This window comes from Chitinophagales bacterium (assembly GCA_040877935.1).
Classification (GTDB): Bacteria; Bacteroidota; Bacteroidia; order Chitinophagales; family CAIOSU01; genus JBBDNB01.
The window spans coordinates 1-57,671 of the sequence record JBBDNB010000049.1; the positions used below are offsets into that span (position 1 = coordinate 1).

Annotated in this window: 37 protein-coding genes and 1 CRISPR repeat array (1 of these 38 running past the window's edge); of the genes, 25 read left to right on the forward strand and 12 right to left on the reverse strand. The window is 38.2% G+C overall.

Translation table 11 applies throughout. The annotated features are described in order from the left end of the window. Positions 1–186: 186 nt before the first annotated feature. The 13 genes from tsaE (at position 187) to WD048_14230 (ending at position 21,111) form a co-directional block, all read left to right on the forward strand. Positions 187–627, forward strand: a complete 441-nt coding sequence (gene tsaE, locus WD048_14170; protein MEX0813361.1) for a tRNA (adenosine(37)-N6)-threonylcarbamoyltransferase complex ATPase subunit type 1 TsaE — start codon at positions 187–189, stop codon at positions 625–627. Then, the gene (locus WD048_14175) at positions 620–1,846 is read left to right on the forward strand and encodes an alanine dehydrogenase (GenBank protein MEX0813362.1); all 1,227 of its coding nucleotides are present in this window, start codon (positions 620–622) and stop codon (positions 1,844–1,846) included. The genes tsaE and WD048_14175 overlap by 8 nt, the downstream gene beginning before the upstream one ends. Before the next feature lie 130 nt (positions 1,847–1,976). After that, positions 1,977–2,396: a hypothetical protein gene (locus tag WD048_14180; GenBank protein ID MEX0813363.1), complete on the forward strand. Its 420-nt coding sequence runs from the start codon at positions 1,977–1,979 to the stop codon at positions 2,394–2,396. A 30-nt stretch (positions 2,397–2,426) separates the two neighbouring features. Beyond that, positions 2,427–3,707 carry an acetyl-CoA C-acyltransferase gene (locus tag WD048_14185; GenBank protein ID MEX0813364.1) on the forward strand — a complete coding sequence of 427 codons (1,281 nt, stop codon included), beginning with the start codon at positions 2,427–2,429 and terminating at the stop codon, positions 3,705–3,707. Positions 3,708–3,754: 47 nt separating this feature from the next. After that, entirely contained in the window at positions 3,755–4,132 is a 378-nt protein-coding gene (locus WD048_14190) for a four helix bundle protein (protein MEX0813365.1), read from the forward strand. Between the two features lie 153 nt (positions 4,133–4,285). Next, positions 4,286–6,421, forward strand: coding sequence for a 3-hydroxyacyl-CoA dehydrogenase NAD-binding domain-containing protein (locus tag WD048_14195; protein ID MEX0813366.1), 2,136 nt, complete (start codon positions 4,286–4,288; stop codon positions 6,419–6,421). A 545-nt stretch (positions 6,422–6,966) separates the two neighbouring features. Continuing rightward, positions 6,967–11,565, forward strand: a complete 4,599-nt coding sequence (gene cas9, locus WD048_14200; GenBank protein MEX0813367.1) for a type II CRISPR RNA-guided endonuclease Cas9 — start codon at positions 6,967–6,969, stop codon at positions 11,563–11,565. Between the two features lie 3 nt (positions 11,566–11,568). Next, positions 11,569–11,724, forward strand: coding sequence for a hypothetical protein (locus WD048_14205; protein MEX0813368.1), 156 nt, complete (start codon positions 11,569–11,571; stop codon positions 11,722–11,724). A 62-nt stretch (positions 11,725–11,786) separates the two neighbouring features. Further along, entirely contained in the window at positions 11,787–12,479 is a 693-nt protein-coding gene (locus WD048_14210; GenBank protein ID MEX0813369.1) for a hypothetical protein, read from the forward strand. 45 nt (positions 12,480–12,524) lie between these two features. Further along, positions 12,525–13,466: a type II CRISPR-associated endonuclease Cas1 gene (gene cas1 / locus WD048_14215; protein MEX0813370.1), complete on the forward strand. Its 942-nt coding sequence runs from the start codon at positions 12,525–12,527 to the stop codon at positions 13,464–13,466. Positions 13,467–13,533: 67 nt separating this feature from the next. After that, positions 13,534–13,872 carry a CRISPR-associated endonuclease Cas2 gene (cas2, locus tag WD048_14220; protein ID MEX0813371.1) on the forward strand — a complete coding sequence of 113 codons (339 nt, stop codon included), beginning with the start codon at positions 13,534–13,536 and terminating at the stop codon, positions 13,870–13,872. 253 nt (positions 13,873–14,125) lie between these two features. After that, a CRISPR array of direct repeats spans positions 14,126–16,994; the repeat unit is 36 nt; unit sequence AATATCAAAGATCAATTTTTACAATCAAACCACAAC. A 547-nt stretch (positions 16,995–17,541) separates the two neighbouring features. Further along, entirely contained in the window at positions 17,542–19,266 is a 1,725-nt protein-coding gene (locus tag WD048_14225) for a hypothetical protein (GenBank protein ID MEX0813372.1), read from the forward strand. 414 nt (positions 19,267–19,680) lie between these two features. Next, on the forward strand, positions 19,681–21,111 hold the full coding sequence (locus WD048_14230; GenBank protein ID MEX0813373.1) for an SDR family oxidoreductase: 1,431 nt from the start codon (positions 19,681–19,683) through the stop codon (positions 21,109–21,111). 187 nt (positions 21,112–21,298) lie between these two features. On the opposite strand, the gene WD048_14235 is transcribed toward WD048_14230, so the two are convergent. The 3 genes from WD048_14235 to WD048_14245 all read right to left on the reverse strand — a co-directional run bounded on the left by WD048_14235 (position 21,299) and on the right by WD048_14245 (position 27,136). Continuing rightward, positions 21,299–23,332, reverse strand: a complete 2,034-nt coding sequence (locus WD048_14235) for an OmpA family protein (GenBank protein ID MEX0813374.1) — start codon at positions 23,330–23,332, stop codon at positions 21,299–21,301. Between the two features lie 149 nt (positions 23,333–23,481). After that, positions 23,482–25,680, reverse strand: a complete 2,199-nt coding sequence (locus WD048_14240) for a glutamine synthetase III (GenBank protein ID MEX0813375.1) — start codon at positions 25,678–25,680, stop codon at positions 23,482–23,484. Between the two features lie 157 nt (positions 25,681–25,837). Further along, a complete protein-coding gene (locus WD048_14245; protein MEX0813376.1) occupies positions 25,838–27,136 on the reverse strand; it encodes a hypothetical protein in 1,299 nt (432 codons plus the stop codon). Between the two features lie 273 nt (positions 27,137–27,409). Here WD048_14245 and WD048_14250 point away from each other — a divergent pair, with 273 nt between their 5' ends. The 3 genes from WD048_14250 (at position 27,410) to WD048_14260 (ending at position 30,993) form a co-directional block, all read left to right on the forward strand. Continuing rightward, complete coding sequence (locus WD048_14250) at positions 27,410–29,014, forward strand: PP2C family protein-serine/threonine phosphatase (GenBank protein ID MEX0813377.1); 1,605 nt, start codon at positions 27,410–27,412, stop codon at positions 29,012–29,014. A 105-nt stretch (positions 29,015–29,119) separates the two neighbouring features. Beyond that, positions 29,120–30,352: a TlpA disulfide reductase family protein gene (locus WD048_14255; protein MEX0813378.1), complete on the forward strand. Its 1,233-nt coding sequence runs from the start codon at positions 29,120–29,122 to the stop codon at positions 30,350–30,352. A gap of 203 nt (positions 30,353–30,555) precedes the next feature. Then, entirely contained in the window at positions 30,556–30,993 is a 438-nt protein-coding gene (locus WD048_14260; GenBank protein ID MEX0813379.1) for an Hsp20/alpha crystallin family protein, read from the forward strand. 54 nt (positions 30,994–31,047) lie between these two features. Here the strand turns inward: WD048_14260 and WD048_14265 are convergent, their stop codons facing one another. Then, positions 31,048–33,807, reverse strand: coding sequence for a T9SS type A sorting domain-containing protein (locus WD048_14265; protein MEX0813380.1), 2,760 nt, complete (start codon positions 33,805–33,807; stop codon positions 31,048–31,050). A 173-nt stretch (positions 33,808–33,980) separates the two neighbouring features. Here WD048_14265 and argS point away from each other — a divergent pair, with 173 nt between their 5' ends. Together argS and WD048_14275 are read left to right on the forward strand one after the other, a co-directional pair. Beyond that, a complete protein-coding gene (gene argS, locus WD048_14270) occupies positions 33,981–35,756 on the forward strand; it encodes an arginine--tRNA ligase (GenBank protein ID MEX0813381.1) in 1,776 nt (591 codons plus the stop codon). Between the two features lie 31 nt (positions 35,757–35,787). Next, entirely contained in the window at positions 35,788–36,924 is a 1,137-nt protein-coding gene (locus tag WD048_14275) for a DegT/DnrJ/EryC1/StrS family aminotransferase (GenBank protein ID MEX0813382.1), read from the forward strand. A 147-nt stretch (positions 36,925–37,071) separates the two neighbouring features. Here WD048_14275 and proC read toward each other — a convergent pair whose 3' ends face one another. The 4 genes from proC to WD048_14295 form a co-directional block, all read right to left on the reverse strand. After that, positions 37,072–37,881, reverse strand: coding sequence for a pyrroline-5-carboxylate reductase (gene proC / locus WD048_14280; protein MEX0813383.1), 810 nt, complete (start codon positions 37,879–37,881; stop codon positions 37,072–37,074). Between the two features lie 120 nt (positions 37,882–38,001). Beyond that, positions 38,002–40,008: a site-specific recombinase gene (locus WD048_14285; GenBank protein ID MEX0813384.1), complete on the reverse strand. Its 2,007-nt coding sequence runs from the start codon at positions 40,006–40,008 to the stop codon at positions 38,002–38,004. Positions 40,009–40,048: 40 nt separating this feature from the next. Then, a complete protein-coding gene (locus WD048_14290; protein MEX0813385.1) occupies positions 40,049–41,431 on the reverse strand; it encodes a pyridoxal-phosphate dependent enzyme in 1,383 nt (460 codons plus the stop codon). 157 nt (positions 41,432–41,588) lie between these two features. Next, positions 41,589–42,533, reverse strand: a complete 945-nt coding sequence (locus WD048_14295; protein MEX0813386.1) for a LysM peptidoglycan-binding domain-containing protein — start codon at positions 42,531–42,533, stop codon at positions 41,589–41,591. Between the two features lie 70 nt (positions 42,534–42,603). Here WD048_14295 and WD048_14300 point away from each other — a divergent pair, with 70 nt between their 5' ends. Together WD048_14300 and kdsB are read left to right on the forward strand one after the other, a co-directional pair. Next, positions 42,604–43,986, forward strand: coding sequence for an NfeD family protein (locus WD048_14300; GenBank protein MEX0813387.1), 1,383 nt, complete (start codon positions 42,604–42,606; stop codon positions 43,984–43,986). A 133-nt stretch (positions 43,987–44,119) separates the two neighbouring features. Further along, positions 44,120–44,839 carry a 3-deoxy-manno-octulosonate cytidylyltransferase gene (kdsB, locus tag WD048_14305; protein MEX0813388.1) on the forward strand — a complete coding sequence of 240 codons (720 nt, stop codon included), beginning with the start codon at positions 44,120–44,122 and terminating at the stop codon, positions 44,837–44,839. Positions 44,840–44,911: 72 nt separating this feature from the next. Here kdsB and WD048_14310 read toward each other — a convergent pair whose 3' ends face one another. Both WD048_14310 and WD048_14315 read right to left on the reverse strand, forming a co-directional pair. After that, positions 44,912–46,756, reverse strand: a complete 1,845-nt coding sequence (locus WD048_14310) for a DUF4397 domain-containing protein (GenBank protein MEX0813389.1) — start codon at positions 46,754–46,756, stop codon at positions 44,912–44,914. Between the two features lie 249 nt (positions 46,757–47,005). After that, positions 47,006–48,814 (reverse strand): T9SS type A sorting domain-containing protein, encoded by a 1,809-nt coding sequence (locus tag WD048_14315; protein MEX0813390.1) that lies wholly within the window; start codon positions 48,812–48,814, stop codon positions 47,006–47,008. Positions 48,815–49,480: 666 nt separating this feature from the next. On the opposite strand from WD048_14315, the gene WD048_14320 reads away from it, so the two are divergent. The 4 genes from WD048_14320 to WD048_14335 all read left to right on the forward strand — a co-directional run bounded on the left by WD048_14320 (position 49,481) and on the right by WD048_14335 (position 53,999). Then, positions 49,481–50,455, forward strand: coding sequence for a ribonucleoside-diphosphate reductase small subunit (locus WD048_14320; GenBank protein ID MEX0813391.1), 975 nt, complete (start codon positions 49,481–49,483; stop codon positions 50,453–50,455). A gap of 48 nt (positions 50,456–50,503) precedes the next feature. Continuing rightward, positions 50,504–52,852 (forward strand): ribonucleoside-diphosphate reductase subunit alpha, encoded by a 2,349-nt coding sequence (locus tag WD048_14325; GenBank protein MEX0813392.1) that lies wholly within the window; start codon positions 50,504–50,506, stop codon positions 52,850–52,852. Between the two features lie 307 nt (positions 52,853–53,159). Continuing rightward, positions 53,160–53,564: a hypothetical protein gene (locus WD048_14330; GenBank protein ID MEX0813393.1), complete on the forward strand. Its 405-nt coding sequence runs from the start codon at positions 53,160–53,162 to the stop codon at positions 53,562–53,564. A gap of 21 nt (positions 53,565–53,585) precedes the next feature. Beyond that, entirely contained in the window at positions 53,586–53,999 is a 414-nt protein-coding gene (locus tag WD048_14335) for a DUF3592 domain-containing protein (protein MEX0813394.1), read from the forward strand. A gap of 17 nt (positions 54,000–54,016) precedes the next feature. On the opposite strand, the gene WD048_14340 is transcribed toward WD048_14335, so the two are convergent. Further along, positions 54,017–55,114, reverse strand: a complete 1,098-nt coding sequence (locus WD048_14340) for a glycosyltransferase family 4 protein (GenBank protein ID MEX0813395.1) — start codon at positions 55,112–55,114, stop codon at positions 54,017–54,019. A 470-nt stretch (positions 55,115–55,584) separates the two neighbouring features. Here WD048_14340 and WD048_14345 point away from each other — a divergent pair, with 470 nt between their 5' ends. After that, a complete protein-coding gene (locus WD048_14345) occupies positions 55,585–56,355 on the forward strand; it encodes a DUF481 domain-containing protein (GenBank protein MEX0813396.1) in 771 nt (256 codons plus the stop codon). A gap of 52 nt (positions 56,356–56,407) precedes the next feature. Here WD048_14345 and WD048_14350 read toward each other — a convergent pair whose 3' ends face one another. Continuing rightward, positions 56,408–57,671, reverse strand: the final stretch of a protein-coding gene (locus WD048_14350; GenBank protein ID MEX0813397.1) for a phosphoethanolamine transferase. It continues 1,346 nt past the right edge of the window; the window shows 1,264 of its 2,610 coding nt (coding positions 1,347–2,610); its start codon lies beyond the right edge, outside the window — the gene reads right to left on this strand; it ends in the stop codon at positions 56,408–56,410.

Below are 57,671 nucleotides of genomic sequence, written 5' to 3' on the forward strand. Positions count from 1 at the left end.
TCAAAATCAAAATTAATTAAAAATACTCTTGGTTATTAACACAGAATCTTTGTGGTTTTACAATTTATATTTAAATAGCTAAGTGTTTTTCCTCCAAGCTTTATTTTGCTTTCTAAGCTTGGGGACTTATTGGTTTTACATAATTTTGCCTTCTTCTTAGAGTTTAATTTTACGCATAATTCAAACATGGCTCCTTTGGAATTAAATTATACGCTTAATAAAATTGAATACACTGCAAATAAGGTATTGGAGCTTTGTAAAAACAGATATTTTTTTGCATTTTACGGTGAAGTAGGCAGCGGAAAAACCACCATGATCAAAAGCATCTGTATGTTGTTGGGATCTAAGGATACATTTTCCAGCCCTACTTACGCACTTGTTAATGAATACAGTTTGCCTCCCGGAATGAAGAAGGAAAAAATTTTTCATATTGACCTTTATCGATTAAAAAATCCGGAAGAGGCACTGGATATAGATATAGAATCATATTTTTACAATGAAAATGCCTTTGTATTTGTAGAGTGGCCTGAAATGCTTGAATTTCTGTTTCCCCAAAAGGCTGTTTCGCTTTACTTTACAAAACGAAATGCACTGGAACGCAATGTTAAAATAATTCACAATGAGTGAGAAAAAACCTTCCTCCTTTTCCGGTTATGAAGTCCAGTTTGGACTATCTACCCAGGAATCTCCCGCAAAAATTGACAAAGGGGAAGAAAAATTATTTATTGGCATTCCCAACGAAAAATCCTTCCAGGAAAAACGCATAGCATTAACTCCCGAATCAGTAGAAATACTTGTGAGCCACGGGCATCGGGTAATGATAGAAAGTAAAGCAGGAAGCGGCTCCAATTTTACCGATAGAGATTATACAGAAGTGGGCGGAGAAATCGCTTACGATCCCAAAAAAATATTTGAAGCAGAAATTATCTTAAAGGTAGCCCCGCCCAGTGAAGATGAAGTCGATTTGCTAAAATACCACCAGATTTTAATCTCTCCCCTGCATTTGCCCACAATCAAAGAAAATTTTATTCCACATCTGATGCGTAAAAAAATTACTGCACTGGCACTGGAATACATCAAAGACGAATCGGGAACTTTCCCTTTTGTGCGCTCTATGAGTGAAATTGCCGGTAGCTCTGTGATGTTGCTTGCTGCAGAACTCTTGAGTAATACCAGAAACGGACAGGGTGTACTACTGGGCGGGATATCTGGTGTGCCACCTGCAAAAGTTGTTGTTTTAGGGGCTGGTGTAGTAGGGGAATTTGCCGTAAATACAGCACTGGGACTTGGTGCCAATGTAAAAGTATTTGACAATAATATCTATAAACTCATGCGCCTGCAAAACAATGTAGGGCAAAGAATATACACTTGCAGTCTTTTCCCTAATATCCTGGCCAAAGAACTGGAAACTGCCGATGTAGTAATTGGCGCTATACATTCCGAGTCGGGGCGATCACCGTTAATTGTTACAGAAGAAATGGTCTCTAACATGAAAGCAGGGGCAGTAATTGTAGATGTAAGCATAGATCAGGGTGGTATATTTGAAACCTCTGAAGTGACCAGTCATCAAAACCCTACTTTCAAAAAATACGATGTCATTCATTACTGTGTCCCAAATATTGCTTCGCGCGTGGCACGTACTGCTTCTTATGCCATGAGCAATGTACTAACTTCGCGTTTGCTCAAAGCTGTAGAACTCGGTGGAATTGACAAATCACTGCACTATGATGTGGTTTCCAGAAATGGCATTTATATCTACAAAGGCTGCCTGACCAACAAACACCTTTCAGAACGCTTCAATATCAAATACACCAATATAGACTTGCTTTTCACTTCGGGGATGTGACTTTAGATGGTTTGGTAGTTTTATGGTTCGATTTTGGCCAGGACGAAACAATCTAAGTAGTGATTTCTAATTATCAACTCCATCTTTATTCCTTATATTTGGAAACTTCTAAACTTTAAAAAATCAAAAGATGAAATTTTATTTTCTGTCCTTACTTGCTCTTATTGTGTTTAATGCCTGCAATTCAATTGAAAACAAAGAAGTTCAAACAGAAAAATACGAAGAGTTGAAACAAAAAATTGAAGCAGATCCATCCTGCGCTTTCGAAATGAAAAGAATCTTTTCCTCCCCGGATAAAGCATATAATATTACTTCCGGTTATCGCATCTGTAAAGAAGAAATCCTGACAAATGAAGTAATTGTTTTTAATAAAGATGAAGCCCTGGGAAATAAAGAAAGTAATGTCTATGTAAGCGAAGACCTTCGCCCTATTGAAGTTAAATGGGAAGGAGATTCACTGCTAATATATCACTATTACAAACCTGCTCCATTAAAGAAAGCAAGTTCGGTATATGATGTGAAAGTAGTTTACAAGCAAGCAGAAGAATAATCATACAATAAAATTATAAAATACAAAGCCATGAGTAAAAAAGTAGTATTTATAGATGGAGTGCGTACACCATTTCTGCGCTCTAACACAGATTACCAAGACCTAATGTCCTATGAGCTGGGCAAATTCGCCATTAAAGGGCTATTGCACAAAACGGGCATAGATCCCAATATTATTGACACCGTAATTATGGGAACGGTGATTTCCAATGTAAGAACCAGCAATGTGGCGCGCGAATCTGCTCTCACAGCAGGCGTTCCCACACATGTGCCCTGCCATACCGTAACCCAGGCCTGTATTTCTGCCAATCAGGCGGTGGCAAGTGGCATCAATGCAGTAATGAACGGACAGGCTGACGTTTTTATAGCCGGGGGAACAGACAATGTAAGCGATGTTCCCATTCAATTTAAGAAGAAAATGCGCAAAAAATTAATGGCCGCACAAAAGCTTAAAGGCCCTGGCGATATTTTAAAATTTGTCTTGTCGCTGCGTCCCGGAGATTTTGTGCCCGATGCACCACAGGTTGCCGAGTTTATTACCGGTCGCACTATGGGGCAGGATTGTCAGTTGATGGCCGACCGTCTTGAAGTCAGCAGGGAGGAACAGGATGAATTTGCCGCCCGTTCGCATCAGTTGGCAGGAAAAAACAAAGACAAGCTGGCCAGGGAAATCGTACCTGTAGAAATTTCCCCGAAATTCAAAGCCATTACGGAAGACAATGGCGTGCGTGGTGATACTACGGTAGAAAAAATCAGCAAACTGAAACCCGCTTTTTCAAAACCACATGGAACACTTACTGCGGCCAATTCATCTTTCTTAACCGATGGTGCAACAGCAGGACTATTTATGACCGAGGAAAAAGCCAAGGAATTGGGACTCAAACCCAAAGCCTATGTGCATGATTTCTGTTTTTCAGCACAGCGATTGGATGACGAACTCTTGCTCGGCCCAACATATGCCACTTCTAAGTTGCTTAAAAAAACCAATCTGCAGCTTTCTGATATTGATGTTTTTGAATTTCACGAAGCTTTTGCCGGACAAATTATGAGCAATCTAAAATGCCTGGCTTCTGATACTTTTGCCAAGGAAAACCTGGGCAGGGACAAAGCCGTGGGTGAAATTCCAATGGACAAATTCAATCTTTGGGGTGGATCACTTTCCATTGGGCATCCATTTGGTGCAACGGGAGTACGGCTTGTAACCACCGCTGCCAATCGCTTGATAGAAGAAAATGGAAAATACGCCCTACTGGCTGCCTGCGCTGCCGGAGCACATGGGCATGCAATGATTTTGGAAAAATACCCCGAATAAAATTCTAAGCACTAAGCACTAAATCCTAAACAATACTCAATTTTATAATGGAAAATTTACCAAACAGTCCTAAGAAAAAGAAATTCTTCGATTTAGAAGAGCGTACTTTTCTGTTTGCTAAAAATGTAAGGGCATTCACGAAAAAACTTCCAAGGACAATTGAAAACGTTGAGGATATTAGGCAGTTGGTAAAAGCATCAGGATCTCAAGGCGCAAACTATATTGAAGCAAACGAAGCTTTGAGCAAAAAGGATTTTCTAATGCGTATTAAAATATGTAGGAAAGAGGCAAAAGAAAGTACTTTTTTTCTAAAGTTAGTGGATACTAACAACGACAAAGAATTAGAAGAAGAAAGAATGACATTGATTAAAGAGTCGATTGAATTAACCAAGATATTTGGTGCAATCGTCACAAAATCACAGTAAATTGTCAAACCCTAATCATAAAACTCTAAATACTAAACAATAATAAATTTCAAATACTCAATATCAAAACAGGAAAAGTTTAAAGCATTTGAATTTTTGATTTTGAATTTGTTTAGCATTTAGATATTAGAATTTAGCATTTAAAAAACAATTATGGAAAGACAAGATTTCGTATCAATCGACATAGCTGACAATGGTGTCGCAACCGTTTGGCTCGATCAAAAGGATGAAAAAGTCAACAAGATTTCGCCAGAAGTCATTGAGCTATTTGACGGCATTATCAGCGATTTAAAAAATGATGCTAAAGTCAAGGCAATAGTTTTGATCAGCAAAAAGAAAGATTTCATTGCCGGGGCTGATATCGATGCTTTTAAGCAAGTAAAAAAACCCGGGGATTTTGAGCCCATCACCCGTCAGGGACACCGTATTTTGCAGGAAATGGAAGACTCCAAAAAACCTATTGTTGCTGCCATTCACGGCTCCTGCCTGGGTGCCGGACTGGAAATAACATTGGCCTGCACAGCGCGCATGGCCAGCGATGATAAATCCACAAAAATGGCGCTGCCCGAAGTTCAGCTCGGTCTATTGCCGGGTGGTGGTGGCACCCAGCGCTTACCTCGATTGGTTGGTATTCAAAAAGCCCTGGACATGATGCTGACCGGGAAAAATATTTTTGCCAAACCGGCCAAAAGAATGGGGCTGGTAGATCGCCTGATACACAAGGAAGCCCTGCACCGCGCAGCCTGTGAATTTGCGCTGGAGCTTTGCAAAAAACCGATCAAAAGAAAGGACAGCCGAAAATTGCCCGAAAAATTACTGGAAAGCAATCCCATTACCCGCAATATCATTTATAAAAAAGCAGGGGAAATGGTCATGAAGCAAACGCAGGGCAACTACCCCGCTCCTTTTAAAATTTTGGAATGCGTAAAAACCGGCATGGAAAAAGGCCGAAAAGCCGGATTTGATGCCGAGGCCAAATTGTTCGAAGAACTGATTCTCACGCCCGAAAGCCGGCAGTTGATCAATATTTTCTTTGGCATGACCGAGAAAAAGAAAAATCCCTGGGAAGGTGCTCGCCAAGTAAACACCCTAGCCATGCTCGGTGCCGGATTTATGGGCGAAGGCATTGCCGAAGTCAGTGCCAACAAAGACATCAAAGTGCTGCTCAAGGATCTGAAAATGGAAGGCATTGCCACTGCCAAAGCCAATATCTGGAAAAGCATGGAGCAAAAAGTCCGCAAAAAAATAATGAGCAAACCCGAGGCCGATGCTGTTGTCGATCGCATTCACGGCCAAACGGATTATTCCAACTTCGAGCGTGCCGATATTGTAATTGAGGCGGTATTCGAAGACATCAACCTGAAAAGAAAAATCCTGGCAGAAACGGAATCCGCTACCCGTGAAGATTGCATTTTTGCTTCCAACACCTCTGCCCTGCCCATTGCCTCCATTGCCAAAGAGGCCAAAAGACCGGAACTGGTCGTGGGCATGCACTACTTCTCCCCTGTTCCCAAAATGCCTTTGCTGGAAATCATCCGCTACGAAAAAACGGCAGACTGGGTAGTGGCCACCGCCTACGAACTGGGCAAACGCCAGGGCAAAACCTGCATAGTGGTCAATGACGGCCCCGGGTTTTACACCACACGCATATTGGCCACCATGTTCAATGAATGCCTGCTGGTGCTGGAAGAAGGAGCCGATGCCCTGTTTGTGGACCGCGCGCTGAAGAAATTCGGCTACCCGGTGGGGCCGGTCACATTGATCGATGAAGTGGGCATAGATGTGGGCGCCAAAATCATGAAGGGCGAATTGATCGAGCATTACAAACAGCGCCCCGGAGCCAAAACCAGTGATGTACTGATCAAAATGAACGATGCCGGATATTCAGGCCGCAAAAACAAAAAAGGCTTTTACCAGTACGATGAAAATGGCAAAAAGAAAAGCGGGGAAATCAACCCCGAGATGTACCAGTTCTTTGGCGGCACAGAGCGCAAAAAATTCGATGAAACAGAAGTACAACTGCGCCTCGGCTTTGCTATGGTTAATGAGGCATTGATCTGTCTGGAAGAAGGCATTATCAGCTCTCCTTTGGATGGCGATATCGGAGCGGTCTTTGGCCTGGGCTTCCCGCCTTTCCGTGGCGGCCCCTTCCGCTATGTGGATGCATTGAACCCCAGAAAAGCAGTGGAAATTCTAAACGACCTAAAAAGCAAATATGGCGAACGCTTTAAGCCAGCCGATGTACTGGCAAAAAAAGCTGCTGCGGGTAAGTTGTTTTATGGGGAATAGAATCTTGGATTTTTCCCACTCAGCCCCTGAAATAATCAAATAACCAAATAAAAAAATGCCCAAATAAACCAGGGCGTGCCCCTTCGGGTCGGGCTATCCGCTACAAGTCCTCGCTCGTACCTCGCTGTGGGCTTTTCGCTACTATCCCTCACGCGGGTTGGCGTTTTTGAATGATATTTACGGAAACAAGGTCATTAAGCTTGCCTGCTGCAAAGGCAGATGATCATGAGAAATCGGGTTGTATCAAAATAAACTGCTAAACCTTCAAGGTTTTGGAAACCTTGAAGGTTTTCTCATCATTTTTGTGGTTTGCTCTTGGTTTTATTCTGCATTATCTGACAACTAAAAGAATAATTTTCATATATTTACTTCATCCCTGTAAAGTGATAGATACTTCCCCTTTTTACTAAAATTTGAAGTTGATTTTCAATTAACAGATGCTTTAGAAAAAGAAAACCCCACCGAAGCGGGGTTAAAGGTTAAAACCTACGGCATATAGCCTTATTGTGATAAGATTGTAAAGTGAAAATACTAAATAAAAAATTATGAGCAAAATTCTTGGATTAGACTTGGGAACAAACAGTATTGGATGGGCTGTGGTGGAACGTGAAGATGGTGAACTTAATCTTGCGAAAGAAAATGGACAACCTACAAAAGGAGTAATCATTTTTCCAGAAGGTGTAAATATTGAAGCCAAAACCGGAAGTATGAAATCCCGCGCTTCAGAGCGTACTGGTTTTAGAAGTGCTAGAAGATTAAAGTTTAGGAGAAAACTCAGGAAATATGAAACTCTTTTAGTGCTTGTAAAAAATGGAATGTGCCCCCTATCAATTGATGATGTAGAATTATGGAAAAGCTCTGGTTTCAAGAAGTATCCTGAAAATGAAGACTTTCTAAATTGGCTTAAAACAGATGATAAGATCAATAAAAATCCATATCAATTTAGAGACAAGTTTTCACGGAATAAATATGATTGGGAAAACAAGCAAACACTTAAACATGAGTTAGGCAGAGCAATTTACCACATGGCTCAGCGCAGAGGATTCAAAAGCAATCGATTAGAGCAATCAGATGAAAATGCTATCTCAGATTTCAAAGATCAGTTTCAACTTATCATTGATGAATCCACTAATACTTCTGAGTTACACATTGAAATAGAAAAGTTTTTGGAAGGTTATGAATTAAATGGAAAGAAAAACGATGATTTAGATAACACGCAACAAAAAATAAAAAGCATTCTAAATTATGCTAAAAAAGTAGTTGCCAATAAAGTAAAAGGAAAGGATTACAATGATTTCAATTCCATTAAAATTGAAATTGACAGATATATCAACAGACCTGAAAATCTTGGAGCTGTAAAAAAAGGTATAAAAGAACTGAGCGAAAAAATCAAAGAAGCCAAATGTGATACTTTAGGTCAATATTTTTGGTATTTATATCAAGGAAATAGAAATGACATAAAGAATAAAATCAGAACGCTATACACTGATAGGGAAAATCATTATGAGGAAGAATTCAATAGAATTTGTGAAACGCAAAGCATACCTAAGAATCTAAAAATAGCCTTATACAAAGCTTTATTTTTTCAGCGCCCACTAAAATCCCAAAAAGGCTTAGTAGGCAAGTGTACTTTTGAAAACAATAAACCAAGATGTCCAATTTCAAGACCGGAATTTGAAGAATTCAGAATGTGGTCATTCATCAACAATATTAAAATCAAAACTGCCGAAGATGAAAGTTTAAGAAGGCTAAATGAAGATGAAATTGAAAAGATTATTCCAAGGTTTTACTTGCAAAGAAGCACTTTTAAGATGCAAGACCTTGCAAATGAACTTTTCCCAAAAGGAGTTACTCCGCTATACTACAAAGACAGCGAGGCAAAAGGGTTTCCTTACGTGATAAACTACAAACTAAACACTACAATATCAGGCAGCCCTGTATCAGCAGCTTTCAAGAAAATTTTAGGTGAAGATTGGAAAACCAAAACATACACTTATCAGACCCTTGATGATAAAGGGAACACCGTAACAAGAAATGTGGACTACAAAGATTTATGGCACATTTTGTTCACATATGAAGATGAAAAAAAGCTAAAAGACTTTGCTATCAATAATATAGGGCTTAGTAAAATAGAAGCGCAAAAGTTTTGCAAAATACCATTGTCACAAGGATATGCCAGCTTAAGCCTCAAAGCAATCAGCAATATACTTCCTTGGCTGAAAAAAGGACTTAAATATTCCCATGCTGTTTTTATGGCCAATTTGGGAAAAGTAATCAAAGAAAAGTACTGGAAAGATGCGGAAAGCAGATCTGCTATAGAAGCAGGCATAGGGTCAGTACTGGACAACCACAATTTAGAAGTAAAAAAACAATTGGCTGTCAATTCACTAATCAAAACCTACAAAACACCTGAAACTAAAGCAGAGATTTCAGATGAAGCTGAAGAATATTTCAGAAAAGATTTAGAAGAAAAACTCAGTTCAATTTTTGGTAAAAAATTCTGGGCTGAAAGAGAAAACAAAGATGAATTACTGAACGATGCTTTTGAACAACTGAAAAAGCAAATGAAAAAAATCAACTCAAAAGATGCTTTTTTAAAAATCAAAAGAATAGATGATAGTGTCAAAGATTTTTTGTTGGACAATGATTTTGTTAAAGGAGCCAAAAAAGAGGAACATGAAAAAACAATCAAAAACCTATACCATCCATCTGATTTAGAAAGCTTTAAGCCAGTTGCTGCAAAAGATAAAAATGGAAATGAAATTTTGGTGAAAGGCGAAGCACTGAAACTGCTGCCACTTCCTAAAAGCGAATCTATCAAAAATCCCATTTTGATGCGCGCCATGCATCAACTCAGGAAATTAATTAACGAACTGTTGCTAAATGGGGTAATTGAACCAAAAACAAGAATTCATATAGAACTGGCAAGGGAAGTAAATGACATCAATAAAAGGAAGGCCTGGAAAGAATGGCAGGATGAACTTAGAAACAAGAGAGAAAATGCAGTAACTGAGATCAAAAAACTATACAAGGCTGAGTCTGGTAAAGAAATTGAGCCTTCAGAAGATGATGTGCTGAGATATTTACTGTGGGAAGAGCAAGGTAAAAAAGAAATATACGAATTGAATAGCACAAATATTTCTATCTGCGACATTGTTGGCCCAGATCCAAAATATGATATAGAACATACCATTCCAAGAAGCAGGTCATGGGACAACTCAATGATGAACAAAACACTCTGTTCAAAAAAATTCAACCGTGAAGAAAAGAAAAATCAAATTCCATCTGAGTTAGATAATCATTCAGATATCCTACAAAGAATCGAGCATTGGGAGAAAAAATACAATGATCTTGACAATCAAATCAAAAAGATAAATGCCAGTAATATCACAGATATAGAGGCAAAAAATAGGGCTATAGTCAAAAGACATGTCCTTACGTTTGAAAGGAACTATTTGAAAGGCAAGCATGAAAGATTTATCATGAAGCAAGTACCCGAGGGTTTCAAAAACAGTCAAACTACCGATACAGGATTAATCACAAGATTTGCCCGTAATTACCTTAGCTGTTTGTTCAGAACGCATAGTGATAACAGTAATGTACGTGTAGTTAATGGGGTAGCAGTTTCAGAATTTAGAAAAGCATGGGGAATCCAAAAAGAGTACGAGAAAAAATCAAGAGCGAACCATATTCACCATTGCATGGATGCAGTTACAGTAGCTTGTATGACCAAAGATAAATATGATGCTTTTGCCGAAGAATGGCGAAAAGCTGAAGAAGAAAGCAAATATGATGTCAAAAATAAATTCAGTCATCTAAAGCCTTGGTCAACCTTTACTGAAGATGTGCTTAATCTTCAAAATGAAGTTTTGATAGTACATGCACATAAAGACAATGTCCCCAAACAAACAAAAAAGAAATTAAGGAAGCGAGGTAGAATCCAATACCTTGTGGAATATCAAAAAGACAGTCAAGGAAACTTTATTAGAGACGAAAAGGATAATAAAAAACCTGCCAAAGATGCAAACGGTAAAATCATTTACAAGCTAGATAAGAAGGGCAATAGAATTCCAATCTATCAGCAAGGTGATACTGCGAGAGGTAGCCTACACCAAGATACTTTTTATGGAGCTATTAAATTACCTGAAATAGACGATAAAACTGGTAAACCATTGAGAAATGACGATGGATCATTTGTTTTGAAAACTGATAAAAAAGGAAATGATGAGGTAAAATATGTAGTAAGAAAGAAACTCTCAGATCTAAGTGATAGCGATCTGGATAAGATTATAGATCCAACAATAAAAGAAATTTCTAAAAAAGGTAGGGTTCAAGAAAAATCACTGAAAAAAGAAATAGAATCCTTAAACAAGGAACTGAAAAAAGCTGAGAATGAACAAGAAGCTATCTTAAAGACTCAAATCAAAAAACTCAAGCATCAAATAGAAAATGAGCTGTATATAATACCTCCCAAGAAAGGTAAAAATATTTTTACTCCAATTAAGAAAGTTAGAATAAAAGCTCATTTATCTGAACCTCTTCCCGAATTTAAACAACATAGAGATAAGGCTAAAAATATTGATGGTACTGAAAAACATCCCCACAAAAAATGGATTTATGCTCAAAACGAAAGGAATTATTGTTTGGCAATCTATGAAAATAATGATCAAACTAAGAGGGCTGCTTTAAGTGTTAGGCTAATTGATGCAATTGATTATTTTAAAGAAAGTAATAAAATATACAGAAAAAACCATCCTCTAATTCCAGATAAAAATGGAATGAATATAAAAGGCTTTCTTAAACCCAATACTTTAGTACTATTATATGAAAATCATCCGGAAGAATTATGGGATTTGAAAAAAGAAGAAAAGCGAAAACGACTCTACTTTGTTAGAAAAACCAATAAAGATGGTAGAATCACTTTACAATATCACCAGGAGGCACGCAACGATGATCAATTAAAAACAGATTATGAAAATGAATTTGGGGTAAAACCACCAGCATCTCTAACAAATGGAGAATCAAGTGTCGACTTCGAGCAACTACCTATTCCCAAGTTACTTTTGAGTCCATTAAAAATGACTTTGTTAATTGAAGGGTTTGAATTTAAACTTACAACTACTGGTGATATAGTTAAAGTGTAATCCATGAACCGCTCAGAATTTCTTAAGAGTATTGGCTTGGGGGCAAGCGGATTAATCTTGCCCAAAAATTTGGATTTGCCCTTTAAGCTCGTAAAAATCTATGAGAATTATGAGCATCCCACCCCTGACAGGAGAAAAAACCCTGTCAGGGTTAGCTAAACCAAAGCACAAATATTTATTGATTTTTATTTCATAGCTTTATATAAATTAATGTAATTGCTATGAGTAACAAAATCATAGAATTAGAACCTAAAAAAAGATACCATATCTTTAACCGGGCCAATGGCAATGAAAGCTGCTTTCTTTCAGATGACAACTATAGATACTTCCTAAGAAAATATAAAACACACATCTACCCTATTGCAGATACCTACACTTATTGCCTGATGCCCAATCATTTTCATTTTGTGGTGAAAATTAAAAAAACCGAGGATATAGAAACATACATCAAAAAGAATCCCAAAACTTTTCCAAAGTTCCAAGCTATGGAAAATCAAGATTCAGAAACAACCCTGACAGAGTTCCGAACCTCGAAAAACCTTCAAGGTTTCAAAAACCTTGAAGGTTTGGTATCGCAACAATTCAGCAACTTTTTTAACGCCTATACCAAAGCCTTTAACAATCAGCAAAACCGTAAAGGCAGTTTATTTATGCACACCTTCAAAAGAAACCCCATCATCACCGACCAATATTTTTGCAAAGCCATCCACTATACCCACTACAATCCCGTTGAAGCAGGCCTTTGCAAAACTCCTGATGAATGGAAGTTTTCCTCTTACAATGCCATCATCAGCAACAAAGACTCACTGATCAAAAAAGAAGAAGTACTTGACAGCTTTGGAGGCCTGGAAAATTTCATCCACTGCCATACAGAGCCTCCAAATTTAACAGGAATAGATTTGAAGTTTACGTAACCCACATTTTAAAAACCTTCAAGGTTTCAAAAAAACCTTGAAGGTTTGAACCAAAAACACCAAACCATGCTCAAACGCACCTTACTCTTCAGCAATCCGTACCACCTCAGCACAACAAGCAATCAACTGGTGGTAAATACAAAAGGAAACGGAACGTCCAGAACAGTGCCCATAGAAGACCTGGGCTTTGTTGTATTGGAACACCCACAGATCACCTTTACCCAAAGCGCGATGCAATTGCTATCAGAAAACAATACAGCAGTGGTATTTTGCAATAACAAATACCTACCTGTTTCTATGCTGCTCAACCTCAATGCCAATACCGTACAAACAGAAACCTTTCGCTATCAGCTCAACGCCAGTGAGCCTTTGAAAAAACAAATCTGGCAGCAGACCATTAAAGCTAAAATTAGGAATCAGGCAGCAGCCCTGGACTTGGCAAACTTTTCCAAAGTTGAGAACTTTGGAAAAGTTGGGCTTGGAAACGAAGCCCTACTGCACATCGCCAAAAACGTAAAAAGCGGAGATGTCACCAACAGGGAAGGCGAGGCAGCCCGAAGGTATTGGCCTTTGTTCTTTGGAAGGGATTTCGCGCGAGAACGCTTTGGGGAAAGCCCCAACCCGGCATTGAATTACGGCTATGCTATTATCAGGGCTGCAACTGCAAGAGCACTATCAGGCTCAGGCCTCCTCCCTATCCTCGGTATCCACCATCGCAATAAATACAACGCCTATTGCCTGGCAGATGATATTATGGAGCCCTATCGCCCAATAGTGGATTTACAGGTAAAGGATATGCTGGAAAACGAAATGGACTGTGAAGATCTCAAGCAGGATTCAAAAGCTTGTCTATTGGAGTTGCTCAGTGCGGATGTGCAAATGGGAAAGAATAAAAGGCCACTTATGGTGGCTCTTTCTGAAACCACAGCCTCGCTGGCAAAGGTATTTAAGGGAGAGAGCAAAAAAATGAAATACCCTCAACTCTGACAAGGGGAGACTTCAACTCTGATAGGGTTCAAAAAACCCTGTCAGAGTTTGGTTCAAAGTAAAAATTATGCGACACAGCAGACTAAACGCTTATCATATTATGTGGCTATTTGTATTTTTCGATTTGCCTACCAATACCAAGACCGAGCGCAAAAACGCTTCCGGTTTCAGGAAAAAACTAATGGCTGACGGTTTTACCATGATGCAATACAGTGTATATTCCAGGCATTGCGCCAGCCGAGAAAGCTCGGCTGTTCATATCAAGCGGGTAAAATCCTTTGTCCCCAGCAAAGGACAGGTGAGCATTATGGAAATCACCGACAAACAATATGGCACTATTATGAATTTTTGGGGCAAAAAAACCGATCCATTGCCCGAAGGGCCTAAGCAGTTGGAGTTGTTTTAACCCAAAAAAACCTTCAAGGATCACGAAAAAACCTTCAAGGTTTAACACCCGCATGACAAACATCCTCAACTCGAAAAACCTTGAAGGTTTCATGTCTCCTTCCACAAAAACCTTCAAGGTTCAAGAAAAAAACCTTGAAGGTTTGGGACTAAAAAAACGGCAGCAGCAAAGGCTTTCCCAATGCAATACTGCCGTTAAATACTTTGATATTTCTTTCCAATTCAATGATATACAAGCGATTATCAGGCGCTGTAATATCAAAGATCAATTTTTACAATCAAACCACAACCTTTAAAAGCTTTATTGCATAAGTGGCACTAATATCAAAGATCAATTTTTACAATCAAACCACAACTTTTGCGCCTGGCTTTTCGCTTGGAACGTCAATATCAAAGATCAATTTTTACAATCAAACCACAACCTACCTTATCAGCCACTATTTTGGCGTCAAAATATCAAAGATCAATTTTTACAATCAAACCACAACCCTGATCATCCGTATGCGCTCCTGGAAGCGAATATCAAAGATCAATTTTTACAATCAAACCACAACTGCAAATGGCAGTTATAACGAGAGCTTTCGAATATCAAAGATCAATTTTTACAATCAAACCACAACCTTTGCAGAACAATTATAGAACTGTTGGTCAATATCAAAGATCAATTTTTACAATCAAACCACAACACTTTTCTTCTTATTCTCATTTCCTTGTTAATATCAAAGATCAATTTTTACAATCAAACCACAACTTCGTTTCTCCTCATACTAAAACACGCAAAAATATCAAAGATCAATTTTTACAATCAAACCACAACTGTTTGGTGGCGTTTTTATTCCGTTGTACTAATATCAAAGATCAATTTTTACAATCAAACCACAACTGGGTAACGACAAGCTAAACAACGTGGCTCAATATCAAAGATCAATTTTTACAATCAAACCACAACTGCTCCTGGCTGTTCTTAGCTCTAATTTCAAATATCAAAGATCAATTTTTACAATCAAACCACAACCACGCCTGCCGTGCGCAGTTCAAACTGCCGAATATCAAAGATCAATTTTTACAATCAAACCACAACACAGGCTTGATAACAGGCGGCTGGGCTGATAATATCAAAGATCAATTTTTACAATCAAACCACAACTCTGGCCCATTCCTCGGCAGCGAAATCCCAATATCAAAGATCAATTTTTACAATCAAACCACAACAACTTAAAAGCAAATGAGAAGAAAGGACATAATATCAAAGATCAATTTTTACAATCAAACCACAACCTCTGGGGCTCGTTAAGTGTCACACCAACAAATATCAAAGATCAATTTTTACAATCAAACCACAACAAGGAGCTGCCTCAAAGACAGACATTCCGGAATATCAAAGATCAATTTTTACAATCAAACCACAACATTTCCGTCTCCACTACTTTAATAACCTTAAATATCAAAGATCAATTTTTACAATCAAACCACAACCTACTGTGGCCGTTCCTGTGGCCTGGTTGGAATATCAAAGATCAATTTTTACAATCAAACCACAACCGAAGGGTATGGGCTATAGCGTGTGTTAGAAATATCAAAGATCAATTTTTACAATCAAACCACAACTCTATGTTGACTCTTGTCGGGCCCACACCGAATATCAAAGATCAATTTTTACAATCAAACCACAACCCGCTTATGGCTACTGTTATTTGAGGTGCTAATATCAAAGATCAATTTTTACAATCAAACCACAACATTTCCGTCTCCACTACTTTAATAACCTTAAATATCAAAGATCAATTTTTACAATCAAACCACAACCTACTGTGGCCGTTCCTGTGGCCTGGTTGGAATATCAAAGATCAATTTTTACAATCAAACCACAACTAATAGCATATTCAACACCTTATTGAAATCAATATCAAAGATCAATTTTTACAATCAAACCACAACAGGCAGGACGTTATCAGGAAAGTTGACTGAATATCAAAGATCAATTTTTACAATCAAACCACAACAAGGCTTTGTTGGTGGACAGGATTGGCGAAAATATCAAAGATCAATTTTTACAATCAAACCACAACCCAATTGCACACGTGGGCCACTATCTCTGAAATATCAAAGATCAATTTTTACAATCAAACCACAACTAACAACGGCTTATACACCATAAAAGCAATAATATCAAAGATCAATTTTTACAATCAAACCACAACTTTCTTCTCGTTCTTTCTTTAATTTAGCTTAATATCAAAGATCAATTTTTACAATCAAACCACAACTTTCTTTAGCATCTTCTTCTTCAAATTCTCAATATCAAAGATCAATTTTTACAATCAAACCACAACATCAAATAATACATATACATCAGATAAAGAATATCAAAGATCAATTTTTACAATCAAACCACAACTGAAGATGAACCGACTGCCGAGGATGCAAAAATATCAAAGATCAATTTTTACAATCAAACCACAACCTGCTAACAGCGTATATAAGAAATGGCACAAATATCAAAGATCAATTTTTACAATCAAACCACAACAATTTCCTTACAATATGATGCGTTTGCCAAATATCAAAGATCAATTTTTACAATCAAACCACAACACTGGGTTTCCGGCAACCGTTAAAGTTATTAATATCAAAGATCAATTTTTACAATCAAACCACAACCTGTGCGCAAATATCGGCTATAAATTTTCCAATATCAAAGATCAATTTTTACAATCAAACCACAACCAAGCCCCTGTATCGGCAACAGAAGCCGCAAATATCAAAGATCAATTTTTACAATCAAACCACAACAGCACTACTGCATATAACGGCATTCCCCTGAATATCAAAGATCAATTTTTACAATCAAACCACAACTAGGCCAGCAGTGCATATTTCCACTCCAAAAATATCAAAGATCAATTTTTACAATCAAACCACAACCTCAAAGCGAAGGGATAAAAACGGATATGAAATATCAAAGATCAATTTTTACAATCAAACCACAACAATCCTGATCCTGTGGCCTGCAATGCAGCAAATATCAAAGATCAATTTTTACAATCAAACCACAACCTTCACGAACTTGGCCATTACGTGCTTCAGAATATCAAAGATCAATTTTTACAATCAAACCACAACTATGGCTTGATCAATGTGTGCAGCCAATCAATATCAAACTTGCCTGCCGTTTAGAGCAGTACTATTTCTTACACTCCTTTATCATTTATGAAATATATCAAACCTGCCTCCACCAAATTGCGGCAAGGCAGGGATCAATTTTTACAATCAAACCCAATCTGGCGCGCATTTTCAGCTTAGCCTGTAGCATAGTAAATGCGTGCCTGTGCTAAAACTCTTGAATTTTGTATTTTAGAAAAATGTCTGAGAGCAGTAAAATTCCGCACTCGCTCGCTATGCTGCAAATGCCAAGCGGCAAACGAGCGCGAGGAAGAAAAGAAAACGTTGTGGAAGGCATAAAAGCTCATAATAAAATAATAAAAACTTGTTTCGATGAAAACATACAATTGGAAAGCATATTTTTTATTGACATGAATAATTATCTAACATGTAATGTAAATAACTTCTATGATATATGCCATTTATCATCCAATGGATCGACAAAGTTTGTTTCAATTCTTTTTCCAATATTTAAATCAATAGTTGAAAAAAATGACATTTGTACAACATGAAACACACGTTATTTTATTTATGTATTTTACTTCTCGCATTCATATTTACCTTACCTTGGCATCAGGGTTTACCTCTGGGTGATGATTACATTGGTGCTGCCTATCAATTCTTAAAAGGCAACTGGGACATTTACAATAATTACTATGCAAACAGGATTGGCAGTTTTCTACCCTACGCAATCGGTATCTCATTATTAGGAATTAGCGAATGGTTGAATTATATAACAACAGGTATATACATTGGCTTGCTGGTTATGGTTTATCTGGTATTAAAAAAAACCGATAAAAAGGTGGCTTTGGTTGCCACTACTTTGTTATCAGTATCCACAGTCATGCATCAAAACGCGGTTGTGGTGTCGAGTGATATGACAACCGCGCTTACTACAAACGCACTCGTATTGATTTATTATTATTTCAGGTTTCATGCAAAACTTTCTAAGGAAAAGGAAACCCAATGGGGGATTATAACAGCAGTAACTTTTTTTACCGCTTTGTTAGTAAAGACAAGTGTGGTGTTTTATTTACCAGTGTTAGCCTGGTTTTTCTTTAAAGATTATCAAAGTGGACTACGAAATTATTATTGGGAAATTTTTGCAATGGGATCCGTCTTTTTGGGATTAATTCTTTTAGTAGCCTATTGGATAAAAACGGGCGATGCGTTTTTCAGAGTTAGTCAGACGAAATTGTTGCTCAGTGCTAACGAATACAACTATGCTTCTTCCGATTGGAAAACGATCATAAACAGGCTAACTTGGCAACCGTTCCGATTTTTACTCGAAAACTATTCTTTCGGTACATTACTGCTATTATCATCACTTCAGATATTTTCCATATCAAAATCTAGCTCTGATGAACAAAAATTCTTCAAGGTGTTGCAAATCGGTACACTTGGAATGTGGTGGTTTGGCAGTCAAGGTTTGACAAATTACAATCCAGTTGCTTTAACACACCGGCTCTGGCTGCCGCTGCTAGTTCCTATGGCTATCAATAGCGCTTTTTTTATTTGTAGAGTGATTAAGGGCGTATTTAGCCAAAAAACATTTAAATACATATTTTTTATTTCTGTTTCTTTTACAGCCTTAAGTGCCATTTCACTTTATTCGACATATCAAAGTTTCAGTCAAATTGGGATTCCCCATCCAAGGGTTTTGATTATTTTTGTTTGGTATATTTTATATGCTAGCATTACTATATTGTCATTATATGCGAACCAATTCTTTTTAAAAAAACCATTTCACTACCTTCAGAATATCCAGAAAATTTTTTTTTTACTCATCATAATTCCCTTTTTATTCGCCAATACTTATTATCTAATACAAATGGGAAAAAATAAATTTAATGGTGTGAAAAATAATTTCGAATCAGAAAAGGAAATATTTTTATATACTTTAAACCTAAGACCTGATAGAATAATCACTGATTACAACTTATATTGTTTTTATTATGTGTATACTTTAGATTTGAATAATAAACTCCCTGTTGTAGATTATAATAATGTAAACCCAGACTCACTACTGATTGGGGATTACATGTTATTAAGTAAGATAAGGCAATATGTTTTTGAAAAAAATCTCACACAACCACTCACATATACTAAGGGGAACTTTACAATTCCCACATTTGTGAGGCAACCACAAGATTATTGCTTCGAACTTATCAAAGAAAATAAAAGCAATAAGTTATATCGTTTTAATGGAGGAGAAAAATGCTATGAACCTTAGTTTGATAATTTAGGACAAATTTAATTAATTGGTTTTTACAGTGTTGTAATTTATATAAGGTTTTTTAGAGGAAAAGCTGTATCCAACCAGCCCTCATCTATAGCCCAGCACCCGTGCTGCGAATGCCTGCCTGTACATATTCGGAAAAAATCCATTCACCAATTTCCCATTTCAATCACGATAGACTTCCAAAGTCTCAAAGACTTGGGAAGTCTCGCTATAACAAAACCATCCCCCCCTCCTATCAGTAGCGCCCTCGCTACGGATTAATTCCGTCTCCCAATCTGGCGCGCATTTGCAGCTTAGCCTGTAGCATAGCAAATGCGTGCGGGGATATTTCCAGGAAGAAAATTGCTGTTTTCTGGCATTTGAAATCCATAAAGCGCAACACTTTGCTTAAAACTAATGTTAGAAATGTCTATGAAAATTCTACTTACAGGTGCTACAGGATATATCGGAAAGCGATTGCTCCCTACTTTAGTTGAAAATGGACATAAAGTTGTTTGTTGCACAAGAGATCCCGATAGATTCACCCCCCCGGAATCACTTGAAGACAACATTCAGGTAATCCAAGTTGACTTACTTGATATAAAGACACTAGAAAATATTCCATTGGATATAGATGCCGCTTATTATCTGGTACATTCCATGTCAACATCAGATGAATATGAAGTACTTGAAAAAGAATCTGCCATAAATTTTAGAAATGCCATTGAGAAAACCCAAGCCAAACAAATAATTTATTTGAGTGGAATTGTAAATGATAACAATTTATCAAAACATTTAAACTCCAGAAAAAATGTTGAATTAGAATTGGCAAAAGGCAGTTATAACTTAACCACACTGCGTGCTGGCATTATAATAGGTTCTGGAAGTGCCTCTTTTGAAATCATTAGAGATTTGGTAGAAAAACTACCGATTATGATTGCTCCAAAGTGGCTCAATACCAAATGTCAACCTATTGGAGTAACCGATGTGATTAAATTCCTGATTAAATCATTGGGAAATAAATCCACTTATAATAAAAACTTTGATATTGGCGGGCCCTCTATTTTGACTTACAAAGAAATGCTGCTTGGCTTTGCCAAAGTTAGGGATCTGGGCAGAATAATAATTATTGTCCCGGTAATGACCCCGCGTATCTCCTCTTACTGGCTTTACTTTGTTACATCTACTTCTTATAAATTGGCCGTTTCTCTGGTCAATAGTATGAAGATTGAAGTCATTTGTAGAAATAATGAAATCAACCATATTCTAGGAATTGAACCCATCACTTATCAGGCCGCATTGGAAAAAGCCTTTGCCAAGATAGAAAGCAATGAGATTGTTTCTAGTTGGAAAGACTCACAAGTAAGCGGTAGGTTGAAATTCAATATTTCAGACTTTATAAACGTGCCCAGCTATGGTTGTTTCAAAGATGTAAGAAAAAGAGAATTGAAAGACAGAAAATATTCCATTGAAAAATTATGGGCTATTGGTGGTGAAAACGGTTGGTATTCTGCTGATTTTTTATGGCAATTAAGGGGTGTATTGGACAAATTTTCAGGAGGTGTGGGTTTGCGCAGAGGCAGGACCAACAAAACCTCGCTGGAAGTAGGGGATGCTCTGGATTTTTGGCGTGTGCTTTATGCTAATAAGGAGGAAGGAAGACTATTGCTTTTTGCTGAAATGAAATTGCCCGGTGAAGCTTGGCTCGAATTTAATATCAAGAACAATGTACTGACCCAAACTGCTACTTTTAGACCAAAGGGTTTGTTGGGTAGATTGTACTGGGCTTCTGTACTTCCATTTCACGGAATTGTTTTTAATGGAATGATCAATAGCCTAAGTAAAGATATTAACTAAAGTTTCGGAGTTCCCCGAGCTGGCGCAATTGTGAGCTGGCATTGAGCGGTGGCTTTCTTGTACCTATATTACAAAAAAATCCATTCACCAATTTCCCCTTCCAATGACGATAGACTTCCAAAGTCTCAAAGACTTGGGAAGTCTTACTACCCCTCCTATCAGTAGCGCCCTCGCTACGGATTAATTATCACCTGTCACTCTCCACCTCATCAGGTCGTATGGATTCAATCACATATTCCTCTGAAACCACTTTAAAGGTAGTGCGCCTGTTTTCCTGGTGCTGTGCTTCGCTACATTCCACACCATCCTCACATTCATTGACTAATTTGGATTCGCCATAACCTTTGGCGGCCAAACGATCGGGATTTAGGCCGTTAACTATAAGGTATTTAACTACCGACTGTGCACGGCCCAGGGATAGCTTCTCATTATAGGCATCGGAACCGCGCGAATCGGTATGTGAACCAATTTCAACAAAAATATCGGGGTTCACTTTCAGCATGCTGATCAATGTATCTAATACTACTTTGGATTGATCCCTTAAATTGGTTTTGTCATAATCATAGTAAATATTGGGAATGACAATTTCCTTTTCCTCAAAGATTTTTTCCATTACAATACGCACCTTGATTGTGACATAAACTTTTGATGGATCCTCCTGTCCTACCGTAGTCACATCGGCCGTCTGTGTAAAATAGCCATCTTTGATACTCAAGAGATTGTAATTGCTGTTTTTATCCAGCGGAAATTCAAATTTCCCCAGCTTGCTACTTCTTGCAGAATCTACAAATTCAAGTCCATTGCGCTTTAACCGAAGTTTTATAAGGGCCTGATCTATCAGGTTAAAATCCACTACCGGGCTATTGGGATCATCCGGGTCTTCAAAAACTTTTTCAACGACCAAACCTTCCAGGTTGAAAATATTTTCATTCCGGGCTTCAAAACGATAGGTGTCATCTTTGCCCAGCCCCCCCGGCCTGTTGGAAGTAAAATAACCGGAAAATCGGATAGGGTCATTTTTGTCTTTTGGTGCTTCTTGTTCAAGGATCAAAGCAAAATCATCCGCCCCTGAATTGATGGGCGTGCGCATATTTTCCGGTGCCTTCCATACATTTCTTTCCTGTTTGGCTTTGAAAATATCCAAACCGCCCATACCGATATGCCCATCCGATGCAAAATACAAAGTGCCATCTTTGGCTACAAAAGGGAACATTTCATCACCGGCAGTATTGATTTCAGAACCGAGGTTTTCTGCTTCATTCCATCCAAAACCGGTTTTCTTCATTATATAAAGGTCCTTTCCTCCATAACCGCCTTCCACATCAGAGGAAAAAATCAAAAAGCGCTCTTGTGGATCGAGATAGGGTTGCCCAACATTTACCGTATCAGAAAACACAGGGAACTGTTCAGGAGTAGTCCACTGATTCATTGCATCAATCCGGGAAGTGTATAAGCTGCAATAATCATTTTCTTTCGAGTCTGAACCACAGCGGGTAAAAAACATCAGGGTATAATTCTTATTAAAGCTGGGAGAACCATCATTGTAGGCATAGCTGATTTTCTCTTGATAGCGTTCCGGAGCCTGGAAAGTACCATTCATTTTTTCGGCTATAAAAATGTCCATAAATTTCTCACCGGTCCATTTGTAATCATCAGAACCGGTAGCTGCTTTTCGATCGGAAGTGAAAATCAGGCTGCCATTTTTGTACAATACCGGGGCAAAATCTGAGCTCTTGCTATTGATGTGCTCAAGGTTTTCAACACTTACATTGCTCCTGGACTTCCCCCATTGAATGGCAGCTTCACAGGCCTGTATTTGCTGCTGCGCTTTCTTTTTATTAAAAGGCTCCATCACTGCATATTCCCTGAATTGTTTAATGGACTGTTCGTATTTCTGATTGGCCTTCAGCATCAAACCATAATTGTACTTGGCTATTGGGTCATAATTGAGCCGAACAGCATCGGCATACCACTTTTCTGCTGCGTTAAAATTATTGTTGAAGCGATAACTCTCCGCTGTAAAAAATGCTTTTTTGGCTTTGGTTTCAGGATTTTCAGAACTGTTGAATTCCTGTTCGTACAATGTTGATGCCACTGAATAAGCCTTTGATTCAAAAGCCTGATCACCGGTTTTAAAGTTTTGCGAAGACTTACAGGAAAATAAAAAGAGCAATATTGTTAAAAGGGAAATATAGTAGATCGATCCGGTAAAATAATTCATCCTAAAATCCTTGAAGTAAAAAAAGCAATGCTAAAATACGATAAACCCAGCGGATGCTATAAGAATTTAATAACTCAGGTTTATAGCAAATAAAAAAGTGCCCCGGAAATTAATCTGAGGCACTCTTAATTAATATTAGGAATTCTAAATTATCGCATAAACAATAATTCTCTGTATTTAGGCAATGGCCAAACTGCATCGTCAACCATTCCTTCCAGCGCATCTACATGCGTCCTTATTTTATCAAAATAGGGTTTAACCTTATCTGAGCAAGCAATGGCAAAATCGCGGGCATCATCAATTTTTTCAGCCTTATCTATTTCTTTTACCATTTTGTCACAGTTGCTTTTCACTGCATTCAAATGTTCAGAAATCTGCGAAACAATTTCGAGCTGCGCCTGATAAGTCTTTTTGTCCAAGCCCAATGTTTTTAATCCATTGACATTTTCTACCAGGTTGTTTTGATAACGAACAACAGCAGGAACAATATGATTGATTGCAAGGTCTTGAAGTACTGAAGCCTCAATGTCAATTTTTGTTCCGTAATTTTCCTGAAGAATTTCATAGCGGGCTTCAAGTTCTTTTTCGCTAAATACACCGTGTTTTGCAAAAATCGCTTTAGATGTATCCGTCATAAAGAAATCAAGCGCATGAGGAGTGGTTTTTACATTTGACAAACCTCTTTTTTCAGCCTCTTTTTCCCATTCCTTGCTGTAGTTATCTCCTTCAAATAATATTGCCCTGGATTCCGAAATATACCTTCTCAATACTTTAAGAATGGCAGCATCTTTTTTGTCGCCTTCTTTTTTGATAAGCTTATCTACGTCATTTTTAAACTGGGTCAATTGTTCGGCAACAATGGTATTCATCACTGTCATTGGCGAAGCACAGTTGGCAGTAGAACCTACCGCACGAATCTCAAATTTATTGCCAGTGAAAGCAAAAGGAGATGTGCGGTTTCTGTCGGTATTGTCCAAAAGCAGATCAGGGATAATTTTATGGATATCTAATTTCAATTCCATTTTTTCCTGCTCATCAAGTTGTTTATCTCCCACTCTGTTTTCAACTTCATCCAATACTTTGGTGAGGTGCGCACCAATAAAAACTGAAATAATTGCCGGAGGTGCTTCATTGGCTCCAAGCCTGTGATCATTTCCAGGAGATGCAATAGCAGCCCTCAACAAATCAGCATTTACATGTACTGCCTTAATTGTATTTACAAGGAAGGTCAAAAATTGCAAATTGGTTTTTGGTGTTTTTCCGGGGGAAAGCAGGTTTTTACCTTTGTTAGTAGCCATTGACCAGTTGTTGTGCTTTCCACTTCCATTCAGCCCTGCATAGGGTTTCTCGTGGAGCAAGAGTCTGAACTTATGTCTGTCGGCCACCCTGCTCATTAAATCCATAAGCAATTGATTGTGATCAACTGCAAGGTTTACCTCTTCAAAAGTAGGAGCCACTTCAAACTGACTTGGCGCCACTTCATTGTGTCTTGTTTTCACCGGAATTCCAAGTTTTTGAGCTTCTGTTTCGAAGTCAATCATATAGGCATAAATTCTTTCCGGAATAGAGCCAAAGTAATGGTCATCTAATTGCTGTCCTTTTGCAGGAGCAAGGCCTACAATAGTTCTACCGGTCATAACAAGATCGGGTCTGTTAAAATACAAAGCCTCATCTACAAGAAAATATTCCTGCTCCCAGCCCAATGTTGGATATACTTTAGTAGTATTTCTATCAAAATACTGGCAAACTTTCACTGCCGCTTCTTCAAGGGCGTGTTTTGATTTTAATAAGGGCGCTTTATAATCCAGTGCCTCACCTGTGTAAGAAACAAAAATAGTAGGTATGCAAAGTGTTTTACCCGACCCTATTTGCATAATGAAAGCAGGAGAAGAGGGATCCCATGCCGTATATCCCCTTGCTTCGAATGTACTTCTGATTCCGCCATTTGGAAAACTTGAAGCATCAGGTTCTTGCTGAACCAGTGCAGCTCCATTGAAGCTTTCTATACCATTGCCATCAGGATCTGAGGTGAAGAATGTATCGTGTTTTTCTGCGGTGGCTCCTGTTAGTGGCTGAAACCAATGCGTAAAGTGTGTAGCTCCTTTATCCATTGCCCAGGCTTTCATGCTCGAGGCGACTTGTTCTGCAATTTTGCGATCAATTTTATGACCTGACTCAACTGAAGCCCTTACACTTAGGTAAGCTTCTTCAGTCAAATATTTACGCATGGAGTCATCATTAAACACATTTGACCCGAAAAATTGAGAGATTTTTTCCTGGGGGCCTTTTACATTTACTTTTTCGCGCCCCAGAACATTTGCAATTGAATTAAATCGAATATTTGTCATGGTGGAATTTTTGTTAAAATTAAGGTGCAAATATCCAGATATTTTAGTTCAAAATCAAATTTTTTACAAAATCGCTGTAAATTTTACTTACTACCGACACAAAAGCTTAAATTTTTACTTTTCAAGTATGCCATAGCTTCAAAACACCAATATTCACTTATTTTTTACCAAAATTACGCTGTTGATAATTTCTAAAATTATCCCAGATAAATGCAAAAAATAAAACAGAAAACAATAAAGCGGGCATCTTATAACGCACAATTGCACCTAAAACAGGAACGCTAAGCCCAATTAATTGGAAAAGCAGTACAGGATAGATGAAAAATGCCAAAAACGGAAATGCATTATAAATTTTAAATTTCATTCGCAGCAAGAAAAACAAGGACGATAAAGCCATCAGGTAAAATAGCAAATGTTCAAAACCGGCCATTTTTATCAATAGCCCGCCTTCCTGCCAGGGCCAGGGCATCAGCCATGTATGTTTGAAGGCATTGAAAAACCATTCCCAAAACTTTTCGGGCTTTGCTACCTGAGTCGATAACAGACTTCCTGCATTTTCTGCCAATGCCAGTGCAAGAAATTCATTATAGCGAAGCATTAGCAAGTCAATCAGTGATTTTTCAAAAATCACAAGGCTTACTGCATGTAAAATTAAAATAGATGCTGTTAATCCAAAGACAAGGTTCAATAAAGTATTTGCCCTATTGAACAGGGGTGCTTTTTTCAGTAAGAATACAAGTATCAGTGGAAACAAAGCCATCAACAGATAAATTTTCAGAAAAAATATAGCCAGGAATGAAATGACAGAAAAGAGCACCGCCCATTTGTATTTTTTTTGAGCATAAAGGTGTAAAGCATTAAAGAGCATTCCCGTAAAAAATATAAGCAAGGCTTCCTTTAACATACCTGAACTCCAGAATAAAACCGAGGGCATCAAAAAAGCGGGAAGTATTAAAAGCGGCTGATTAAAATAAGGCGATAATGCGCGGTATATCCATAAAAAACCAAGTACCGAAAGTGCATTGAAAACAATACTGTGCACCCAAATATTGGAAAAAGAAAACCAGTGGATCAAAAGGTGGACCCTTGTCATCATGCGATTTCCTGTGCCTCCCCAAATAGCACTCGCATCCCAGTGTTGGGTTTCTAAAATAAGTCTGTGTTCTTCTGTATTTAGTGAGAATCCGAATAACAGTTTCAAATAAACTGCAAAATCCGTACTTGCAATTTGATGTATGACTAAACTATCATCAAAAAATTTGTAAATATCTGACGTAGCCCTGTCGGTATAATAGTAAGTATATAGCGCAATGAGCCCAAAGGCCATAGCCAATTTGAGCAGGTAAAAAGCAGAAAACAATTTGCGGCTAAGTGCTATCGATGCGCTTTTTCTGTAATAATCCAGGACTCCAAAAGCAAGCAATGCATAAAAAATGATCAACAAAATCTCTAACACAGCAATTTTTTATGCCAAAATATTAAAATTAAACGGATAGAATGTAATGCAAGCTCAATACTAATAAAATAGTTGGCTAAAAGTAAACAACCTCAGGGCAAGTCTGCCTTTGTCAGACAGGTCTCGGAGCATTCAAATCTCGATTATCGAGTAAAAACTGCAACAATCTCAGCTTATTGGGGTATAATGTAGTTGTGAACAAAAGCTCAATTCACACATTTTATAATTGTCTTTTTCATAAAAAACATGCGCAATACCATAAAATAAGCACTTATGCAACAAGACCATTCTACAGCAGCGATTAACTTTAGTACAAGTAAACAACCTCGGGGCAAGCCCACGAGGCATTTATTTGAAAAAAATACTTTTGATTACGAGGCAAGCCTCGGAGCATTTAAATCTCGATTATCGAGTAAAAAAAGTGCAAATCCAATACAGGACAAATCAATTTCAATTCAAAACCTACTGAGATTGCCGCTAATTCTTTGGAATGTAATTTCCAATATAGGCATCAGGCAGGGCTTGAAAAACAGCATTGTTAAAAAGATAAAGATCAGCAATCAATTGAGTGTGTTCATGTTGCTGATTATATCCATCAGCACATTTGTTTTTGCAAGCACAACAAACGACAACAAACTGGTTTATCTTATTGCTTCAATAGTATTAGCCCCTGCTATCAGCCTAATATTAAACAAAATGGGGCATACAAAAATCAGTCGTTTGCTCATTAGCATTATTACACCTTTACATATTTTAATCATAATAGTATTGCTGAAAAAATGGGGAGATGCCCCGCACTTTGTGATCAATGAATACCACTTTTATACCCCGCGCTACTTTTTAATGGCACTAGGGCTATTGCCTGTCTTCCTCATTGATTTAAAGGAAAAAGGATACTTTTTCGCAGCACTTTTCATCAATATTCTATGTCTCGCATTGTTTGATATTGTTCACAAACTTGCCGGTGTAGGGCCTGAAAATTTCGGTTTTGCATTCGACAATTACTACCAGGCCACTATTATGCCCATCGTCTTGCTGGTTTTCCTCTATGGCAGTCTTATCTTTTATCAGAGCGAAAACAAAAAATATGAAGCACAGATAGAAAAATTACTGGACAAGGAAAAAATGTATTCAGACCGCATTAAAGGGGAAATAGCGATTGCTAAAACAGTAATTGACGGCTTAATTCCAAGACAACTGCCCAAAATTGAAGGATTGGATATTGCCGGTGAATTGCAATGGTCATCTGAAGTAGGTGGCGATTATTACAATGTGTTTCAGATCAGTGATCGGGAATACCTGTTCTTTATTGCCGATGTGGTAGGAAAAGGACTCGGTGCTTCTATTCTTGTGTCAACGGTGCATTCAAATATTGAAACTCAAATTGACAACGGCATCAGCGATATACAAGATTTTATTGAAAGGCTAAACGAAGTCCTCTGTAGAATTACAGACCGAAAAAAATTCATTACCTGCTGGGCAGGAATATACAATTCTGAAACCCGGGAACTCAAAAGCGTTAATGCCGGGCATCTACCTCCTTTGATTATTTCAAAAGACCGAAAGGTAACAGGTGAATTGACCAAGGGCGGTCCAATTCTCGGCTTTTTTGACAAAGACGAGGTGAAACACCAAAGCGAAACTATCCTGTTAAAAAAAGGGGATGCTGTCTTTTCCTTCACAGATGGTGTAAGTGAAGCCAATTCTGAGAAAGATAAAATGTATGAAAGCAGCAATCGCCTGGAAAATATCATTGCCGGAGATTGGATTAGCTCAAAAGAACTGATCAATAACGTCATATTTGACGTGAGAGATTTCAGCAATTCAGATACTTTTGAGGATGATCTCACTTGCCTCATGCTTAGAAGAATTGCTTAATTTTATCCGTATTCAAGGTCGAAACAGCAGTTTTTCAATTCCACAGAAATTGAACTGAAGAATTTGCATATATTTTCTGAACTTTGGGCTTAACAAAATTCAGACATGCACTACCTAAAAATTATTTTATTCCTGCTGATTTCTTTTTCATTTAATTTATTGTCTGCTCAGGCACCTCAATTATGGCTCGATCGGTCGCTTAGCGATGAAGAAGAAAATATTCTAAGTTCATTTCACGCTAATTTTAAAAACAATTATGAGCTGGATGAGCTGAAAGCTTCAATGATGAGCAAAAGCTCAGATGCTTTTGAAATGGATCTTTTTAAATTTCGAAGCGAGCAATTACAATACATTGAAGAGCAATCTAAATCAAGTACATGGTCATCTGATTTTAAGGAAAACCTTGAATCATGGGTTCACTACAATTATGCAAGACGCATGTATTCCTACCCTGTAGAGCGCGCAAAAGTAACAGGTGATCAGCGCATTCGTGCTCTGCCGGCTATGCTAACTTCAGAATTGTTTCAAAAGGTGCCCCTGCAAAATGAAGCTGCCTTAGAAAGTCCGGTTTATCGGGATTTGATCAATTATTACACGACTTACAAAACAGCTGCTGAAAATAATTTCAGTCCATATGAATCGATAGATACCGAACTTAATAAAGCCTTTGAAATCTGCAATCAGCATTTCAAAGGACAAGTTCAGGCTTATGCTATGGGACAACAGCTTATTAAATCAGGCGCAGAAGCAGATCCGAAAAACCTGAAAGTTTTGTACAAAGTTTTTAGTAAGCAAAACAGTGACAAAACTTTAGATAAAGCAGTTTTAGAAGCCTGCGAGGAAAGAATGAATGAAAAGGTATCGAAAAAGAAAAAGCGAAAAAAGAAACGCGGAAAATCTAAACCCGAGAAAAAAGAGCAGCCTTTTACTTTGACTGACTTAGAGGGGAAAGAAGTCTATTTATCGGATTTTCATGGCAAAGTAATTTATGTTGATTTTTGGGCAAGCTGGTGCGGCCCCTGCCGTCAACAATTCCCACATGCTAAAAGACTAAAAGAAAGTTTTAGCGACAAAGAACTGAAAGATATCGTATTCCTTTATATTTCATCAGACAAAACAGAGCAGGTTTGGCGCAATGCCATTGAAAAATATGATATAGACGGCACGCATGTTTGGTCTCCAAATAACATCGAAAGAAGTGCCGGAAGTTACTATCAGGTTTACTCTATACCCCGCTATATGCTTTTTGACAAGAATGGTGAAGTTGTCGATCCCAACGCTAAACGCCCAAGTATGCCGGGCATTAAAGAGGATATTCTAAGATTGTTGGGGCAGTAAAGTAGAACTTGTATTTAATTCAGTATATCCGTATAGGATATCAATCAAAGCAGACATGATGTCAGCTTTTTCGGCTAAATATCAAAATTTCATGTCATATAGTCCGGTAGGCTGAAAAAATGTACCAAATATTGAATTGGTACAAAGCTTGAATGTTGCTTGGTGCATTTAAAAAAAATTGTTTAACCAAAAAACTTAAAGCTATGACACTTGTAAAATGGAACAAACCGAAGAATGAAGCATCACCCAATGTATTTGGAAATCCTTTTGACTCATTTTTCAATGATGATTTTTTCTCAACAGGTTTAAATACCACTCAACCTGCTGTGAACATCAGGGAAAATGATTCAGCTTACGGCATCGAAATTGCCGCTCCCGGCCTGACCAAAAAGGATTTTAACATCGACCTGGATCAGGACATTCTCACTGTAAGCGTGGAAAAAAGCAATGAGAAAGAGGACAAAGACGATGGCTATACCCGTAAAGAGTTCAGCTATGAGTCTTTTAGAAAATCTTTCACATTGCCCGATTCAGTGAAGGGAGAAAACATCAAAGCTGAGTACCAGGACGGAGTGCTGAAGTTGACACTTCCCAAAAAAGAGGAAGCCAAAGCACTGAAGAAAAAAATCAGCATCAGCTAAGGCATTGGCTCAAATTCTTAAAAAGGCGAATCGCAAATGGTTCGCCTTTTTTTGTTAGTATCCGGTAACCACCAATTTTTTGTAGCCGAAAGCATTGCCCGATTTATTGATCAGCCGGATATTGTACAAACCTGAGCTCCACTGATCAGTGGAAACATTGAGTATTTCCTGCTCAGCTTCTTTGCTGTAGATCAATTGTCCTACCACATCGTAAATTTCCACTTTGTATAATTGACCATTGTTTTGCTGCATTCCCGATAGGTCAATATTGAAACTGGAGTTTGTAGGATTGGGATATACTTTGAAATCAAACTGCTCATATTCTGCAATGCCAACATCCACAGAATCCTCTTCTTCATCTCCTAATAATTCGAGATAAGTAGGGTGCAATAAAAATTGCAAGCTGTCTTTCTCTGGTTCGCTATTGGTCAATTCAATTTCAGGAGCCAAGCTATTATGCAAAAACGGTTGATCTACCCAAATAGAATAAGTATCATCTTCTGGGATATCATCAAAGGAGAAATAGCCGTTTTCATCTGTTGTAGTCATGGCCACTACTTCCCCATCGCTATTGACCAAGATTACTGTAACTCCACCAGCAGCATTTCCACTTTTTCCTGCCCCCTGATTGATAAAGCCACCAATAAAACCATCGCCACCGGGATTCACTCCTGCTATGGTTGAGAAGCTAGATTCACAAAATGCCGGACTTGCACCTTGCCATAATACAGACCCATTGTAATATGTAGGTAGTTCACCAGGGTACAAAACCGAATCCGGTATCACTTTCATGAAAATATTTGGAGATTCTTCAACGAATGTAAAAAAGAATATCCCAAGTGAATCTATAAATAAAAGAGAGGAATCTGTGTATGCTGTATCAATCTGAGTCAATGTACTATCCATTGGGTCAAATTCAATAAGCGATACCTTTGAGTTTAAAATTGGCTCACCTGTGCTGGTAGTTGCAATTCCTACAACCCAACCGTTCAACATAACCAAGAATGCTTCAACGATACTATCACACCCTCCTGCATTAGTATATGTGTGTGAAAGATCATGAGTACTCAAAATACCATAATTGTTTCCAGAAACAAAATCATAGGTATTGCCATCTACTGGCCAGACATAAGTACTGTCACAAATTAGAATCGTATCTCTATTTGTTGGAGCAGGAGAACTATTATTGATCGTCAAATCTACATAAACTATGCTATCGCATCCATTTGAAGCTTGTAGGGTAAAAGAAATTGTATCAGTACTTTGATTATAAGCCCCGCCACCACTTGGATTAAACGGATCAAATCTTGGGGAAAGATAATAATCGCAAGCTTGAATACTAACATACTCAATAGAAGGAGTGCATTGACTTAACTTGTTAATAAATCCATTCAGTGAATTTGAAGTTATATTTCTTATTCCATTAGTTGGATTAAAATCTAATGTCCCAGAAAATCCACCTATCATATATATATTCCCAAAAAGATCAACATCAAGAAAAGATGTGTATTCAGGAGTACTAATTCCTTCCAAGTTCTTAACCCATAGAAAATTTCCAAAAGGATTTAATTTAAGCAAATAAATATCCTCATTATAGCTAGGAACCAAATTATACACATTATCTCCTGAGTTAAAATCGACAGTATCATTAAAAACACCAGAAACATATACATTTCCATACTTATCAATACCAGCTATAGCAGTTTCTTCACCTGAACTACCAAACGTCCTAACCCAAATCAAATCTCCATTTGGATCTAATTTCAGAATGAAAACATCATCTAACCCATTTGAAGTAATACTAGTTTGTGTATTTCCATAGCCAACTTCTCTTAGCCCATTAAAAGTGCCCGATACAATTACATCCCCAAACGGGTCAATATGAATTGAATTTCCTTCTGCAAAAGTATTAAGATTAAGGCTATCCTTAGAATCCATAGCCCAAACAAAACTACCAGCACTATCTAACTTAAGAATAAAAAAATCTGGATAAAAGTAACTATAAGAGTTCAAGAAAAAATGCCCAACATCAGGGTTGAAATCTATAGTATCAGAAAATATTCCTGTTACATACACATAACCAAACGAATCAACACAAATTGAATTTCCATTAGCAAAAGCTCCATTGGCATCATCACCTATAGTTTGGACCCATTGAAAATCTCCATTTGGATCTAATTTCAAAACATAAAGATCCCCACCAGAAATACTTGAAGTAACGTTAAAAGTATCAAGCCCAGAATCAAAATCTACCTGCCCTCTAAAATCGCCTGTAGCATAAATATACCCATCCATATCTTCTTCTATAGAATTAATACCTTCAGTTTCATTTCCCCCTATACTTTTAATCCATTTAAAACCTCCAGTATCACTCAGCTTCATTATATAAATATCTTTACTGCTATTATTTGAAAATAAACTAATTGTTCCATTTCCAGTATCAATTGTTAAAGACACGTTGAAATATCCGGAAATCAAGATATCACCATCTCGGTTAATCAAAACGTCAGTAGCTGAGTTGTAATGTGCATCACCAAAAGTTTCAACCCATTTAAAAACTCCATTCGAATCTAATTTTAATATAAATATATCCCGAATGCCGTTAGCCACCTCGTTAATAACACCAGTTCCAGGATCAAAATCAACTGTATCTCCAAAATTGCCCACTAAAATCAGGTTTTTTTCCTCATCTACCGTAGATGAAACTATTCCAATTTCACTGTCAAAGACTTTTGTCCATTCATATTCAATTGATTGAGACCTTGCAATAAGTAGTCCAAAAACAAACAACACCAAAAACAAAAACCTTCTCATAACCCTTTATTTAAATTTCCTCTAAAGATATACTCATTTCATTAAAAAGTGAAATAAGTGTTTTATACCTAAACTCTGACAGGGTTCAAATCCCCAACAGCCTTTAAATTTCCATCACCCCATTTCTCCCTTAATCTATTTGGACTTAACTTTGCCGCAAAGCAGAGCAATAAATGAGTATCGAGAAAATCCTGATAAAAGAAAGCAAGGCAGCCCTGAAATCGCTATACAATAGTGAGGTCAACGAAAAGCAAATCCAACTGCAAAAAACCCGCCCTGAGTTCAAGGGCGACCTGACACTGGTGGTTTTTCCTTTTCTGAAAATCAGCAAAAAAAATCCCGAAGAAACTGCCAGTGAAATCGGAAACCACCTAATAGAAAAATCCCTGCTGGTAAAGGATTTTAATGTCATAAAAGGCTTTCTCAACCTGGAAATAGCTGAGCGCTACTGGCTCGATTTTTTTAGAAATGAAATCTACAATCCAAAATTTGGAGCGGCAGACACTACTGGTCAAAAAATCGTAGTGGAATACTGCGGTCCCAATACCAACAAGCCCCTGCATCTGGGGCATATCCGCAATATGCTGCTGGGCTATGCCACCGCCAATATCCTGCAAATGGCCGGCAATGAAGTGCACAAAGTGAATATCTACAACGACAGGGGCATTGCCATTTGCAAATCCATGTTGGCCTGGCAAAAATTCGGCAATGGAGAAACGCCTGAAAGCTCAGGTATGAAAGGCGATCATTTGGTGGGTAAATACTATGTGGAATTTGACAAAGCCTACAAAAAACAGATAGAAGAACTAAAAGCCAATGGTGCAACTGAAGAAGAAGCAAAGAAGCAAGCTCCATTAATAAAGGAAGCTCAGGAAATGCTGGTAAAATGGGAAAATGAAGACCCTGAAACTGTAGCGCTTTGGAACAAAATGAACGGCTGGGTTTATGCTGGTTTTCAGAAGACTTTTGACAAACTGGGCGTGGATTTTGAAAAACACTACAAGGAATCGGATTATTACCTGGCTGGAAAAAACCTAGTAAACGAAGGCCTGAAAAAGGACATTTTCTACAAAAAAGAAAACGGCTCGGTCTGGGTGGATCTGCAAAATGAGGGCCTGGACGAAAAGCTTCTGCTTCGGGCAGATGGCACTTCGGTTTACATCACGCAGGACATGGGCATTGCAGAGGCACGTTATCAGGATTTTAATTTTGACCGCTCGGTTTATGTAGTCGCTAATGAGCAAGATTACCACTTCAAGGTATTGAAATTGGTGCTGGCAAAATTGGGCAAACCCTATGCAGAAGGTATTTTCCATCTCTCATACGGTATGGTGGATTTACCCAGCGGCAAAATGAAATCGCGCGAGGGAACTGTAGTGGATGCCGATGATTTAATTCAAGAAATGATTGACACCGCAGCGCATCACACCAAAGAATTGGGAAAAATTGAAGGTTTTTCAGATGATGAAGCTCAGGACTTGTTCAGAAAAATCGGATTAGGCGCACTGAAGTATTTTATGCTTCGGGTAGATCCCAAAAAGCGCATGTTGTTCAATCCCGAGGAATCCATAGATTTTCACGGAAACACCGGCCCCTTTGTACAATATACCCATGCGCGGATTCAATCGGTTTTACGTAAGTCTAGTGCCAAAAATCCTACTATTCCAGAAAATTATGCCATGCATGAAATCGAAAGGGAGCACATCAAGTTATTGCATGATTTCCCGGGAGTTATCCAGTCTGCTGCCGATGAAATGAACCCGGCTGCTGTGGCTGCTTTTGCCTATGATCTGGCAAAATCCTACAACAGGCTGTATGCCGAATGCCCGATCCTGAAAGCTGAAGCACAAGAACAGAAAGCTTTTCGCCTGGCTTTGTCTAAATTTACTGCTGATATTATTGCCAAAACATTCAAAGTGCTCGGCATTGAAGTGCCGGATAAAATGTAGCTTTATGTCCAATACCCTAAGCCAGAAAACAATGAACATACCATTCCTCGATGTCCCCGGAATCAACACCCGTTTTGAAGAAGCTTTTTTAAAAAAAACAAAAGAGATCATCGGCTCAGGTGCTTTTATCCTGGGAAAACATGTAGCTGAATTTGAAGAAGCATTTGCAAGCTATTGCGGCACAAAACACGCCATTGGTGTAGGTAGCGGCCTGGATGCTATCCGCCTGATCCTAATGGGCTATATGGAAATGGGTTTATTGAAAAAAGGCGATGAAGTCATAGTTCCGAGCCATACCTACATCGCTACTGTAATGCCCGTAATCGATTGCGGATTGATTCCCGTATTTGCAGAGCCACATGAAAAATCATTCAATATAAAGCCAAAAAATATTGAGGCCAATATTGGCCCGCGCAGCAAAGCCATAATTGTGGTACACCTATATGGCCAATGTGCCAATATGCAGGCCATTAATGATATTGCCCAAAAGCAAAATTTACTGCGTATTGAAGATGCTGCACAGGCGCATGGAGCAGTTTACAAAGGCAAAAAAGCGGGAAACCTGGGCGATGCCGCAGCCTTTAGTTTTTATCCGGGCAAAAACCTCGGTGCGCTGGGCGATGGCGGGGCGATCACCACCAATGACCAAAAACTGTCCGAAACCATTGCTGCACTGCGCAATTATGGTTCGCAAGTGAAATACGAAAATCTTTACAGGGGATTGAACAGCCGACTCGATGCCATTCAGGCGGCATTTCTGAACATTAAGCTGAAAAAGTTAGACTCGGACAATCAAAGAAGAGTTGAGATTGCCCGGCAATACACCGAAAAAATAAACAATCCTTTCATTAAAAAACCGAGATTTAAAAATATTGACTCACACGTGTTCCACCTTTATGTAATCCGAACTACAAAAAGAAAGGAATTGATGGACTACCTCAGTGAAAAGGGTATCCAAACCCTGATCCACTACCCTATTCCCATGCACAGGCAAGAATCAATGAAGGCATACAGCAGCACCAAACTGCCCCTGAGCGAAGAACTCGCAGATGAAGTGCTGAGCCTTCCCATCAGCCCTGTGATGAGGGATGAGGAAGTAAATTATGTGATTGATGCTGTAAATGCATTCAACCCGAATGATGCATTGGGACTTTGTCATGAAGCTTGAAAGCACAATAAAATCAGGCTGTTTGGAAATTTTAGCATAGCATCGCTATGGTGAAATTGAAAACAGCAACGAAGTGTCTGATTTTGAAGTGATTTCATGCTGCAATAGATTTCCTAATGCATATTTCGGGTTCGAAACAGAATAAAATCAGCTTTTGTTATTGTAGAGTTCTGCAGCTTGAGTGGCTGAAACTTTAATGCCTTTGATAAAAGCCGAACTGAATCCATTGTGCTCCATTTCATTTAACCCTGCAATTGTGCAACCTTTAGGGGATGTCACTTTATCGATTTCATCTTCGGGATGTGAATTATTGGCAATCAGCAAACTTGCTGCGCCCTTTGCAGTTTGTGCGGCCATTTTCAATGCTTCACTTGCATGGAAATCTATTTCATTACCACCCTGGGAGGCTGCTCGAATTGCTCTTAGAAAGAAAGCAATGCCACAAGCACATAAGGCTGTTGCAGAAGTCATTTGCTCCTCATTTATCACCACAGTTTCTCCCAGCATTTCAAAAAGATCAATAGCGATAACCATTTTAGATTCAAATGCAGGTACAGTGCACAAACAGGTCATTGATTCACGAATAGCAATTGCCGTATTTGGCATTGCTCTTATTACAGGTATATCATTTCCTATACGCTCCTGAATGTGGCTAATCTTGACACCCGAAACCAGTGAAATCAGCAATTGATCACTCTTTAGCTCTTTAGAAATTTCATCGAGCACTTCATTTATTTTTTGCGGCAAAACTGCTAATACAATAATATCAGCAGTTTTAATTGCTGCTAAATTATTGCTGCTTATTTCGCAGCCTAATGCTTCAAAAGGGTTTAATTTCAGCACATTTCTTCTTGTTAAAAAGAAATTTGCCGGAAGGTAATTTTCACTTTGCAGTAATCCTTTTACAAAAGATGTCCCCAAATTTCCGGCTCCTATTATTGCTAATTTAGTCTCCATACTTACTATTTATTTGCTGGCAAATATACACAGGGAAAAATTTGAATAACTTAAACTTTGTAAAGTTTTTTTGAAAATGAAACACTTGAATCAGTATTCCCCAGTTAAAACACTAAAAAATTATTCTCCTTCAGCTTTTTCAACTGTTTCTATCTTTTCCGCAGGTGGAAAGAAAAATTCCAGTGGTTTGCGCCAGAAACTTCTGAGCAAATAATTAATCAGCAAAGTTGTTTTTGTGAAAGCTACTCCACGAGACTCTATTGCCACAAAAATTGCCAGACCGAAACTCACTACAAAATTCATAACTCCTATTCCTAAAATCCCAACAACAGTTATCAAAATTGTCTGCCAATCTACACTTGAGCCAAGCGATGCCATAGCCAGGCCAAAATTACCGGAAGCAAAAGTAATGTGGCGGATATCTATGGGCAGGCCAAGTATAAAACCCAGAGTACCCATTGAACCCAGGAAAATGCCAAGGAAAAAATTTCCGGCCAGGCTTCCCATGTTATTTTCTACATAATAACTCAGCTTTTGAAGTACCGGAGTGGGTATTGTTTTTATTAAAAATGGATGCTGTCTTAATCGCAATGGTATTTTTCTAAAAACCACTGCATTGTCGTAATAACCAGAAATTATACCGGACAAAAAGAGACAAACACCAGCAATCCCCGCGTGAAAAAGAGAAAGACTTTTCCAGGGATGCAATTCACTGATCAGCTTTTCTGCCTTTACTGTTCCAGCAATATGGCCGTCAAAGACCATAAAGAACAACCAGCTTAATGCAAAAGCCACCGGAAATGCAATCAGTATATTTCCCATAAAAGCAACAAATTGACTGCGAAAAACTTTCACAATTAGAGCGGACAAATTGCGCAAAGCATCGCTTACAGAACCTTCCACATCAAGGGATGAAGCAATTTTGGTAGCTGTCATAGCAGGCTGTTTTGTCGCAAGGGTGGAATGTGTCATGTGTATGCCAATAAAGCCCAGCGAATAATTCATACTGTATGCAAAAGCTTCCCAAAAAGGAGCGAGCTTCAGGTAATACAAGCCCACTTTAAAACAACTCAAAAAACCTACAATTAAACCGCCTCCCATAGAAGAACGCAGCATTTTCCAATACTCTTTTCTATTATGGGTGATGTAATGATCTCCTGTTTTTCCTGCATGCTCTGTAATTTGATAGGCCAAAAACCCAATATTTTTGGTTATAAAATCTTTCAGACTGTGCTTCTGACATTCGGACTTAATCAGTTCCTTATACAAATCAATAACATGCGTAGCCATTTCATCCTGCCTGAACACAAAAAGCAATTTGAGTAAGGCCCTTACTCTATTCACCCGCTGATACAAGCTTTGCAATAAATATGTGAGTGCAAGATCTGCTCCTTTAATGCGCTGTTCTTCGCGAATGGCATAAATAATGCCTTCACAGGAGCTGATACGCCTCACAATCTCCTTATATGCATCACTTGAAATGCCTTCCATTTCTTTATTTTCCAGCGTTTCAAGAATAGTGATGATCTCCCTGTTCAAATTAAAAAACGGGGAGTCCTGACCCTTGCCTGTCTGAAAACGATCCATGATCAGTGAATGAAGCCCCGTTCCGGTAATCTGATAAGTCAGCACTTTGGCGGATTTAATCAGGCCTTTTCTAAAATGCTTCAACAACAATTCCGACTGCGTTTTATCTGCCGAAAAAATGCTTTGCATTAAAAGTTCAATAGAGTGATTCGGCAATTCAGAAATCCATACATAATCACTCTTCCTGTGAAAAATTTTAGCCAAAATATCGCGCAATTCAAGCGGATTAAATTCCGAGGGCAAAACAAAATGCCCCATCTTACTAAAAGCCTCTGAAAAAAAGCCTTCGCTTGAAAGAATTCCAGATTGGGAATAAAGCCGGGTATAGGAAGTTTGAAGAACAATATTATTGATATAGCAAAACAAGGCATTCTGAAGATCAGGATGTCGATTGAGCAAATGGATCAATTCCTCAATGCGTTTTTCCGCCCTTAAAATGTTCTTAGGATCTTTCGGACGAATTTGATCAATAAGTGCAGCAAGCAATTCGGGATCATTAGATTCCTGCTGACTTGCTATATTTCTTAAAATATGTTCCAATGGGAAATTTGCTCAACTGAAATAAAAAATAACAATTGCATTATACCTTTTCTGCAATAGCCTGTATTAGGTCGTATTCTGTGATAATTTGGAATTCACCAACAAGATCGCGAACCATTACAGCAGAATTGTCTCTGTTGATGAGTTTCGAAATTTCTTTATCGGTGGTATTGAGTTTTACTTCAGGAAATGAAACACCCATAAAATCTTTTACCGAAAGACTTTTTCCCGGATTTTCGATAAGGGCATTGAGCAATTTGCCTTCGGTAACAGAACCTAAAATTTTATTTTTTTCCATAACCGGTAGTTGGGACAAATCGTAGTCTTTCATCAGTTTAATCACATCGCGCACCGAGTTGTTGGGCAGTACACTCATTACTTCCTTTTGTTTTTTTCCGGAAATAATATCTCTTGCCCGCAATGGCTGGTCTTCTTCATCGAGAAATTGTCGCTCGCGCATCCAGGCATCATTATAAATTTTAGCAACATAGCGGCTGCCACTGTCGTGAAAAACCACCACTACTACATCGCCTTTCTTAAACTTGTCTTTCATTTGTAAAAGCCCGGCCACGGCAGACCCTGCGGAATATCCACAAAACAGACCTTCTTCTTTTGTTATTCTTCTGGCAAGTATTGCGCCATCTTTATCAGTGACTTTCTCAAAATGATCTATCACGCTAAAATCTATATTGTCGGGAATAATATCCTCTCCAATACCTTCTGTAACATAAGAGTAAACTTCATTTTCATCAAAAATGCCTGTTTCGTGGTATTTTTTAAGTGCAGAACCGTAGGAATCAATTCCAAGAATTTTGATATCCGGGTTTTTCTCTTTTAAATATTTTGCTGTACCTGAAATAGTGCCGCCTGTTCCTACGCCAACCACCAGGTGGGTTATTTTCCCATCGGTTTGTTCCCAGATTTCAGGGCCGGTAGTTTCGTAATGTGCCACACGATTTGAAAGGTTAAAATATTGATTGACATAAAAAGAATTGGGAGTTTCATCGGCAATTTTCTGTGCCACAGAGTAATATGAGCGTGGATCATCCGGCTCTACATCAGTAGGGCAAACAATCACCTCCGCTCCTACTGCCTTTAAAATATCTATCTTTTCTTTGGATTGCTTGTCATTGGTGGTAAAAATGCATTTGTAACCTTTTACTATTCCTACCAGCGCAAGTCCCATCCCTGTATTTCCGCTGGTGCCTTCTACAATGGTACCACCGGGTTTAATCAGGCCTTTTTTTTCAGCATCTTCAATCAACTTTACAGCTATGCGGTCTTTGATCGAATTGCCCGGATTGAAAAACTCAACCTTGGCAAATACCTCGGCAGGAATCTCTTTAGTTACATTATTCATTTTAATCAATGGCGTATTGCCAATTGCTTCTACCACATTATTATAAACGCGTTTGTCCTTCATATTTTTATAAATTTTATTCTTTGTGTTTATCTATTGCTTATCACCTTTGAGCTGTTCCTGATAGGACAAGATTGCCTATTGCTTATTGCACATTGCTTACTTTTTCAATACAACTACATTCAAACATTCCAAAGCAGACTTAGTCATTTTCATTCTATCAGCTTCTTTCTTTTTTCTCTATAATTTCTACTAAAAACTTTTCGTCTAAGATATTTAAAAATTGAGCAGTAGCCTCGGAAATTTTAATAATAATGCCCGAATTTCGTTCGGCATCTGGCAATTTGCCAATTACTTTTACATAAACAGTTCTGTTGTTCATTAAGTTACGCACTTTGAGGATACTTCCCAATGCTGCGGATTTATGCTGTGCAAAAAAGTGCTCTCTGCCGCTATTGCTATAGGCATCTAGCCAGGTACCGACACCTCTTTCCACTTCATAAGATTGGTTTAGTGTATCAATATGTTCAAATTTTTTCCGAAAAGCCAGCAATGCCTCTTTGTCAAACTGATCGAAAAAGCTGTGTGTCTTTGCACTGTCTGCTGTTGTGCGCTGTGTAGTGTCTGCTTTAAAAAGCGCCTTTTCATTGATCTGTGCAGATGAATCCTTTGCGATTTCAAATTGCACAGAAGGGTCGGTTTCCTTTTGAATATCTTCTATTTGTTGTGGGATTTCCAATAACATCCCTATTCGCAGAGTGTCGCTTTTCAGGTCGTTCATCAATTTGATCTGTGCTGGGCTCACATTTTCATAAGCTCTTGCAATACTGTATAGAGTCTCTCCCTGCTCTACTTTATGTGTAAAAAAAGCAGTACTGGTTTCCTGCATTTCTTGCTGTTCTTCCTTTTCAAGCGCAGCAAAAAGCGGAATGATTAAAATTCGGTCAAAATCAATGCTGCTGCTTTCACTTAGGCGATTGGCTTTTTTCAATTCCTCAACAGACAAGCCATATTTTTTTGAAATGGAAAAAAGTGTTTCTCCCGGTTTTACTTTATGCAGGGTGTACTCATTATTCTCAATAACAATTTTGTTTTCACTTTCTTGAGCCTGTAATGGAGCAAGAAAAAAGAAAAACAAGCAAGAGATGATTAGAAATTGCTGCATAAGGAAGGAGATTTGTTCTATATTTGAATGAACACAAAATTAACCTGTAAATTACTCTATAGTTATAAAAATGAGTTTCAAATTATTAACAAAGAAAACGCTTCTGTCCATTCTTTTGGTACACATGCTGCTGTTGTGTAGCAATCCATTTCTTTTGGCAGAAGAAAATACCGAAAAATCCATTTATCATTTCAGGCTTGATGCTGATATTTTTCCCGCTGCGGAAAGAACAGTGAAAAATGCTTTAGAAGAAGCAGACTCCCAAAAAAGCGACTGGATTGTTATGGAACTCAACACCTTTGGCGGCATGGTAGATGTGGCCGATAAAATTTCCAGAGCCATTCAGGACAGCAAAATCCCGGTTGTGGTTTGGATCAATAAAAATGCAGCTTCTGCCGGAGCACTGATCTCGCTTTCCTGCGATTCAATATTTATGGCACCGGGCTCAAGTATTGGTGCCGCCACTGTTGTGAATCAAACCGGTGAACAAATGCCCGACAAGTATCAATCATACATGCGCAGCACCATGCGTTCACTTGCAGAATCATCTGGGCGCGACCCGAAAATAGCTGAAGCTATGGTAGATGATCGCGTGCATATTCCCGGTGTAATCGATTCAGGCTACACTTTGACTTTCACTACTGAAGAAGCTATTGCCAATGGGTTTTGTGAAGCAAAAATGATCAATAAAGAAGCCGTATTCGAACATATTGCAGGTGAAAATTACCGGGTAAATACGTATGAAGCAAAATTTACCGATAAAGTCATTTCATGGCTTACCCACCCTATGGTCAGCAGTGTATTGATTTTACTAATGCTTGGGGGCATATGGTTTGAATTGCAATCTCCGGGACTTGGCTTTCCGATTGTTGCAGCGCTTGTTGGTGCAGTACTGTTTTTTATGCCACACTATTTAGAAGGCTTAGCTGAAAACTGGGAAATTCTGCTGTTTGTAGGAGGAATAGCATTGCTCGGTGTTGAAATATTTGTTTTGCCCGGTTTTGGTATAGCAGGCATTGCCGGTATTGGGCTGATTGTATTTGCACTCACAATGGCAATGGTGCGCAATATTGCTTTCGACTTTCACTTTGCCGAATTAGATGATATTCTTTTTGCACTCTTGAGGGTCGTTGGTATTGGTGGGGTTTTACTTACCGGGCTCTTGTTTTTTGGCGACAGAATTTTTAAGGGGAAATTGTTTGCAAAACTAATTCTACAATCTTCCCAATACAGATCGGAAGGTTATACTTCCTATAAAACGGAAGATATGGATCTGATCGGCAGAATAGCTATTGCAGCAACAGATATTCGCCCTACGGGAAAAATCAAAATAGACGGCAGGCTCTACAATGCCATAACCGATGGGGAAATTATTGACAAGGGCACTGAAGTAAAAGTAATGCGCATCAATGCGAGTCTGCTTGAAGTCATAAAAACCAGTGACGTGGCATGAAACGAACATGAATAAATTTCAATCATTTATTTACATATAAGAGTGGTTGAAATTTTTCACGTGAGAGCGAAGCGGTTCCATGTGTGCAAAAATTTTTCTGCATTTTTGGAGCTTGCAGAAAAATTTTAAAGACATGAATATAACAGGAATAATTCCAGCGCGCTATGCTTCGAGTCGCTTGCCGGGTAAGCCCTTGCTGAAAATTGCAGGCAAACCTATGATTCAATGGGTTTATGAACAAGCCTCCAAAGCAAAAAAACTCGATCGTGTGATTGTAGCTACCGATGATCAAAGAATTATGGATTGTGTAAAAGGCTTTGGAGGATCAGTGGTAATGACTTCAGCTGAACATAAAAACGGTACAGAACGCATTGCTGAAGTAGCTCAAAAATCCGAGAGTGATGCTTTTATCAATATACAGGGTGATGAACCCTTTATAGCACCTGAACAGATTGATCAAATTGCGGCACTTCTTGAATCGGGAGCAGAAATAGCTACACTTGTAAAACAGATTTCCGCACAAGAAGAAATTCAAGATACGAATACCGTAAAAGTTGTGCGCAGCCTATCGGGTAAAGCATTGTATTTCAGCAGGCATCCCATTCCTTTTTACCGCAATAGCTCAGGTGAAAAAGTATTTTGGCAGCATATTGGCATTTACGGTTTTAACAAAGCTGTTTTGGCCCAACTTGTACAACTTCCTGTTAGCCCTTTGGAAAAGGCCGAATCACTGGAACAACTGAGGTGGCTAGAAAACGGATATGAGATTTATACCACAGTGACCAATATCAGCAATATATCCATCGATACCGAGCTTGACCTGCTACAAGCCCAAAAACTTTTAAAGCAATAAAAGCCCCTCTCAAAAATGAAAGGGGCTTTTATAGTAAAAAAGGAAGGGCGCACAGCCGTGCGCCTCTATAAGTTATTGATTACTTACCACAACCGGTTTCACTACAAAACCTTTGTTGTCAATAATCATTTGCATAAAATAAGTACCTGAAGCCAATCCGGAAACATTGAATTCTTCGTAATTATTTCCTGTAGAAACAGTTCCCAAATCACGTGCTTCTATCAATCTACCTTTGGCATCAACAAATCTGATTTCAAAGGCACTGCTTTCTTTCAGGCTGTAATTAACTCTCAGGAATTCAGCACTTGGGTTTGGATAAAGGCTGAGTTCATTAAATACCTCTACTTCTGAAACAGGAAGATATAGTGCCAGTTGAAGTGCTGTAGCCACAGAAGCATTTGGGTCTTGGGTATTAACAGGCAATGCAGCATACAATGCAAATGGCGCACCATTTTGATTAGCATCGATATCTAAAAATCCGCTGGCAAAAACAGTAATCCCAAAAGTACCTGCTTGAGATAAACTAGCAGTATCTGTTACCAAAACATCCTGGGTAGCATTGTTTATAATATCAACAGTTACATCAACAGGTGTGAAACTGGTATAGCCATTGGGTGAAAAGTCACCGTAAGCGATGTCCTCCACCTCAGTACCCGGAAACTCTCTTAAATCAATATCTACTGCTGGTGCATCTGTAGCGCCATGAAAAAACAATACATCTACATTGGTAGGCATTTGAGCCTGTTTTTTTGCCTGCTCATAAACAAAAAATTCAAGACCGGTAGATTGTCCATTGGGGTTTGCTTCAAAATTTGCAGGATTTAGTAAACCACTAATTATCATAGAATAATTTTGATTTTCTACAAAGCCACCAGAATAATCAAGAGTTACCAAACTGTCTTCAATACCATTGCCTGAAGATGTGACAACTATTTTCAAAGGGATTTCCGCTGGTATATCCAAGTAAACAGAAGCCTGTCTAAAATCCAAGCTTACAGGATCAATTAGCTGATTGAAGTTTCCTGAAGTATCTTCAAAAACATGAACATCAACTGATGATAAACCAGGATCAGAAACATTATGTATAAATTGTGCAGCTGAATAAACCAGGGTATCACTTGGATTATCATAAACAGCATAAACAGGAAAAGGCAATACAGTTGCTAAATCTGCATTGGGGTCTTGAAAATTAATAGGTAATGCAGCATATAAAGCAAATGACGGAGCATTTTGATTGGCCGCAGTATCAATAAAACCACTTGTAAAAACGGTAATACCAGCTCCACCTGCAATTGCTAATGATGCAGAATAAGAAACAATTGAATCTCCTGTAGATTTATTTATTAAATCAATAATTACATTCTGAGGTTGAAAGGATTCATAGCCGGAAGAAAAATTCCCATAAGCTATGCTATCAGATTGTGTTCCGGGCAGCTCTCTTATATTTATCTCAATAGACGGGGCATCAGGCGCGCCATTAAAAGTCAGGATATCAACATTCGTTTGAGGTTGTGCTTCAGGTCTTGCAGGTTGATAAATATAAAGATCAAGTGCAGTTGAGGCGCCATCTGGATTTGCAGTAAAATCATTTGGGTCTATCACACCATTTACAATAACAGAATAATTTTCTCCATCTATAAGTGAACCAATATTAAAATTTGCTATGGAACTTGCAACAGTAGTACTTGTATCAGGAGCAATATCAATAGTCACAGACACATTTGCCGGTATAGGCATATATACTGTTGCTTCTCTAAACGAAAAGTCATCAATACTTAAAACACCATTGACATATACATCAACAGTTTCAGCAGCAGGGTCAGGTGAATTGTGTATCACCTGTACGTTTGCATTTTGAGCTTGCAGCCCAAAAATCGCCAACAGGGACAACAATAAAGTAATACTTAGTTTTTTCATGATTTAGGGTTTCGGTAAATGGTTGGATTTGATTGAATGCTTAAATTTAAAGTAAAAAATCAGAAGCTTTGAATTATTGTCCATAATTAACTATAATGTTTTGAATTATCTTATTCGATACAAATATTCATTGTTTAATCGTATAATTTTAATGCAAAACAAACAACGCTAAAGAAAAAGCCCCTCTCAAAAATGAAAGGGGCTTTTATAGTAAAAAAGGAAGGGCGCACAGCCGTGCGCCTCTATAAGTTATTGATTACTTACCACAACCGGTTTCACTACAAAACCTTTGTTGTCAATAATCATTTGCATAAAATAAGTACCTGAAGCCAATCCGGAAACATTGAATTCTTCGTAATTATTTCCTGTAGAAACAGTTCCCAAATCACGTGCTTCTATCAATCTACCTTTGGCATCAACAAATCTGATTTCAAAGGCACTGCTTTCTTTCAGGCTGTAATTAACTCTCAGGAATTCAGCACTTGGATTTGGATAAAGGCTGAGCTCATTAAACACCTCTACTTCTGAAACAAAGGTGGGGTCATAGTACGGTAATTGAAGTACATAACCAGTACCCAGGGCATTAATAGGCAAAGCAGCAAACAACCCAAAAGTTTCTCCCTGGCTGTCATCCACAAAACCACTTGCAAAAACCGTTACTGCTGCGCCACCTGCAATTGACAATGTAGCTGTATGGGAAGTGATCGTATCACCCGTAGTTTCTTCTAAAACATCTAAAATAATATTCTGTGCAACAAAAGAAGCATAACCATTTGGAGAGAATTCACCATAGCTCAGCCCTTCAATCTCTGTACCTTGCAACTCCCGTATATCTATATCAATTGTAGGGGCATCTGTAGCTCCGTGAAAAGATAATACATCTACTTCTCCAGAGTTCTGTGCCTGGCCTCTGGCTTGATCATAAACATATAGATCAAAATCAATTGAAGCTCCATCGGGGTTAGCAGTATAATCGTTTGGATCCAAAACTCCATTTGCAATTACAGAGTATAAAGTATTAGGAGCTGTTCCTGTGGCGCTGTAATCCGAAATAACAGCCAATGAGTCTGCAAGGGTACCACCAGCCGGAACTGCTATGATTTTTAAAGGAACTTCAGATGGGAAAGGTGTATAAGGTGTAGCTTTTCTAAAACCTAGGTTATCAATATATTGAATAATGCCATTGTTTCCCGTCATTTGCTCTACTACATAGATATCAATTTCTTCAGTAGCAGGATCTGCCGCGTTGTTAATAAACTGTGCAGCAGAGTTAATTTCAGGTATTTTGATTACATCTCCAAGTGGCGTAGCAATATAAAGCCCAAAAGCACTTGATTGAGATTGATCTAAAAAACCTGAAGCAAACACCACTCCGTTAGCTTCGTCTAAAAGACTTAAAGCGGCATAAAAAGTTCGAGGTTGCCCCATAAAGCCAGGTATAGGATTATTGGACATGTCTCTTAATGTAACTAAACCATCATCAGCAGCTAACCTAACATAGGCAGGATTCCCTCCTTGTGAAGAAAATCCTTTAAAAGGTATATTAGGCACTACAGTTCGAAGCGTCTGATCCGTTTCCAAAACAACAACATTCAATGTTGGTGCATCAAGAGCTCCATGTGCTATAAGTAAATCAACTGAGTCCGGTACTGGCAAAGCACTTGGTCCTCCAGCAGCAATCAACTGAAATGCAGTAGAAATTGTATCAGGATTACTTGGGTAAACAGCTGTATTAATAACTCCTGTAGCATGCAAAATATAACTCTGACCACTCATCAGTGGACTAAGTGATAATGTATCAAAAGCCGGAGCAGAAGATGTACTTGTATCAGAAGCAATCGCGATTTCAATTGGAACACCTGAAGCTACAGTTAAGAATGGGGTAGCCTCTCTAAATGAAATGTTATCTAATTCAGAATAAAGCGAATCATTGATATAAACATCAAGTGTGGCAACACTAGTATCCGGTGAATTGTGAATCACCTGAACAAACGATTGAGCTTTGAGCCCCGTAAAGGCAAAAAGCGCGATTAATAAAGTAAAACTTAATTTTTTCATGGTTTAGGGTTTTGGTTAATAATTTGATTTGTTTGAATGGTTAAATTTAAAGTAAAAAAAGAAGGTTTGAATTATTGTTCAAATTAACTATAATATTTTGATTTATCATACTCAATACAGGGATTCATTTTTAATCGTGTAATTTCTAAGTACACTAAAGACTCGGAAATTAATTAAATAGTTGTTTGTATAAGATTATGTAGAGCTTATCAATGAATCAATTTTCTAAAATTAATAAAAAGGGCTTATGCCGAAAAAATAATTCCCTCAAATTTCAGTGGATACTCCTTCAAAAATCAATGCCAGACAGATGTTTGAAAATGTGGATAAATAGTGGATATTTTCTATTTCCACAGCACGATCCATTGCTGTAATTGACTTTTAAAAGAAGCCCACCTCCTACTGTTGATAAGAACTTTTCCCGTTCTTCTATCTTAAAATTAATATTGTAATCCAGTTGGTCGAAGGACTAAAAGTTAAAACTTTTTGGAATGTTTGAGTGGCAATAAGCTCATTAGATGAATGGCTTTTTGCTGAACTCCTTATTGGCACAAGCTTAGGATTAGCAAGTGTTTTGAAAATTAGATTTTACACACAAACATTGTTCAAAAGTCAGAACAATGAAGAATAAGAATTAGCGAAATTCAAAAGCAAAATAATCAAATTATGGCACACAAAAATGAACCATTATTAGAAGAAAGCAACAGCAGATTTGTACTGTTCCCCATTGAGTATGATGAAATATGGAATATGTACAAAAAAGCAGAAGCCAGTTTTTGGACCACTGAAGAAATCGACCTGAACCCCGATCTCAAAGACTGGGAGAAACTCAATGCCGATGAGCGACATTTTATCTCACATGTGCTCGCTTTTTTTGCTGCAAGTGATGGTATAGTGAATGAAAACCTGGTACTCAACTTCATGAAAGAAGTACAGATTCCCGAAGCCCGTTGCTTTTACGGTTTCCAAATTGCCATAGAAAATATTCATGCTGAAGCCTATAGTCTTTTGATCGATACCTATATTAAAGATCCGGTAGAAAAGGACAAAATGTTCAATGCCATAGATACCATTCCGTGTGTGAAGAAAAAAGCAGACTGGGCTATGAAGTGGATAGAAAACGCTCCTTCTTTTGCGCACAGACTGGTTGCTTTTGCAGCAGTAGAAGGCATTTTCTTTTCGGGCAGTTTCTGTTCTATTTTCTGGCTCAAGAAAAGAGGCCTCATGCCCGGCCTGTCATTCTCCAATGAACTCATTAGTCGTGATGAAGGCCTGCACTGCGATTTTGCCTGTTTGCTTTTCTCTATGATGAATGAAAAACCCGGTGATGAAGAAGTGCTCAGCATCATTACCGAGGCTGTTGAATTTGAAAAAGAATTTGTTTCTGACGCGCTACCCGTTTCTTTAATCGGTATGAATGCCGAATTGATGCAACAATACATTGAATTTGTAGCAGATCGCCTATTGATCAGCCTGGGGCAAGACAAACACTACCACAGCAAAAACCCTTTCCCCTGGATGGAACTCATATCCCTGCAAGGGAAAACCAATTTTTTCGAAAAAAGAGTAGGCGATTATCAAAAAGCCGGAGTAATGGCCGAAAAGGAAAAGCAGCAAATCACCTTTGACGAAGAATTTTAATAAGCAATCCCCCAATACAAGAAATTAATCACCCATAAACCCATAGCTATGTACGTAATTAAAAGAAGCGGAAAAAAAGAGCCGGTACATTTTGATAAGATCACCGCAAGAATCAACAAACTGAGCTACAGCCTTGCGCGCAAATATGTGCAACCAGTAGAAATTGCCAAATCGGTAATTCAGGGCATTTACGATGGTATCAGCACTACACAGTTAGACAATCTGGCTGCAGAAACCGCTGCTTCAATGACGACAGTGCATCCTGATTATGCCATACTCGCTGCGCGTATTGCTGTTTCAAACCTGCATAAAAACACCCAAAAATCCTTTTCTAAAACCGTAAAGGATCTGTACAATTATGTAGATCCGAAAACAGGACAAAAGGCCGCATTGATTGCTGATGATGTTTATGAAATTGTAAGCAAAAATGCTGACAAACTCGATTCGGCAATCATCTACGAACGCGATTATCAATACGATTTCTTTGGCTTTAAAACTTTGGAGCGCGCTTATTTGCTGAAAATGAATGATAAAATTGCAGAACGCCCGCAGCAAATGTTGATGCGTGTGGCAGTAGGCATTCACAAAGAAGATATTGATGCCGCACTGGAGACTTACTCGCTGATGTCAGAAAAATGGTTTACTCATGCTACGCCTACCCTTTTTAATGCTGGCACACCAAAGCCACAGCTTTCATCCTGCTTTCTGCTGAGTATGAAAGAAGACAGCATCAGTGGGATTTTCGATACATTGACCCAGTGTGCTAAAATCTCGCAATCTGCCGGTGGAATTGGACTAAGCCTGCACAATATACGTGCAACAGGCAGTTATATAAAGGGAACCAATGGCGAATCCAATGGAATAGTGCCTATGTTGAGGGTTTTTAATGATACTGCCCGATATGTAGATCAGGGCGGAGGCCGAAGAAAAGGATCATTTGCAATGTACCTGGAGCCCTGGCATGCGGATATTTTTGATTTTCTTGAACTCAAGAAAAACCACGGAAAAGAAGAACACCGCGCAAGAGATTTGTTTTATGCTTTGTGGGTACCCGACCTGTTTATGAAAAGAGTAAAAGAAAATGGCGACTGGTCTTTGTTCTGCCCTAATGAAGCACCTGGCCTTTACGATTGCTATGGTAAAGACTTTGAAAAACTCTATACCAAATACGAGAAAGAAAAAAAATTCAGAAAGCAGGTAAAAGCCCAAAAGCTTTGGTCAGAAATCATGGAATCCCAAATTGAAACAGGCACTCCATATATTCTGTACAAAGATGCCTGCAATGAAAAATCCAATCAGAAAAATTTGGGCACCATTCGCTCAAGCAATTTGTGTACTGAAATTGTGGAATATACTGCCCCCGATGAAGTGGCTGTATGTAACCTTGCCTCTATTGCACTGAATAAATTTGTTACGGAAGAAGGCGACTTCGACTTTAAACAGTTGTATGACATCGCTTATACTGTCACTAAAAATCTGAATAAAGTAATTGATGTAAATTATTACCCGGTTCCTGAAGCGGAAAATTCAAATATGCGCCACCGCCCTATTGGCATTGGTGTGCAGGGACTTGCCGATGCTTTTGCATTGCTCCGTCTTCCATTTGACAGCGAGGAAGCGCGCATTCTTAATAAGAATGTTTTTGAGACCATTTATTTTGCGGCATTGTCTGCTTCTAAAGATCTGGCTAAAATAGATGGCCCTTATAAAACTTATAAAGGCTCGCCTATCAGCAAAGGTGTTTTCCAGTTCGACATGTGGAATGTAACACCAAGTGATCGCTGGGACTGGGATGCGCTGAAAAAAGAAATCAAAAAGCACGGTGTGCGCAACAGTTTATTACTGGCACCAATGCCTACCGCTTCTACTTCTCAGATATTGGGCAACAATGAATGTTTCGAGCCTTTTACTTCAAACCTGTATTCGAGAAGAACCCTTTCAGGAGAATTTGCCTGCATCAACAAACATTTACTAAAAGACCTGATAGCTGCCGGATTGTGGAGTGATGACATGAAAAATGAACTGATCCGCAACAATGGTTCTGTGCAAAATATTGATGGAATTCCTGAGGATATCAAAGCATTGTACAAAACCGTATGGGAAATTTCACAGAAAGCAGTGATTGATATGGCTGCCGACAGAGGTGCTTATATTTGCCAAAGTCAGAGCATGAATCTATTTATTGAAAATCCGAATTTCGGAAAACTGACTTCCATGCATTTTTATGCCTGGGAAAAAGGCCTGAAAACAGGCATGTATTACCTGCGCTCAAAAGCTGCGGTTGATCCTATTAAGTTTACACTCAATACTGAGAAAAAACAAAAGGATTACACAGCCGAGGAGCAAATTGCCTGTTCAATTGACAATCCTGATGATTGTGAGGCTTGTGGTTCTTAATTTCATTCAAACCAAATAAATCAGCCTTGCCCGGAGTTTGCGCTCCGGGCTTTTTGTATTCATGAATTTTTAAAATTTATTGTAGATGCTGAAATTTATCGTGTGTCAAATTGGGTGTACGACAAATTTCCGTGTACTCAAACAAGGGAGCATGCTCCCTTGCCAAAGAAGTATATTTCCTTGCCCTGTAACTTGTGAATCCATATATCAAACCCGTCTATGGATATTTATCCTACACCCGTCAAATTGATGTTCATAAAGTTAAAGGGCTTTTATTTATCTTAGTTTCAAACAAATTCAATTTTCAGTGATCAGATCCATATTTTCCGTAATTGCTGCTGCCCTGGTTGGGTATTTTGTAATTGCTCTTTTGGAAGCAATAATACATCAGGTTACGGGTATTAGTGCAAGCGACCAAAAAAATTTCAAGTTGCAATTGGCTGAAATCCCTAAACTTGCCCTACTCTTTATATGGAGCGCTTATATTCTCGGCTCAATTACTGCCGGAGCTGTTGCCGCAGTACTTTGCAGGAAATATCAAATAAAAGCTGCTGCATTTAGTGGCTTGCTCTTGCTTCTTGCAGGATTTATCAACTTATATATGATCCCACATCCCACCTGGTTTATAATTGGCACTACAATTACTTATGTACCCTTTGCAGTAATTGGCGGTAATTATGGCAAAAATATTAAGGATAAAAATGTCATTTGAATTTGAACACTGGTCTTAATAATGAATCTAAACAAAATTGCTCCGCTTTATATCGAACTGCTTGTATTGTTTTTGATTATTGTAATATATAGTAGTGTCAGAGTATATCAATACAATTATTGGGAGCAAACCAAAGGAGAAGTAGTACAGATTCAGGTAAAAGAACTTAAATCTTTTACCGGTGATGTTCACAATGAAATTCCTGTGATTCGCTATATTGCTAATGATAGACTCCACGAGATCAGGGCAACACTTTTGACCGGTTTTAACGATTTGTGGGCAGGCGATGAAGTGCAATTGATTTATCCGAAATCTGACCCGGGAAATGCGCGGGTTTTAAATTTTATAGGTTTTTGGCTGCCCATTCCAAGTCTAATCATTATGGTCGTTGTTTTTACATTTAGTATTGGAATAATAAGAATACTTACAAGGTAATTTTTTAGGACAAGACACTATTTCACTAAATTTTCAAACAATTTAAGGTATTCCTCAACAGTACGTTTGGTATTAAAAACCTGATCGATCCGCTCTTGTGCATTCTGTCCGTATTTTTCGCAAAGCTCCGGATTTTCATAGAGCCTGATCATTCCTTTTGCCAATGCTTCCGGATTTTTGGACGGAACTACAATTCCGCTTTCTCCATTCACGACCAATTCCCTATTGCCCGCTATATCCGTAATCAAAGGTGCTATTCCTATCGACATTGCTTCAATTACAGCCTTGGTAATGGATTCTCCCGTAATGGAAGCCAGTGCAAAAACATTGCTTGCTTTCACAATATTCAATCCGTCTTTTCTATATCCGGCAAAATGTATTTTGTCTTTATTGGGACTTTTGTTTACAATTTTTAAAATATCAGGTGAGTCGAGCCCCTTCCCTACCAAAAGCAAATGAAGGGGCATTGCTTGCGGAATATAGTCCATCGCTTTCACCAGGTATTTTATGCCCTTCATTCTTCTTGCATTGGCCACACAGCTAACCACAAAAGCATTTTCTGGAATCCCAAATTCCGACAGATCGGTTTTTTCAATAGCCCTGTACCAGTTCAGGTCATGGCCTTTGTTGATGGTTACAGCCTTGCCTTTTTTGAAGAACAATTGCTTTTCGAAAAGCTCCTGAATGGCTTTGGCATTGCAAATGATCTTATCTACCCTTGGGTGTAAAAATTTGGCATAGGCCGTTGGATCCCACCAGTGGATATTCCCGGTATAGCCGCGATAAAGCACTACTTTCACAGGCAGGTTTTTTGCAGCTTTTATTCCATTGATAATGGCCTTGCTATTGTAAAGCAGCAAGATATCGTGCTTGCCTTTTTCCAAGCGGTTTTTAATCAGCTCTACCGATTTTTTGCTAAATTTCTTTTTTGGAAGTGCATCGATTACCGGGATTCCTGCGGCTTTAAACTTTTGTGCGTGTTCACTTTCCGCATCGGTAATGATTTCTACATCTACTCCTTTTTGTTTTAATCCCAGAAAAATAGCAGCTTCAGGTCGCGAGGAAACAAAACTATTATAATTGCTGATTACAAGGATTTTAATTGGCCTGGACATTTAATTTGTCAATTTTGAACAAACATAGGGAAAAAGGCTGCTGAATGCCACAGATTCATCACCTTAACCTTAGTTCGGAAATTATTTATTGCTCAGAATGCCAGAAAACAGTGAGATTCGACTGGAAATATTGATGGAATAGCGGGCTATTTTGAGATATTTCCAGGAAGAAGATTGCTGTTTTCCGGCATTTGAAATCCATAAAACGCAATATGCAGCGTTGCATTTGCTTGGTTTATCCCGATAGACCTTCTCAAATGCGCCTTGCCTATTACGTTTTAGTGAATTTCTGAGTTCTTAAATAATTATCGAACTAAGGTTTTTAATTCTCAATTCTAAGTACTTTTACAAAATGTTAAAATTCGCATCATATAATTGAAAAGCAATTGTATGATTTGATAAATGAAAACTGGAAGAAAAATTATAAATACTTTTATACATGAGTTGATGAGATGAAAAAGTGACAATAAATGAATTTTGACAAAAGCTATTTAATACTTCTATTAATATTCGTTGGCCTGATTCCAATAAAAAGCAATGCACAGCAAATTGTACATGTTGAAAACAAAAGGCTGAAAGCTGATGAAAGTGGCTGGAGTGGAGATGTCAGCATACAGGTGAATTTCATTCAAAACATCAATGATATTTTCCAAACGGCAAATAATGCTTCATTTCAATACACTTTTGAAAAGAATACGCTTTTATCGCTGAGCAATTACAATCTCACCATTTTTAATCAAAGTAAAGTTGTAAATGAAGGGTTTCAGCATTTTCGCTACAATCGTACCGTTACTGATGTTTTTAGTTGGGAAGCTTTTGGCCAGGCACAGTTCAATGAAATTATCAAAATCCAGTTTCGCAGCTTGTTGGGCACCGGCCCCAGGATCAGGATTTTTGAAAACGACAGTTCTAAAACACGCATGTATTTCGGTCCGCTGTATATGTATGAATACGAGGAGGAAACCACAGGAATTATTAACCGGGTACACCGCATGAGCGCATATGTTTCGCTGGGAATTCCAATCCACAAAAGGTTTTTTATTGATATGATTGCCTATTATCAACCTAATATTGTGGATTGGAAGAATTACAGATCATCAATACAGGCATCACTTGAAATCAGCATCATCAAGAAATTGATACTGGAAATAAGATTGGGCTTGCTTTACAATTCCCGCCCCCCGGAAGAAATCAGAAACACTTTTTACAACTTCAGCAATGGCCTGAAATTCAGGTTTTAACCGTGTTGTGTAAAACATCTGCGAATACAAAAAAAGCACTCCGATTAGTATTTCACAATCCAAAATCAGAATGGTACTGAATTAGAATTGTCCTGACCCTTTGATCTGAATAATATTCCTTTTGCTTCAATTTATCGATTAAATCAAAATCTTCAAATCTTAAGGATAAATCCCAGGCATGATAGACAATAGCCTTGTCAATTAATTTTTCAAGATGGATTTTCACAAATGGATACAGGGCAATATCAAATGAAACTGCTTGTATTTTTTGTGTTTTGATTTGGCGGGCAATTGCTTCTGCTTCCTTTTGTAATTGGTTTTTATCTGCATCTTTCAGCCATGTAGGCAAATAATAAGAAGTGTGGAAACCCAATTCAGAAAGTTTGGAAAGCTCAGGGATTTTAGCTCCGCTTTCAATTATCGTATTGGATTTTATGCCAAAGTCCTGATCTAACCTAAGCAGATCTTCTGCAATAGCATCAAGATTATCTGAAGAAAGGTTTTTAATATCAAACCAAATTTTGGGGAGGCTTGAATTTTCAATATTCGACAACAAAGAATCAACTGGCATACCGGACATAGCGCTTGCATCATGCCCTACTTCAAAAAAAGCTTTACCCTCCTTCTCTTTAAAAATTAAATCTGTTTCAAAACCGAGGCCATTAAAATTCACTTCAGCCAAATTCCCCGTAGTATTCACCCGATGTGCTAAAACCCTATTCAATTGTGCTAAAGAGTCCAAAAGATAAATATTGTTTGCTCTTACAAAATATCTATTGTCACTGCTTGTATATTTACGCTTACCATCTAAGGTATAGCAGTCTTTTTCTTCTAATTTAAAATCCTCATTTGAAAGATCATAACGAGCGTCATAGTGTTGAGTATTAATACCTGTCAAGCCTACCATCAGGTCATAAAACAGGTCTGTAGAATAGATGGATTTCGTCCTGTGTTTTAAGTACCTGTATTTATTCTGATACCTGGTTTTATATTGATCAGAAAAACTCAGAATCATTGGTATTTGAGTCATGGAAAAGGTGAAATTGCCCGAGTTGTGTTGCAAATGCCGAAGAACCTCCTCTGAATGATCTGCAAAATACATGAATGCTGCTGCTTTATCGGAGCTGTTAAATGCTTTTAATGCTTTGTCAACTACATAATCATTGTAAAACACGCTATTGTCATAATGATTGATACTCATTTCAGGAAACTTATTATTTCCAAAAACACCTTTATCCAATCTACTCCTATACTTTTTAAAATCTTCTGGATATCTTCTTTCATAATATCCGTGGTTGCCCATCAGGTGAACAAAA

Bases quoted from the DNA above. Each gene is read 5' to 3' on its own strand.
- tsaE (MEX0813361.1), top strand. From the start codon at position 187: ATGGCTCCTTTGGAATTAAATTATACGCTTAATAAAATTGAATACACT.
- WD048_14175 (MEX0813362.1), top strand. From the start codon at position 620: ATGAGTGAGAAAAAACCTTCCTCCTTTTCCGGTTATGAAGTCCAGTTT.
- WD048_14180 (MEX0813363.1), top strand. From the start codon at position 1,977: ATGAAATTTTATTTTCTGTCCTTACTTGCTCTTATTGTGTTTAATGCC.
- WD048_14185 (MEX0813364.1), top strand. From the start codon at position 2,427: ATGAGTAAAAAAGTAGTATTTATAGATGGAGTGCGTACACCATTTCTG.
- WD048_14190 (MEX0813365.1), top strand. From the start codon at position 3,755: ATGGAAAATTTACCAAACAGTCCTAAGAAAAAGAAATTCTTCGATTTA.
- WD048_14195 (MEX0813366.1), top strand. From the start codon at position 4,286: ATGGAAAGACAAGATTTCGTATCAATCGACATAGCTGACAATGGTGTC.
- cas9 (MEX0813367.1), top strand. From the start codon at position 6,967: ATGAGCAAAATTCTTGGATTAGACTTGGGAACAAACAGTATTGGATGG.
- WD048_14205 (MEX0813368.1), top strand. From the start codon at position 11,569: ATGAACCGCTCAGAATTTCTTAAGAGTATTGGCTTGGGGGCAAGCGGA.
- WD048_14210 (MEX0813369.1), top strand. From the start codon at position 11,787: ATGAGTAACAAAATCATAGAATTAGAACCTAAAAAAAGATACCATATC.
- cas2 (MEX0813371.1), top strand. From the start codon at position 13,534: ATGCGACACAGCAGACTAAACGCTTATCATATTATGTGGCTATTTGTA.
- WD048_14225 (MEX0813372.1), top strand. From the start codon at position 17,542: ATGAAACACACGTTATTTTATTTATGTATTTTACTTCTCGCATTCATA.
- WD048_14230 (MEX0813373.1), top strand. From the start codon at position 19,681: ATGTCTATGAAAATTCTACTTACAGGTGCTACAGGATATATCGGAAAG.
- WD048_14235 (MEX0813374.1), bottom strand. From the start codon at position 23,332: ATGAATTATTTTACCGGATCGATCTACTATATTTCCCTTTTAACAATA.
- WD048_14240 (MEX0813375.1), bottom strand. From the start codon at position 25,680: ATGACAAATATTCGATTTAATTCAATTGCAAATGTTCTGGGGCGCGAA.
- WD048_14250 (MEX0813377.1), top strand. From the start codon at position 27,410: ATGCAACAAGACCATTCTACAGCAGCGATTAACTTTAGTACAAGTAAA.
- WD048_14255 (MEX0813378.1), top strand. From the start codon at position 29,120: ATGCACTACCTAAAAATTATTTTATTCCTGCTGATTTCTTTTTCATTT.
- WD048_14260 (MEX0813379.1), top strand. From the start codon at position 30,556: ATGACACTTGTAAAATGGAACAAACCGAAGAATGAAGCATCACCCAAT.
- WD048_14265 (MEX0813380.1), bottom strand. From the start codon at position 33,807: ATGAGAAGGTTTTTGTTTTTGGTGTTGTTTGTTTTTGGACTACTTATT.
- argS (MEX0813381.1), top strand. From the start codon at position 33,981: ATGAGTATCGAGAAAATCCTGATAAAAGAAAGCAAGGCAGCCCTGAAA.
- WD048_14275 (MEX0813382.1), top strand. From the start codon at position 35,788: ATGAACATACCATTCCTCGATGTCCCCGGAATCAACACCCGTTTTGAA.
- proC (MEX0813383.1), bottom strand. From the start codon at position 37,881: ATGGAGACTAAATTAGCAATAATAGGAGCCGGAAATTTGGGGACATCT.
- WD048_14290 (MEX0813385.1), bottom strand. From the start codon at position 41,431: ATGAAGGACAAACGCGTTTATAATAATGTGGTAGAAGCAATTGGCAAT.
- WD048_14295 (MEX0813386.1), bottom strand. From the start codon at position 42,533: ATGCAGCAATTTCTAATCATCTCTTGCTTGTTTTTCTTTTTTCTTGCT.
- WD048_14300 (MEX0813387.1), top strand. From the start codon at position 42,604: ATGAGTTTCAAATTATTAACAAAGAAAACGCTTCTGTCCATTCTTTTG.
- kdsB (MEX0813388.1), top strand. From the start codon at position 44,120: ATGAATATAACAGGAATAATTCCAGCGCGCTATGCTTCGAGTCGCTTG.
- WD048_14310 (MEX0813389.1), bottom strand. From the start codon at position 46,756: ATGAAAAAACTAAGTATTACTTTATTGTTGTCCCTGTTGGCGATTTTT.
- WD048_14315 (MEX0813390.1), bottom strand. From the start codon at position 48,814: ATGAAAAAATTAAGTTTTACTTTATTAATCGCGCTTTTTGCCTTTACG.
- WD048_14320 (MEX0813391.1), top strand. From the start codon at position 49,481: ATGGCACACAAAAATGAACCATTATTAGAAGAAAGCAACAGCAGATTT.
- WD048_14325 (MEX0813392.1), top strand. From the start codon at position 50,504: ATGTACGTAATTAAAAGAAGCGGAAAAAAAGAGCCGGTACATTTTGAT.
- WD048_14335 (MEX0813394.1), top strand. From the start codon at position 53,586: ATGAATCTAAACAAAATTGCTCCGCTTTATATCGAACTGCTTGTATTG.
- WD048_14340 (MEX0813395.1), bottom strand. From the start codon at position 55,114: ATGTCCAGGCCAATTAAAATCCTTGTAATCAGCAATTATAATAGTTTT.
- WD048_14345 (MEX0813396.1), top strand. From the start codon at position 55,585: ATGAATTTTGACAAAAGCTATTTAATACTTCTATTAATATTCGTTGGC.